The organism is Pragia fontium (genome assembly GCF_900638655.1).
Classification (GTDB): Bacteria; Pseudomonadota; Gammaproteobacteria; order Enterobacterales; family Enterobacteriaceae; genus Pragia; species Pragia fontium.
Genome location: NZ_LR134531.1, coordinates 2,998,918 through 3,056,588 on the forward strand (window position 1 = coordinate 2,998,918; position 57,671 = coordinate 3,056,588).

Consider the following 57,671-nt stretch of genomic DNA (forward strand, 5'->3'; position numbering starts at 1 on the left):
CGCCATACTTTGCCAAACGTTGGGATTGTCCTTTGCCATCGAAGCATCCAGCAGCAATTCAGCCGAGGTTAGCTCATCCATTTCCCAGATCATTTTAATGCCTGTCAGCGACTTATTTTCAATCACCAGACTGGCATCCAGATCGATAAAACTATGCGGATGTGCCCCGGCCAATGGACTTATCAGGCACATAACAATCAATATTGTTCGGCAGGTTAACGTCATGATAATTCGGTTACTAGAAATTATTTTTTAACTAATGGAAAGTTAGCTTCGTTCCAGGAACGGTATCCGCCATCCATGGAAAGTACAGCGGTATAACCCATTTTCTGAATGCTTTCCGCCGCCAACGCTGAGCGATAGCCACCACCACAGTATAATACCATCGGCGTTTTTTTATCCGGGACATGGGTTTCAATATCTCTTTCCAGAACACCCCGACCTATGTGCTTCGCCTCTGGCAGGTGATCTTTGGCAAACTCACTCTCTTCACGCACATCAATGACTAATGGAATGGAACCATTATCCATCATCTCTTTAACCTGTTGGATACTGACTTCATGAACATTCTTGCGGGCTGCTTCACACAGTTGTTCGAAGCCTGGATTATGTTTCTTCACACTATCCTCCTATTTGGATGTATCTGAATGGTGAATCGCCTCAACATAATTAAACGAGGGGAAATTCGCAACCTAAAGCATATAGGCCATACCATAATATGCAATAAACCACCGTACCAGACGGTGGTTTATTGTTAACAACAACTGAAAAACTACGCGTAAACCGGATAGCGCTTACAAATATCCAGTACTTTCGCTTTCACACCGGCGATCGTCGCTTCATCGTTGATGTTATCCAGCACATCACAAATCCAGCCTGCCAGTTCGCGAACTTCGGCTTCTTTAAAGCCACGGCGGGTGACGGCTGGAGTACCAATACGTACGCCGGAAGTAACAAACGGGCTTCTCGGGTCGTTTGGTACGCTGTTTTTGTTCACGGTAATGTTCGCACGGCCCAGTGCAGCATCCGCATCTTTACCGGTAATATCTTTATCAACCAGATCCAATAGCATCAGGTGGTTGTCAGTGCCGCCGGAAACAATCTTATATCCGCGAGATTTAAAGACTTCTACCATGGCTTTAGCATTCTTAGCAACCTGCTGCTGGTAGGATTTAAACTCAGGCTCCATCGCCTCTTTTAACGCTACGGCTTTTGCTGCAATCACGTGCATTAACGGACCGCCCTGACCACCAGGGAATACCGCTGAGTTCAGCTTCTTATACAGCTCTTCATCACCACCGCTTGCCAAAATCAAACCACCGCGAGGGCCAGCCAGAGTTTTATGAGTGGTTGTCGTCACGACGTGAGCATGAGGAACCGGGTTAGGATAAACGCCAGCAGCGATTAAACCAGCAACGTGGGCCATATCAACAAAGAAATACGCACCGATACGATCGGCAATCTCACGCATTTTAGCCCAGTCAACGATGCCAGAATAGGCGGAGAAACCACCGATAATCATTTTTGGTTTATGGGTTTCAGCCTGACGGGCTAAGTCTTCATAATCAATTTGGCCGCTTTCATCAATACCGTAAGGCACGATGTTGTATAACTTACCGGAGAAGTTTACTGGAGAGCCATGAGTCAAGTGACCACCGTGAGCCAGATTCATTCCCAGTACAGTATCGCCCGGATTTAATAACGCCATATAAACGGCAGAGTTGGCCTGAGAACCTGAATGAGGTTGTACGTTGGCATAATCGGCGCCAAACAACGCTTTAGCACGGTCAATGGCTAGCTGCTCAACAATATCGACATACTCACAGCCGCCATAATAACGCTTACCCGGATACCCTTCTGCATACTTATTAGTTAATTGGGTACCTTGAGCCTGCATTACACGTGGACTGGTATAGTTCTCTGATGCAATCAACTCAATATGCTCTTCCTGACGAACATCTTCTTTTTGTATGGCCTGCCACAGTTCGGCGTCATAATCGGCAATGTTCATGTCTCGCTTTAACATCTGCATCTCCTGAAATAAGCTAATCAACTGGTATAAGGTGAAACTCAATACAACGTGACCTCAGTGTAATATGTTTTCATCTTGTTAAATAGACCCAAATAAAGGTTTTTACGCAAACGTTTGCCATTCATTATAAAAAGATGAAATAGGCATTTTACCTTTATAACACCGCCAGAAATTCTGGCGGTGTTATAACAATATCCGTTGATAACTTGATGCTACTATTTGTGTCCGGTCAATAAATGCCGCATGACTTCGGTAGCCCCTAAACTCAAACCACACCGTGATAAGTCCTGCAATCTGGTACAGCCTCAAAAATTACAGGTATAATCCCACAAATTATTCAACTGGTTTAGAAACGAAGATGACAAAACTCACCTTACAAGAGCAGATGCTAAAAGCTGGATTAGTAACCAACAAAAAAATGGCCAAAGTTCAAAGAACGGCTAAAAAATCACGAGTTCAAGCCCGTGAGGCAAGAGAAGCTGTGGAAGAAAATAAAAAAGCACAGCTTGAGCGTGATAAACAGCTAAGCGAACAACAAAAACAAGAGGCTTTATCTAAAGAATATAAAGCTCAGGTGAAACAGCTGATTGAAATGAACAGAATCGACATTTCAAAAGGCGATATTGGTTTTAACTTCACAGATAATAATGTAATTAAAAAAATAACTGTGGATAAGATTACTCAAGCTCAGCTGATTAGTGGTCGTCTCGCCATTGCACGTTTAGTTATTGATAACAGTAGCGAGAGTACATACGCCATTATCCCCGCGAGCGTAGCGGATAAAATTGCGCAGCGAGATGCGAACAGTATTGTATTAAATAGTGCGCTTAGTCAGGAAGAACAGGATGAAGAAGATCCGTATGCCGATTTTCAAGTGCCTGATGATTTGATGTGGTAATGGTGATTATGTATAGAAAGCCCCTTGGGGGCTTTTTGTCCGTATCCCTGTAAAACGTACTATCCGCTTTTAGAGTTCATCCAACATACAGATGTTTGCTGATTTGAGCCTGGAGTACCGAGCGCTGAAAGAGGCCATCGAAAAAGCGTTAAAACCAGAGATAAAGAAAGCGTAGAAGAAAAGGTAAATATCATCTATTCCGGAGGTATGCCAATACCCCCGGAATATCAACAAAAGAACCTAAATCGCCCCTTCGTCTTGCTCACCGGTACGAATACGCACTACTCTTGCCACATCAAAGACAAAAATCTTACCGTCACCGATCTTGCCGGTTTGGGCGGTATTCATGATCGTTTCTACGCAGGTATCCACAATATCATCCGCTACCACGATCTCGATTTTCACCTTTGGCAGGAAGTCGACCATATACTCTGCACCGCGATACAGTTCGGTATGGCCTTTCTGACGGCCAAAACCTTTGACTTCAGTCACCGTCATGCCGGTAATACCGACTTCGGCTAACGCTTCACGGACATCATCCAGTTTAAACGGCTTAATGATCGCATCAATTTTTTTCATAAACGTTAACCCTTACCAATTTTTACGGCCAAAGCCAGATGTGATCGGATAGCGCCGATCCTTACCAAAGTTCCGAGCAGTGATCCGCGGACCTACCGGAGACTGCCGACGCTTATATTCGTTAATATCAACCAAGCGGATAACCTTACGAACAATCGCTTCATCAAAACCTTCAGCCACCAGTTGCTCAACAGACATATCATGCTCAACATAACCGTCAAGGATCTTATCCAAAACCGGATATGGCGGCAGGCTGTCTTCATCTTTCTGATCCGGTGCCAGCTCAGCTGAAGGTGGGCGGTCAATCACTCGCTGAGGAATAACGTACGAACGAGTATTACGATATGACGACAGTTTAAACACGAGCGTTTTTGGTACATCTTTTAAAACATCAAACCCACCCGCCATATCACCATAGAGCGTCGAATACCCTACGGCAATTTCACTTTTGTTACCGGTGGTTAATACCAGACTGCCGCGTTTATTCGATAACCCCATCAGAATCACACCGCGACAGCGCGCCTGTAGATTCTCTTCAGTGGTATCTCGTTTGGTATTAGTAAACATCGGCGCTAGCTGCGCCATAAAGGCATCAAAAATAGGTTCAATAGAGACTACGTCAAACTCAACGCCTAATATCTCCGCTTCTTCCCGCGCATCTTCGATACTGATTTCCGCGGTGTAGCGGAATGGCATCATCACCGCCTGAACTTTATCTTTGCCTAAAGCATCAACCGCAATAGCTAACGTCAGTGCTGAATCAATACCGCCAGAGAGCCCAAGAATAGCGCCTTTAAAACCATTTTTGCTGACATAATCTCGTACAGCTAACACTAAAGCATCATAGATTAAGGAAAGATCTGAACGTTGCTCTGGCAACGCCATCGCTTCGATTTTATCGTCGGTAAACTTAACCTGCTGCGTTTGCTCACTAAAAGCAGCCAGCTTATGCGTCATGTTGCCCGTTGCATCGAATACTTTGGAACAACCATCAAAGATCAACTCATCCTGCCCACCAATCTGATTGAGATACACCAGAGGTAAATGGGTACGATGGCAATGTTCTGATAACAGTTGATTACGAATATAAGGCTTTTCACGGTTATACGGTGAGGCATTAATCGACAGAATCATATCGACGTTAGCCGCTTTCAACGCATCAACCGGGCCATTAAACCACAGGTCTTCACAAATCAGTAAACCCAGGCGATAGCCTTTGAACTCAACAAAGCAGCTTTTATCGTCGGCAGTAAAATAACGTTTTTCATCAAATACACCGTAATTTGGTAGCTGTTGTTTGAAGTAACGCGTGACCAAACTGCCCTGCCAAAACATCGACAGTGCATTGTATATATGACCGTTTTCCCGCCATGGGTGACCAACAATGATAGCAACATCAGTAGAGGCAGCCTGCAATCGGGCTAACTGTTGATCGCAGCGCTGATAGAGATCATCACGGTAAAGTAAATCTTCCGGTGGATATCCGGTCAATGCCAATTCAGAAAACATCACCAAATCAGCGCCAGCCTGCTGCTGCTCGCTGACGGTCTGTAACATGCGGTTAGTGTTACCTTCAATATCACCAACCAACCAATTTAACTGCGCTAATGCGATAGAGAGAGCTCTGCTCATATCAATTCACTGTTCGCTATCAGGTTAAGTAGGCGGCAGTATAAATGACTGTCGCCTGAATTAAAAAAGAAAACCTTACTCTTTAAAATCATTCGCATCTAATTCATGACGCGATAAGAGCTTATAGAATTCGGTTCTGTTTCTACCGGCCATACGGGCTGCGTGAGTCACGTTTCCTTTGGTCATCTGTAACAGTTTGCGTAAGTAAACCAACTCAAACTGATTACGCGCTTCGGCAAACGTTGGCAGTGCCGTATTTTCCCCTTCCAGCGCCTGCTGTACCAAAGCTTCGTTGATAACCGGCGTGCTGGTTAACGCCACACACTGTTCAATCACGTTAACCAACTGCCGAACATTACCTGGCCAGCTAGCGGTCATTAAACGTTTCATGGCATCGGTTGAAAAACTACGGACAAACGGCTTATGGCGTTTAGCGGACTCACGTAATAAATAATCGGCTAATAAAGGGATATCCTCAGCACGCTCATTTAACGCCGGTATTTTGAGGGTTACCACGTTTAAACGGTAGTAAAGGTCTTCGCGAAACTCCCCTTTAGCCATCGCTTTAGGTAAATCACGGTGCGTAGCAGAAATAATGCGGACATCGATATCCAAATCGCGATTGCTGCCCAGAGGACGAACTTTACGCTCTTGTAATACGCGCAACAGTTTTACCTGTAAAGGCAGCGGCATATCACCGATTTCATCCAGAAACAGCGTGCCCCCGGTGGCCGCCTGAAACAAACCATCCCGGCTACTGACTGCGCCGGTAAAAGCGCCTTTAGCATGACCGAATAGCTCTGATTCCAGCAATTGCTCCGGTAATGCACCGCAGTTAATGGCAATAAAAGGCTTATTCGCTCGAGGACTGGCGCTATGTATGGCTTTAGCCAGAACTTCTTTACCGGTACCGCTCAAACCATTAATTAACACGCTAACGTCGGACTGTGCCACCATTTTTGCTTGTTCAAGCAAACGCAGCATAATAGGACTGCGCGTCACAATATCTTCCCGCCAACTTTCATCTCCGGCAGGAATTTTCATCGCCAGCGCCTCATCAATCGCTTTGTATAACGCATCGCGATCGACAGGTTTAGTCAAAAAGCTAAAGACCCCTTGCTGAGTTGCCGCAACGGCATCCGGGATAGAACCATGAGCAGTGAGGATAATGACCGGCATACCTGGCTGATGCTTTTGAATTTCATTAAACAGCGCCATGCCGTCCATTTCGTCCATGCGCAAATCGCTAATCACCAGATCGATTTGCCCACGCCCCAAACGACGCAATGCTTCCTGACCACTTTCGGCGGTTGTGACATTGAAGCCTTCGCTGGTTAAACGCATGCCCAGCAGCTTTAATAAGCTGGGGTCGTCATCAACCAGCAATAGGTTGGCAGGCTTACGCTGTGTCATATCCCCAAAACTCCTTATAACGGCTTATTTCTGTGCCGGTTGTGCATCAGGTTTGGTTGCTGCCGATCCGGCAGAAGGTACAACCGGCTTAGAATTCTCATCATTAACTGGTGGTTTAGATGGCTGGCTTTTCTCGGCTCCAGAAACCTCAGATGCAACGGGTTTCTTGGTGGCAACGGATGCCGCTGGTTTTTCCGACTCTGTTGGCTTAATCTGCTCAACGGGCTTTTCTTTCTTGACCTCAGGCGCCGCTTTTTGTTCGGAGCCCTCTGGGCTAGCTGCCGTAGGTTTTATTTCACCGCCACTCTCAGCAACGCTATTATGGGAAGCGCCATCCCCAGGTGAGACTTTACGCGAGGAAAGCTGACGCTCAATATCGGTCAAATTCTCCAGCTTACGCGTCGTCTCATTCAGCTGATGCTTAGTTTCCTGTAGCTGATTATGCATCGCTTCAATTTGTGTATCGCTACTCTCTTTAAGACGCTGATGGCGAGCCCGCTCATCAAAGAGGTTTAGCTCAAGCGTTTGTTCATCATTCCATAACAGAATTAGCGGATAAACATTGGCCGGATACATCGCTCGATAATTTTTCAACTGTTCCAGCGCATTTCGACGTTCTGAATGGGCAGCATCAAGCCGCGACAACAGAATGGCTCGCTTCAACACCCCATCCCATTTAGTAATTTCATAACTATAAGACTGAATACGCGCTTGAGATAGGGTCAACGAGCGGGTACAGTCAATCAAACGTAACCAATACAGTGAATTACTATTGGTTTCATCGTCCTGCCCCTTCCAAATATTGCCGTCACAGCTTACTCGAGAGTAATCACTCACTTTATTGATAGGTGCTTCATAGACCATCATACCTGACGCGCTGTCACCGACTCCCTGATGACCACAACCCGCTAGCATTACCGGCGTAGCCAATGCGGCTAACAGTAACGTTTTCCGTAATATCCCTGCAGACTTTATCACCGTCACTAGATCTGGCAACTCAATGATAGTTTTATCTTTTTTAGTAAACCTTGTAGGCATTATGCATTATTTCTCAGCAATTAACGGTAATTCAATACGAAAACACACATCCGCATAGTCAACATCGACCAACAGCAACTCACCATCCATTTGGCGCAAACAATCACGAGCAATACTTAGCCCTAAACCACTACCTTTGACCGCACCTTTTCTCTGGCGGCTCCCTTGATAAAATGGTTCAAAAAGCATTGCCTGCTCTTGAGGAAGTATTTTCTCCCCGGTATTGGCGACCTCAATTTGAATGGACTGTCCGACTTGACGGCTAATAATCCAAATGGTACCGGATTCCTCGCCATAGTGCACTGCATTGGAGTAGAGATTATCAAGAACCCGCATTAATAGTACAGACTCCGCCCAACAGTGAGTTTGTGCTAACTGACATTCTGTACGCATATATTTGGCACGAGCCGGTAAACTATGCGCAGAAATCACTGCGGAAGCCATAACCTGCAAGTCAATAAACTCTTTCTCTGTGCCGGTATCAGGTTGATTACGGTTATAGTCCAACAGTTGTTCAATCAACTGTTGTAAGTGCCTGCTACTCTTATCCAGTATCGATACCACTTCTTTCTGATCCTCGGTTAACGGCCCAACCACCTGATCGAGTAACAGTTCGGTTCCTTCACGCATACTGGCTAATGGCGTCTTAAGCTCATGAGAAATATGACGCAAAAACTCATGACGTTGAGACTCCAACCACGATAGTCGTTCACTCAGCCAAACAATACGCTGCGCCAGCGACTGTATTTCACGCGGTCCGTTAAAAGATAAAATATGACTTAACGACTTCCCCTCTCCCAGCCGATTAATCATGCGTTCAACCCGTTTCACCGGCCCGATAATCATGCGGGTAAACAGGAAAACCAGAAAGACGCTGAGCAGGAAAAGTAACAGAGCCTGTTGGCCGAAGAAATAACCTTTATCGGCAATCGCCTGTTGAAGTTTTTCACCTCGGGAATAGATAATCGCCCGCGTTGCCTGAACCATTTCAGTATTAGAACGGGAAAAGTTCACTAACAGCCCGGATGAGGTATCATCCGGCCCGCTGTTTTTACAATGAATTTCAGACAGTTCAGCAAGCTGTTTTTGCAGCGTTTTATAATAATTTTGATTTGGCAAAATAGCCGAGTGAACATCAAGCATTTCAGAATATTGCTGGCGCTGATTCAAATACAAAGATTCCAGCGTCTTGTCGCCCAGCACGCAATATTGCCGATAACTACGCTCCATGCTCACCGCGAGGTTAGTCATCGCTTCGCTACGCCGAGCGTCTTTCAGGGTGGTGTTATTGATATCTGCCGCTTGTGCACTGAGTAAGTCCAGACTTTTATAGGCCTGATAGGCCAAAATCAGCAATGGTAAAAGCACCAGCAGGAAAGCCAGCAACACAAGTTGACGAAGAGAATGGGGAAAATGACTAAACTTTTTCAACGCGATACTCTCATGGTAAATCAATCGTTAACGATGCTAACTGACCTTGATTGAAGAAAATAGCGTTTTTACTGATTTCACCAAAGATTTTCTTATTATCATCGGTATAAACGGTTAGCTATTGGGTTCTTAATCCAAAAGTGGACTGCGTATTTTCTCTAGCCCAAAAAAAAGCACTTAACCAATCATTGGTAAGTGCTTAACGAATATCGTTTATTTGTTACGTTTATTCCCAAAGGATGCATAACATCCTTTGGGAGGAATACGTGGATGTCCTGAATGTTCATCTTCTGGGTGATGAAGGATAACCTGTCATCGGTAGACTTGATGAATAACATCCTTATGTGTCTGAAATTGATGAAGCTCTGTTCATCACGGCTAGACACAGGCTGGCACCTCACTCAACGTGTCGTCTGAAGTTTGATAAGCTGCCGTAGCAGTTAATATCTGTTTGGTAGACGATAGGTACCATGGCTTTGGCATCATTCTGAGGCTTATGTAGTTCCACTTTAGGGCTCTGACATAAAAAGTTGAATGAGCGACGATATACATAATGCACGTTGCATGCCAAGTTTTTAAAAACACTTGTAATTAATTGATATTAATTGAGTTTTATTTAATTTAACTTTAATCCATTCAGGTAATTTACTGATTAAATAGCCCGATCATGATAAAACCATCGAGTTTTGTCTCTAAAAGCAGACACTCTTTAACAACTCTTATTTTTATCTTAATAATCAATTAATTAAATGTCTCCAATTTGCGACACCGAAATAAGCTGATTGTCTGCATTTGCCAACAGGTCTATACCGTCATCTTGGAAAAAGCCAGAATGACGGACTTAATAAATCATTGCACATAGAGTAAAAAAACTTAACCAACCAACATGGCGGCTTACGCCGCCGTTGATTCACTCTTAAGCCACACTAAATAACAACTACGCCAACTGTTTACGTGCATTGCGGAATAAACGCATCCACGGGCCGTCTTCTCCCCACTCTTCTGGGTGCCAGGAGTTATTAACCGTACGGAAAACTCGCTCCGGATGAGGCATCATGATGGTAATTCGTCCATCCAGATTGGTAACGGCTGTTATGCCCTCAGGCGAACCGTTTGGATTAGCCGGATACTGTTCGGTGATATGCCCAAAATTATCCACATAACGCATCGACACTAAACCTAACTGCACCAGCGAATTCAAATGCTGAGGATCGCGAACTTCAACTCGGCCTTCGCCATGAGAAACTGCAATTGGCAAACGTGACCCTTCCATCCCTTGCAAAAGCAATGATGGGCTACGAGTGACTTCTACCAAGCTAAAGCGCGCTTCAAAACGATCCGACAGGTTACGTACAAAACGCGGCCAATACGTAGCACCCGGGATCAGCTCACTCAGGTTAGACATCATCTGACAGCCGTTGCACACACCTAATGCCAATGTGTCCTGACGGTTAAAAAAGGACTCAAACTGATCGCGTACCTGCTGATTAAACAGAATCGATTTGGCCCACCCCTCACCTGCACCCAATACGTCGCCATAGGAGAAACCACCACAGGCAACCAGAGTATGGAAGCTATCCAGTCCGATATTGCCGGCCAGTAAATCACTCATATGCACATCGACAGCATCAAAACCCGCACGATGAAATGCTGCAGCCATCTCAACATGGGAGTTCACCCCTTGCTCACGTAATACCGCTACTCTTGGGCGTTGCTGACCAATGATATAAGGTGCGGCAATATCTTCTTGAGGGTTAAACGTCAGCTTAACGTTCAGTCCGGGATCGTCTGGATTTTGTTTAGCCTGATGCTCAGCATCAGCGCATTCAGGGTTATCACGCAGTCGCTGCATCTGCCATGTGGTTTCAGCCCACCAGACTCTCAACGTTTGACGACTTTGTTGATAAACTGGCTGTCCATTGTAACGAATGTCAATCTGATCCCCGGCGACTGCCTGACCAATATGATGAACACAATCAGATAAACCGAACTCCGCCAGACAAGCTTCAACCTGCGGCAGTTTATTCTGAGCAACCTGAATAACCGCTCCCAGTTCTTCATTAAACAGCACTGACAGCATATCCTGATCCAGTGATTTCAGATCCAGCGTCAATCCGCAGTGACCAGCAAACGCCATTTCAGCCAGCGTCACCAATAACCCACCGTCAGAGCGGTCGTGATAGGCAAGAATCGCGCGGTTTGCCACTAATGATTGCATGGCATTGAAGAAAGCAGCCAGTTTGTCAGCACTGTGAACATCGGCGGGTTTATCCCCTAACTGACGATAAACCTGAGCCAATGCCGTCGCACCCAAGCCATTACGTCCTTCACCGAGATCGATAAGTAACAGCACGTTATCGCCTTTATCGGTACGTAGCTGAGGCGTTACCGTATTGCGAACGTCTTCAACACGCGCAAAAGCAGTAATCACCAGCGATAATGGCGATGTCATCTCTACCGTTTCATTGCCTTGTTGCCAACGGGTTTTCATCGACATTGAATCTTTACCCACCGGAATGGTAATACCCAACGCCGGACAAAGTTCTTCACCCACCGCTTTGACTGCTTCATACAAACCGGCATCTTCCCCCGGATGGCCTGCTGCCGACATCCAGTTAGCGGATAGTTTAATCCGCTTCAATTCACCGATCTGAGTAGCGGCAATATTGGTTAGCGCTTCGCCAACCGCCAATCTGGCTGAAGCGGCGAAGTTAAGCAATGCCACCGGTGAGCGTTCACCTAACGACATGGCTTCACCATAATAGCTATCATAACTAGCAGTGGTCACCGCGCAGTCGGCCACAGGAATCTGCCATGGACCAATCATCTGATCCCGCGCAACCATACCGGTTACCGTACGATCGCCAATAGTGATTAAAAATGTTTTTTCCGCGACGGCCGGTAAATGAAACACTCTCTTTACTGCTTCTGGCAAAGAGATATCGGTACGAACCAGAGGTTGTCCCTGAGTATTGAGGGTTTTAACATCCCGAACCATTTTCGGCGTTTTACCCAGCAAAACATCCAGCGGTAAATCAATCGGAGTATTATCAAAATGGCGGTCATGCATCGTTAGCTGCTGTTCTTCCGTCGCTTCACCAATTACGGCATAAGGCGCTCGTTCACGGCGACAAATACGGTCAAATAACGGTAGCTGCTCGGGAGAAACCGCTAACACATAGCGTTCCTGAGATTCATTACACCAAACTTCTAATGGGCTCATACCCGGTTCATCATTCAATATATCGCGCAGTTCAAACTTACCACCGCGCCCACCGTCGCTGACCAATTCCGGCATAGCATTGGATAGCCCACCAGCACCAACGTCATGAATAAACAAAATCGGGTTTTTATCGCCAAGCTGCCAACAGCGATCGATAACTTCCTGACAGCGACGCTCCATTTCCGGGTTATCACGCTGTACTGAAGCAAAATCCAAATCCGCATCAGACTGACCAGAAGCCATAGATGATGCAGCACCGCCGCCAAGGCCAATATTCATGGCCGGCCCACCCAGCACAATCAGTTTGGCTCCCGGAGTAATTTCGCCTTTCTGCACATGATCCGCACGGATATTACCGATACCGCCAGCCAGCATGATAGGTTTATGGTATCCGCGAAGCTCCTGACCATTATGACTGGTCACCTGCTCTTCATAGGTACGGAAATAACCCAGTAGCGCAGGGCGACCAAATTCATTATTAAACGCAGCGCCACCCAGTGGCCCTTCCGTCATAATATCTAATGCCGTCACAATGCGTTCTGGTTTGCCAAAATCCTGTTCCCACGGTTGTTCAAAACCGGGAATGCGCAGATTCGATACCGAGAAGCCAACCAAACCCGCTTTGGGCTTCGCCCCGCGACCAGTTGCACCTTCATCACGGATTTCACCACCTGAACCGGTAGCCGCTCCCGGCCATGGCGATATGGCTGTCGGGTGGTTGTGAGTCTCAACTTTCATCAAAATATGGACGGCTTCCTGATGATAGTCATATACACCAGAATCTGGTTGAGAGAAGAACCGTCCCACCTCTGAACCTTCCATCACCGCAGCGTTATCTTTATAGGCAGACAATACGTAATCAGGCGTCTGCTCATAAGTATTTTTAATCATTTTGAACAATGACTTTGGCTGGCTCTTTCCATCGATAATCCAGTCGGCATTGAAAATTTTGTGGCGACAATGCTCTGAGTTCGCCTGAGCAAACATATACAGTTCAACATCCGTGGGATTACGTTTCAGACGGGTGAAAGCATCCACCAGATAATCAATTTCATCCGATGCCAATGCCAGGCCTAATTTTTCATTCGCCGTTTCTAATGCCTGACGGCCTTCGGTCAATAAATCAATCACCACCAATGGTGTCGGTTGATGCTGAGAAAATAACGCTTTTGCCTGCAACAGCTCGGTAAACACAGACTCCATCATCCGATCGTGCAATAAATCAGCCAATGTATGCCATTGAGTATCTGACAGTGATTCAGACTGAATATAGTAGGCGATACCCCGCTCTAAGCGGTGAACCTGAGTTAAACCACAGTTGTGGGCAATATCCGTCGCCTTGGATGCCCAAGGAGAAATCGTTCCTGGTCGCGGAGTAACCAACAGCAGTCGCCCCTGCGGCTCATGTTCTACCAACAACGGACCATACTTTAGCAACCTTTTTAACTTCGCAAGCTCATCCGTAGATAGTGGGGAGGTTAAATTAGCGAAATGAATATATTCAGCATAGATAGCGCTAACCGGTAACTGAAGATCCTGACAGAGTGACAATAACTTGGTAATACGAAAAGCTGATAAAGCGGGAGAACCACGCAAAATTTCCATAGTCTAATTTCTCTGGTCGAAGGCTAAACGGAAAAAACTGCCCCCATTATAGAGAATCAAACACGATGACGAAACCGTTTGCGTAGCTATTATTTATCCAGTGGCTGACTCACCAACAAAACATAGTATTTGCTATGTTGCGTGCAGTTTAGCAAAATGCCTACTGATGAATTGGGTACATCCTGCTTTTTAAACCAAGATAAATTAAGAATTTCATTCAATAACAAATAGCTGAACGAAACAATTCAGACTTGAGCGATTTCAACACCCATAAATGCTTAGCTCTCTTCGTATTCAGCAAAAATTTCATTTTTAGAGAACGCTATTTGAAGCCATTAAAGATTAACTATCTATTTATTGGTGCTGTAACCCTGATGCTTGCTGTGGCTTTATGGCCTGCCTTGCACTGGCGTAACGACGACAGCACCCAGTTACAAAAAATAAAAGAGCGTGGTGTGCTAAATATCGGCACGCTTAACGTTGCGCCTTATTACTACAAAAGCAGTAATGGCGTAGATGGCCTCGACTATGAGCTGGCCAAGATGTTTGCTGACTATCTGGGCGTTAAGCTTAATATAGAAACTAAACACAGCATCACTAATCTGTTTACCGAACTGGAAAACGGTAACGCCGATATGCTGGCTGCCGGACTGATTTTTAACCCGGAACGGATGAAAGAGCTTAATGTTGGCCCAGCCTATTACTCCGTTTCACAACAGTTAGTCTATCGCCAGAATACCCCCCGACCTCAGTCATTAGATAATATTAAAGGCGGTCTGACCGTGGTATCAGGTTCGGCCAGCATCTCAACGTTACATCAGTTGAAAAAGAGCAAATACCCACAGCTTACCTGGCGCGCCACTTCATCTTATTCTTCCGTAGAATTATTAAAACAGGTCGCCGAAGGAACGCTCGATTACACCATTGCTGATTCAGTCACCATTGCCATCATTCAACGCTTCTCACCTAATTTAGCGGTGGCGTTTGACGTGACCGAAGAAGAGCCGGTTATGTGGTATATGCGCAAAACTGATGATAATAGTCTCAATGCAGCCATGCTGGATTTTTTCAATCAGATTACTGAAGATGGCTCGTTATCAAAACTGGAAGAGAAATATCTTGGACACGTAGGAGAGTTTGACTATGTCGATACCAAGACTTTCCTGAGCGCGATTGATAATGTTTTGCCAACGCTTAAGCCTCTATTTGAGAAATATGCGAAAGAGATCGATTGGCGTTTAGCCGCAGCTATTGCCTATCAGGAATCACACTGGAACCCAACGGCTACCTCACCAACCGGGGTGCGGGGCATTATGATGTTAACCAGAAACACGGCAGACTCCTTAGGCGTCACCGATCGTCTCGATCCTGAACAGAGCATCCGCGGTGGTATTGCTTATCTGGAGCAGCTGATGGAGAAAATTCCGGCCACCATTCCAGAAGAGGAAAAAATCTGGTTTGCGCTGATCGCTTATAATATGGGCTTTGCCCATATGCTAGATGCCAGAAGCCTGACATCCAAGCAAGGTGGCGATCCGGATAGTTGGGCTGACGTTAAAAAGCGGCTGGCCATGCTCACTCAAAAACAATATTACTCTCAAACGCGTTACGGTTATGCGCGCGGCTATCAGGCCTATCAGTTTGTGGAGAATATTCGCCGTTATCAAATCAGTTTGATGGGCTATCTTGAAGAAAAAGAGAATCAAACGGCTAAGGCGCTGTTAGCCGCCGCTAAAGAAGCCGAAATGGGGTCGTCTTATCCAACGGTAAACCCCAAGCTCATTCAGCAAAAACATCCACGCCAGCCAGAAAAATAACCTCTATTAACGTAGAATTTGGTTCAGCTTCTTTTGCATTTTTATCTGTTCGCGACGACGTTTAAAAAAATCACTCAAATACGTTGAGCAAACATCCGCCATAATACCCGATGTCACTTCCACATGATGATTCATCCCCGGATGCCCCAAAATATCCAGTAATGAGCCCGCAGCGCCTGTCTTTAAATCGCTGGCACCATATACCAGCCGTTGGATACGGCTATGCACCATGGCACCGGCACACATAACACAAGGCTCCAGCGTCACATATAGCGTGGTGTTCAACAAACGGTAATTCTGTAATACCTGTCCGCCCTGTTGTAGAGCCATAATCTCTGCGTGCGCCGTTGGATCGTGCCGAACGATGGGTCTATTCCATCCCTCGCCAATCACTTCATTATCCAATACCAATACCGCACCAACCGGAATTTCACCTTCTTGGTCTGCTCGTTCAGCAAGTTTCAGCGCATAGCGCATCCAGTCTTCATCACTGTAATGCGAAGTCATCATCAATCACTCTATTTTCTATATCAATCAAAAATAATTATTCGGAAATGGAAAGGTTAATCCAGCTGTTTCAGATTACCCTGACTATCCACACGCCAACGGTGCTGACATAAAGCTAAAACCGGATCGTCCTGCACACTATCGCTATAACCACTGTATAATGTTAATGGTTTACCTAAACGCTGTTCAAGCTGAACCACCTTCTCTTTACCTAAACAGCGCATGGTAATCATCCAGCCACCATAGCGATAAACCATCTGACTACCCACTAAATTCACTTTGGACAAGAAAAACGAATCGCCATACACCTCTTCAACCAAATGCTGAGGTGAGCCCGTCAATAACCAGACGCTGGTATTATCATCACTCAAATATTCAGCTAACCGCTCTTGTACCGCAGGAAATGGCACCACCCGTTGTTTAAAATCCTGAACAAACTGCTGTTCCAAATACTTTAATTGTTGTTCATGATGGCCCGCAGTTATCGCCCATATTGCCAAACTTACCGGCCAACGACAGTTGCGCCCACCAATCCATAATCCTAAATAAATCACCGGCAAGAGTGGAATTAAAATCACCAGATTGATCGGCAAACGGCGGATTAAATAGCGAACAAAGCTACCAAACAAATCCTGCTGATGTAACGTACCATCCAGATCAAAAAATACGATACGCTGCTGTGAATGATGATGAGTTGGCAAGCTGGCTCCCGATACTTCATTAATAGAAAGTTATACCATTTCAACGGCGTTAATGATGAGCAGAGTATATCGCTTCTCTGGTTATTTATCTCTGATAAAAGTTACCCACTTAGCAACCCGAATACGGCTGCCTGCATACATTATTACTTTTAAAAACGTTAGGATAGTTCGATCAACCACACAAAAATGTTATTAATAATCACAAAAAGAAAGGAGTGGTGGGGGAAATATAGTATGCTCCGCCCATAGTTTTATAACCATATATATATTAAATAGATAACTAACCCTACAGCCTATTAATAAGTAGGCGTGTTTTTTATCAGATAAAATGACAGGTACTGCAATTTTGCTTATTAAATCTGCGATAACTGGTTGGGAATCCGCCACAAAAAAAGAATATAACGAATGTTACTCTCTCTACGGTGGATCGCTTAATTCACATCCAGACATATTAGATTTTATGCACAGTAAAGCCGACTGCAAAGAACGGTACTATGTTAAAACCACGTCCGACGGTAAATTACTCGGTGGCATTTGTGTATGGAACAATAGCCATATTGCCGGTGACGTTGAAATAATAAAGAAGCTTAAGCTCGATCCTCTTCCTATTAACCATGATGAAATTATTCTACCGTTATCACCATCGCTAAAAACAATTTTACCGTTTAAAACTAAAGTGCTCTCAGAAATAAGCCATCCATCCATTCTGAATAGCAGTATTACTCTTAATAAAAAGCGAGTTATTTGTCTGTCAAAAGGACTTAATAACGATGGCTTTTCGTCAAAAACGAAAAATACCCGTAATAAAGAGTTGCGCAAACCTGTTTAGACTGGAGGATGATAACCGTACTTTACTTAGCAATTACGAATTATCCAAGAGATATTTACGACGAGATTTATCATGACGACAACTGGCCAAGATTGCGCAGGCCGGACACCAAGATTTTCGTGACAAGATGCTATTTGGTGTAGCCATCCAAGTGTGTCCCAATTTGCATATCCAATGCAATTTAGTTCGATAATTCACATACTGGCTAGATAAACAGTCTCCCCCTCTTTTTTTTGCCACCTCTTTCATTTTCTTAATATCGGGAATATTGAAGGCACAAATTGGACACCAGCCTCCCGATTTTACATTTGCAGGGATCGCATCCCACATATGACCCTTTTCACATTTCCAACGTAATTTTTCTTTGGCATTATTATACTGAGTTGATAAACATTCTCCCCCTCGACTCGTTGCCAACTTTTGCATTTTTGCTAATGTGCCTCTTTTTTTATCATTAGCACAGATTGGACACCAAGTGTGTTCAGAAATTATCTGTCTTGAAACTGCTTGCCACTCATGCCCTTGTTGACATTTCCAACATAATTTTACGGAGGAATGGATGAATTCAGTTGACAGACACTGCCCGCCCTTTGCTTTAGCGTAGTCTTTTAGATAGTGTAGATAGTTAGCATTTCGGCTTAACCTAGCACATTGTGCACACCATTTTCCTTGTTGTACATTTGTAGGCGCCATTTTCCAACGATGCCCCATAGCACACTGCCACTCAAGCGGAGTATGACTGTTTAAATAGTTTTCTGATAAACATCTCCCGTGATGTTTTTCAGCTAATGAATACATATCTTTAATCGTATATTGACGCATTTTGTTTATTACAGCTAATCAAGCTATTACCTTTTACCTTTAATAAGAAGCCTAACTAAAACATAATTAAAAGTATATTGCCCATATGCTTCACTCAGTTGTCAATTCAAATAATAAGCATTGTGACCATTAGAGTTGGATGAACACTAAAATGTGTCAACCATCGTAAAAACTAACAAATTTTAAAAAATATCACTTCTTATACTTTAACTAATTTAGTACTAAAAATATATTTTCATAGGTCTAGTCGGACTAAAGCCAACAAACAAAACCATGCATATAAAAATCATAACAACATGATTTATAATGGTTATATTGAAGCGCAAACATTTAGATTGCCACAAATTTAGATTTCCTAATGTCACATATTTTTTCTATAAAATCACTTAAAAACAATAATGAAAAATAAAACTAGTAATATTATCAGGTTAAATTTATCGCATTTTTATGTTTGAATCCAATTCTAAATAGGGATATTAGGAATAAATAGTATGGATACCGGCCTATATATTTCATGCAGCATTGGTGGATTACCTGAATCGACATTTGATGTTGTTGATTTTAATCTCGAAGAGGAATTATCAACACTCTTCAAATTAGAAATAACCGCTGCCAGTAATGATGCTAGCCTTAATATGGATGGCCAATTACTACAAAACGCATCGTTTACAGTCAAAGTTGATGGTGAAGTTAAGCGAACGGTGAATGGTCTTGTTGCGGCGGCTCATCAGGGGGAAAGTGGTTTTGACCGAACATATTATCACTTTATTATCCGTCCTGAGCTTTGGCTATTAACACTCACTCAAGATAACCGTATTTACCATTTTAAGTCTGTTCCGGACATTATTAGTGAATTATTACAAAAGCATAATGTCAGGGCTGATTCTAAATTAATGGATTATCATAAAGCCTGGGAATATATCACTCAACGTAATGAAACGGATTATGACTTTTTTTGTCGTCTTGCGGCAGAGGAAGGAATTGTGTTCTGGTTTGAAGAGAACCAGATGTTTTACAGTGATAGCAGAACTGGCATGATGGGAGGCGAAGCACTTATTTATAATGCTCATACGCAAAGTGCTAATCGGGAATCAGTGGTTCATAAGCTGCGCTATGGCGCAACAATGCAACCAAATGCGGTTCACCTGAAAGATTATAAATTCTCACATCCGGATGTTGGGCTGGACACTAAAGCGAAAGCATCAGGAAAGCTTCCCTCATATACGATATATGAAAGCTATGGTCGTTATGATGATGACGGCGTAGCACAGCAATATGCCAAATATCGTCTCGAAGCACACCAAGCGAATAGCGCTTCCGGTCAAGCTGAAAGTAACTGTTTTCAACTTATGCCGGGCAAAATATTTACTATTTCAGAGCACCCCAATGATGCCATTAATAGCAACTGGCAAATCGTCAAAATTGTCCATCGTGGTTCACTTCCCCAATCGGTTGGAAATGAATCAAGTAGTGGTGAGCGTGTAGCAACACTCACCAATCAATTTAGCTTTATCCCTGGCTCTATTGACTGGCGGGCTCCTTTTATTTCTAAACCAACTGTTTATGGTAATGAAACCGCTACTGTAGTTGGCCCTGCTGGCGAAGAAATTTATGTTAATGAATATGGCGAAGTAAAAGTCCACTTTCACTGGAATAAGTATGATGCTGCTGATGAAAAAGCGTCTTGTTGGGTGCGTGCGGGTCAGGGTTGGAATGGTGATGGCTTTGGTTTTATGGCCATTCCTCGAATTGGAACAGAAGTGATTATTGCTTATCTCAATGGCGATATCGACCAGCCGATCATAGTCGGCACCGTGTATAACGGGAAAAATGCACCGCCTGTTTCACTACCAGCTAAAAAGACACGTATGACCATTCGTTCACAAACCCATAAAGGGGATGGTTTTAACGAAATTGGTTTAGAAGATGAGTCTGGGCAAGAAGAATTTTATATGCATGCTCAGAAGGATATGAATGTTGATGTCCTGAATGATAAAGGTGTGCATGTTATCAACGATCATAATGAAAACGTAGATAACAACCAGACCATGGTGGTGGGCGTAGACCAAAAATTAAATGTCGGTAATAACCAAGACGGTACCATTGGTGTCGACCAAACTCTCGATGTTGGTAATAACCAAACTAATACTATTGGTAATAATCAAGACTCTACTATTGGAGTGGATCAACGTTGGACGATTGGTAGTAATCAAACTAATACCATCGGTGTTGACCAAACCACCTCAATTGGTAGTAACCAAACCGATACCATTGGTGCTAATCGTAGCGCTAATGTAGGTGGCAATGACACATTAACAGTCATGGGGAATCAGGCTGAAACTATCGCCATTGCTAAAGCTGAAACTATTGGTGCAGCGAAAGCTCTGAGCATTGGTGGAGCTTATCAGATAACTGTAGGTGCAGCGATGAATACTACTGTGGGATTGACTCAAACCTCAGAAGTGGGCATCAACAAAACGATGATGATTGGTAAAGATTACAAACAAACAGTAGGTAAAAATAAAACCTCTGTTATTGCCCAGAACACTTCGATGAAGTCAGGTAAACATATTAAGATTAATGCGGGTGATACTTTTACTATTATCTGTGGGAAATCTATGTTAAAGATGGAAAAGTCAGGAAAGATTACACTTAATGGTAAAGAGTTGGCTGTTAAAACTTCAGCTAAACAAACTTATACAGCCAGTGGTAATATAAAAATGAAAGGTAAGAAGATTTTAGATAATTAAATAAGATATTAGTGATATTACTTTTGATATATTTACTGTTAATCATTTGATAGTTTATTTATAGGTTTTCCTTTTCGATGATTTCTAATAAGCTATTCAAGTGAGTTTTATTCATTGTTCGTTTATTTAAGTTTTAATGATATAAAAATATTATTCAAATTACAGTTAACTATAAGTGAATAATACATACGTTATTATGGATTGGTTTTATGTATGGAGAACCTAAATGGCAAAGAATGTATATGCAAATGGACGTGAGGTTTCGTCCAAAAAGAGTGGTGTTACTGCCGTTTCACCTGTTCCTGACGTTTGCCATACACCTCCGCCACCACCACCATTAGTTCCACCTCGTATAGGTATACCTATTCCCTACCCTAACTTTGGTGATTCCAAAGATACCATCAAGGGGACGGATACGGTTAAGATCAAGAATAAAATGGTTGGTATTAAAAATAAATCTGTTTTTAAGAAAAGCAAAGGGAATGAACCAGCCACAAAAGGCTTCAAAAAAGGAATTATTAATCATCATCTAACTGGTGAGGTAAAGGCGACGTCCTGGAGTTCTGATGTAAAATTTGAGGGTAAAAATGCCATCCGTCATCTTGATAGTACTAAACATAATAATAAAGGTAGTACACAAAATACAGAGTATGGCGCAAACAAAGGTGGTAATAGTTCGGAAGTTGCTGCAAAAGATGATTGTGAAGAAACACAAGAAAAGAATGTAGAGATTCGTGAAAAAGTTGATAAAATAAACAAAAAAGTTGCTAAAAGAAAGAAGGTAATAGCCTCCGCTAAATATATGGGTAAAGGAAAAATGAATGGGAAGATTATCTCTGCATCATCATGTTCATCATTAATTCGTAGCTCAGGAAAAAACATTGGGGATAGCTCTTTTGTTTTAGCTCCAAAATCCACTGAAGTTTTTAATAATGAAGGGATTGAACTATGTAATGGAAAGAAACATTATCCTTACCCTCCTAAAACAGATACAGTCCATAGCCAATCAATGAAATGTGGCCATGCTGAAATTGGAATAATAAACAAACTTTCCCAAACAGGATCTCTGGCAGGTAATATAGTATTTAATATTGATTGGTCGAAAGGACCTATTCCATGTTTATTTTGTGCTCGTACTATATGTGAAGTGATGGAGAGCTGTGATACAAATATATATTTTTGTAGTGAAAATGGAAAATCTGAGAAATTTAATAAAAAAAATGCGGATGATGATAAAAATTGTAAAGATATTAAAAAAGAAACCTCTGCAAAAGGTAGTTCAGAAGATAATTGCAAGGGTTATCAAAAATTTATAAGAAAGGCACAAGGTATTATAACCGATTAATAAATTTAACGTTTAATTAATTTAGGAAATAAACACAATGTTAACTGAACCTATATTGTTTAAAAAAATCAATCTTATTGAAGCTCCTCTTGACTATAAATGGAATAGAACGATAGAAGATAAGTTAAGAAATGGTGATAACCAAAGATTAGAAGAGCTACTTGATAAGTGTAATTATAAATCTGTTTTTGGCTTGGGGATAGCTGCTAGTGAGTGGGTTTTTTGGCGTTTTAAACAATGGCGAGTTGAATTAGAGGGTAAAAATATTGATGACCTAATGCTGCTTGTTGAAGCTCTTTGGATTGGTTTGATTGATAAAAACTATCTTCGTAATCCAGAACATGATATGGACTATATTAAAGGGAATAAAATTGAAAGTATTGTATGGTATTTTTTGAATCAATATATTTCAACTCGACATTACTATCGTACTAGCTCAGTACGACTATACCTTGATGTAAGTCATTATATTATGATTGCTCAACATATCTCTCCAGATCCTAAAGCATTTGAATCATGGTTAACCAATTGTTTAAAAAGGATGATTGAATTATTTCCTAATGAACAGATAGACGAAGATGGGGGAATAGATCGGAGCTATGATGTTAATCAGGAGCCATTTATTCCTCGAGAGTTTTATTTTGATCCTGAATTTGATTATGAAACAGCTGATCTTCAGAAAATGTCTAATATTTTATTAACACAAGCAGATTACATAAATAATCCTTATTTATTGAGTCCTGAAAAAGTTATAGAAAAGGGATTTATTGGTACTCCATATCAACCTAAATAGGAGGGAGGGATAATGGTATATCGTTTACCTAACTATATTACACACGCTAAAATCAATAAATCAATTATTAACTACTCATGGGACGATTCTGATGTGGATGCAGGCTGGGATTACTCTTATTCTGAGAAAATAGCGACTCAAATCGAGTCAGTAAGTTTAAGAGCTAAAATTTGTCTTATGATTGGCACCTATGAGTGGATATTAGGACGTTTTCAGGGGATGGAGCAAGATCCTATTTTTATGTATATAGCTGAAGCTGCTTGGTGTGCCAATATTAATAAGTTTTATCTTATTCCACAATATGAGCTAGATGAACATGATTATGCGGAAAGATCAAATTACTTAGGGCCCATTGCCGGTGTTCTTTGGTGTTCGGGATACTCCTCATTAATGGGCGATCTATATGTTTCCGATAATACTATTCATGTAGATGATGACTCTACAACATTATATGAAGAGTATGATGACTATTATCTAGACTCTTGGCGTGAAGATTTAAAGTTTTTGATTACTGCCACTCTTCATATTTTACCAACAGAAAAAGTTTCAATATTTAAGCAATGGCTGGAAGGAGTGGTTCAACGATTAGTTAAGTTTTATACACTACCGGAACAAGACCCATTTGCTAATCTTTTTGGTAATAAAGATGAGAAATCATGGCTCGGCGATTATGTTGCGATTGAAATTCTGAATCTAAAGCGTGAGTATGATCCTACAGAAGCCAGCCAGTTATTAAATCAATTTTTAAGTCAGGTTAATCGTAATAATCCTTTATTGGCTTCAGAGCAGGCTTTAAAGACTAAGTTTGCTATTCCCTATCAGCTCGGAGAGTTATCCTAAACATACCAAACTATCAGGATTTTACTCAAGGAGAGAGTATGATAAAAATGAATGATCAACATAGTGAGTTAAAATCATTATTACAATTAACCAATATAACTCGTGAGCCAAATCTTCGGTCAATGATTAATAGAGATAATAATACTCACGATATATGCATCTGTTGTACTGATATTTTTGCATTGAAACTATCGTCCAATTTGAAGAAATTGTAATACTTTAATGGATGGCAAGCTAAAACTATGAAATTAACTAATCATACTGCATTTACCGCTGATTATATATTTGATAATACCAAAGATGGTCGTGAATTATTAGTTATTGTTATCAAATCTACATACGAGCTGCCAGAGCTAGATCAGGAACCACAAGTTGCTCCCGTTCAATTATCATTAACTCAGGCTGATGAGTGTACCGGTGAACCTGGGTATTCAGCGACCTTACTGGAATCTGATTATGTTAGTTATAAACCTTGTTGTGATGTTCTTTTAAATGGTTGCGCATGGTCATTTGATGGTCTTCCTAAAGAAGAGGTTATTGTCTCATTAGAGGTAGGTCCAATCAGCAAATCATTTACTGTAAAAGGTCACCGAACTTGGGGTAAAAAAAAGCCACAACCTTTTATTAGCTTACCCATCTCTTATGATACTGCTTTTGGTGGCACTGATGAATCAGAACCTAAAAAATTACGTTTCTATCGAGAAAATCCTATTGGTACCGGTTATTCATATCATAAAAAAAATATCAATGAGATGTTATTACCGAATACTGAAGAAACTGGTCAGCCAGTCACTAAACCTGATGGTAAGTACCGTCCAATGTCATTTGGTTCTATCAGCCGAACTTCTCCATTACGCGTTCAATATGCTGGTACCTATGATGAAAAATGGCGTGAAAATGTAATGCCCTTTATGCCAGCTGATTTTGATTTTCGTTTTTTCCAGACGGCTCCACTCGATCAGCAGATGCCCTATATTAAAGGTGGTGAGCCAGTCAGATTGCACAATCTCTCTGTAAAAGGTGAAATTCGATTTTGTTTACCCACTCAGAAGCTCTCGATATTAGTTGTACCTTATCATGACGAGTCTTATGTCGTGACACCTGTTATTGATACATTGATTATTGAACCGGAAGCTAACCATTTTAGTTTAATATCTCGTATTGCTGTGCCACTTAAGAATGATTATTTTGATATTGAGGAGGTGGTTGTTGGTAAGAATAGTGATATTCGCGCATGGGAGAATCAGCAACAATCACCACATAAAACCTATTATGCAAGCTTATCTGAATTTATTGAGAGAACAACAAACAAGGAGTCATCATGACAATCAAAGTTATGGCATCTGGAATGGTGACTTGTGTTGGGTTTAATGCTCCAGCCAGTTGTACAGCGATTCGAGCTGGTATTAGTGGCATTGATGAGATCCCATATACTGAGTATATTGGTGGGGATGATTATTTACGAGGGGGAAAAGTGGCATTGCCACAGTGGTATGATGGTATTAACAAATTAGCTGATATGGTTTCCCCTGCTATTGACGAGTGTTTACGCACAGTACCCTCTAGCCAATGGCATCAAATTCCTATTTTATTGGGAACACGCTTACAAGATACTCCCAATTTACCCTCTTATAGGATGTATGAGTTATTACATCAAATTGAGTTGCGTTTGCAGCTACCCCATCATCAATTTTCACAGCTATTATCTTATGGTCAGACTTCAGGTGTTTATGCGTTGCAATTAGCAAAGTCACTAATGACAGAGCATCAGCTACCCTATTGTATTGTTGCTGGGGTAGACAGTTACCTTGATAGGCATGTTGTACAACATTATTTAGATAAAAACCGTCTATTATGCTCTTCACAGTCAAATGGATTTTTGCCTGGTGAAGCGGGATCGGCTGTGTTAGTTATGTTGAGTAATAAAAAACAGGCTGGATTACACATTTTGGGGATTGGTCAAGCTAGTGAGCCTGCACCCTATCTTTCAGAAAAACCGTTTATGGCTCAAGGGATGACACAGGCTATTCGTCTGGCCAAGGAACAAAGTAATATAAAGCTAGGAAATGTGTTGTATAGCTTGTCTGATATTAGTGGTGAACGCTATAAATTTAAAGAATTTTCTTATGCCAATGGTCGTTTTAATTCACCGGAAGAGTGTGTCAGTCCTGACCCCTGGACCCCAACTGAATTTATTGGTGAAACAGGTGCAGCAATTATACCTATTCTACTTGGTGTTGCATTAGATGCGAATCTAAATAGTTATGCTCCAAGCCGCGAAGTGTTAATTCATGTGGGTAATGATAATGATGAGCGGGCTGCCCTCTTGCTCAAATATCAAGAATAAATAGGAACTCATATAATGACAGCAAGAAAGTTTACGCCACAACACATTTGGATTCAATCTACTGGCCAATCGGGTGAATATAGTCTGGGTTTATCCGAACAATTACAAAATCTGCTTGGTCAGATTGTCTATATTGAGTTATCAAAGTCAGGCGATCAGTTAAATAGAAATGATGTTTGTGCTGTTATTGAGTCTCGTAAATCCATTATTGATGTTGAAACACCAATTGCTGGTGAAGTGACACAGGCAAATGAACAACTGTTACAAAATCCCCAGTTGATAAATCTACAACCATTTGAAAGCTGGTTATTTCGCTTCAAACCCAATGATATATCACAATTAGATACTCTACTCGATTATGAACCAGAAATATCTTTATAAATAGGGATAAATAATGATTACAAATGATATAAAACCATTAGTTCAATCTGTACATTCCAGTATCGGTAAATTAGTTGATATTGATACCCACCAAACACCACATGCTCTTATGGTAGAAATAAATGATCAGTTGCTTAAAGCAAAATCTTGCGTCCAATTGAAACAGACACAGTTAGGAGCCGATGTATTAGTCTTAGTGACTGATAAACAACAATTGGTTATCGTAGGTGTTATTGAATCAACACCCGTTGTTCATATAAATGATGAGAGTCATATTGAACAGAATAGAATTAAGCTAAATGGTAAGATTCTTGAGTTAAAAGCTGACCAAAAACTTTCATTACAATGTGGTAAAGCACAATTGATTTTAGAGCAGGATGGTAAAGTCACGGTTAGAGGACGTAAGATTTTGAGTCGGGCTAAACGAACGAATAGAATCCAAGGCAGTTCAGTCGAGTTGAATTAAGACATTGGTGGATAATATGTCACAAATACCTACTTTTATTGGCATAATGCCTCGTGAGATCTCGAGTAAAGTTAATACTGATATCATCGAAGAACATATTGATCAGGCATCTAATTTATATTTACAGTGGACTTATGCCATTCAACGACCGGATTATACTTACGAGAAAATAACAGAATTAAAGGCACGACTTGATGCAAATTTAGTCGGTATGTGTATTGGTAATGAAGCATCATGGCAATATTGTCATGAAATGATTGGGGAGGGAGAAGAGTATATCTTTCCAGCAGTCATTCTGGCGTTTAAAAACGATAATATTGAGTGGAAAAAAGCAGTTTTAAAAGCGGTAACAAGTGATAATGCTGAAGCATTTATTCATGCTTTATACTGGCTTAATTTCAATGTTGTTAAGCCATTTTTAGCACAGTTAGTTAGAGATAAACGCCCGTTTTACCAGTATATTGCTGTTTCAACATATCGTTTACTCCGTCAGCAGCTATCCGAGGTAGATTTAAAACATTTACTGAGTACTAATATTCCGCTCTTAAAAACCAGTGTGATCAGGTTGTTGGGAGAGCTAAAATGCTATTTATATTCGAAGGATCTATTTAGTTATTTATCTCATCAAAACTCTGAATATCGTTTTTGGGCAGCGAGATCATTGGCAATTATGGGTTATCGAAGTGAAGTTATTCCTGTTTTAACATACTTTATCGATGATCATAATTATCGAAGAAAAGCCTTACAGATACTATTACGAATTTGTGGGCAGGATAAACAATACGCTTTTATTAATAGTTTAATTAAAAAATCATTATTTAAAGAAGCTATTTTAGGGATCGGTATTGTAGGTGATACCAAATACGTGCCTTGGTTAATCGATATGATGAAGCAGCCGGAACTAGCCCGATTAGCTGGTGAGTCTTTTTGTTCTATTACTGGTATAGAACTTGAGTTTAGTGAGTTAACCGTGGATGATGATCCTGATTATCAAGCAGATAAGGATGATGATGATGAGGAGGAGGAGGAGGAGGAGGAAGAAGAGTTAGATGAGTATGAGGAAGATCTACAAGTCCCCTCCCCTCAATTAGTTGACGCCTGGTGGAACAAGTTTTCATCGCATTTTACAACCGGAATCCGTTATCTGTCCGGACAGCCAATTAACGCAGATTCATTATTAGATATTTTGCAGACAGGACTTCAGCGGCAACGAATTGCTGCTGCATTAGAATTAGCTTTATTAGATAGCTCTCATTCTTATTTATTTATTGCCTAATTTCAATTTTTTCATAGCTGATCCTGATAATCAAAGAGATCAGCTATAAGTTTTATAAATAGATATATTCTTCGAAAACTCAGCATAATGAGTAACTTTCCAGATTTATTAAACTCAATACGCAAATAATTTTCTTTCTCATATTTTGAACGATGCAGTTTATTGATGTATAATAGCATCGTTTTTGCAGCAGTAATGCAAACTCCCGTTTAGCTAACAATATAAATATTCATCATTATTTATGTTGTTAGCTTTTTACGCTATGGCACTGACTATACTTAACCCATTTATTTATAATAATAAAATAACAGAGTGCTACACATATGCACTTTTAAAAAAAATAGTGTACGTTGCTGAATTGAGTTTTTCATTGTATTTTATACTGTATAAAACACAATAATTTTGTAATCGTGCGGAATACGAAATGACTATATATAATTATTTTTACTATAAAAAATTGAAAGCACGTTGATATGGCACTACTTATAACAAGTCGTTGTATAAATTGTGATATGTGCGAACCAGAGTGTCCCAATCAGGCAATCTCTATGGGTTCCGAGATTTACGAGATCGATCCCGATCTTTGTACAGAATGCATTGGTCACTATGATGAACCCACCTGCATGAAAGTTTGCCCGATTGATAACACCATTATTCACGATCCAGCCCACCCAGAAAGCAATGAAGCCCTGTGGGATAAATTTGTATTATTGCACCATTCAGATAAGCTCTAACAATTAGCGGGCATAAGCTTAGAGATGCGAAAAGGGACGCTTAAGCGTCCCTTTCTTTATAATATTCAACCAAAAAACTTTATTTAGCAGAATTCTGACGCCACCATTCCGCCAGTAAAATTCCCGTAGCAACGGAAACGTTCAGGCTTTCTACATTGCCAGTACCATCAATAGAAATACTCATATCGCTCTGCTTCATCGCAACATCAGATAAACCATCGCGTTCTTCACCCAGTACCAATACCGTCTTAGCTGGCAGAACCGCCTGAGACAGCGACGTTCCTTTATGACTGGATGTCGTAATGATGGTATAACCTGCACGACGGAAAGCGTCCAACGCCTCAGGGAAATCATCAATACCAATTGCCGTCAGGTGTTCAGCTCCACCTTCTGCAGTACGAATCGCTGCACCTGACTCCAGCATGCCAGGATCGCGTAGTAGCACGCCTTTAACGCCAAAGTGAGCACATGAACGCATCATGCCACCTAAGTTATGCGGATTGCCGACATTTTCCAGTGCTAACACACAGTCTGTTTTCGACGCTTTAGCCAAATAATCCGCCACGGTTAAGCCAGTACGTTTCTTGATTAGAAAGCAGACACCACCGTGATGTTCAGTACCGGAAACTTTGATTAGCTCTTCTTCTTCAACCACATGGTAGGCTTTGCGATTAGCAGCCATCCAGCGCAGAGCCTCTTTGAACCGAGGGGTAACTGACTGAATAAAATAGGCGCGAACAATCGCCTCCGGACGGCTCTGAAACAGTGCCTGACACGCGTTCTCACCATAAACTTTGGTTTCTTGTTCGCGCTGCCGGCGAAGCTGAGCTGGGTCGATCTGACTTTTGCCAGAAATACCGCCATGATCAAAAGGCTCTGGCTCACTGGCATCCTGAAGTCTGGCCTGCCATGGAGAACGCGGTGGTTTTTCATTGACGCTGCGAACTGGACGGCGTGGGCGATCGTTGTCTCCCCAACGTGCATTTTTATCACCGCGGCTATCGCCTTTATTACCGGCACGGTTTTTGTCAGAGCGTTTATTGCTCTTTTCATCTTTATTGTCGTCACTGCGGACGTACATTACTTTAACTTTACCGTTCTTACCGCTAAAAGAGTCACTCATACTATATCTCCACTTCCACCATCGCATCCGGCGCGCAGATTAACTGATGTTCTGCCGGTAAGCCACTAATGATCGGCTAAAAGCCTAAATCTATTATAACCATCGACAAAATCACATTGTGATGGTTAACAATTTGTACATAATTAATAAAATCATTGAACAATTTTACCGAGGTTCAGCATGAATACTCTTTGCCCTTCCTGTCTGGCTACCAACCGCATTCCTGACGACCGTCTACAGGACGATGCTAAATGTGGTCGCTGTGGACATGCGCTTTTTGATGGCGAAGTCATCAATGCAAACAAAGCTTCACTCGATTCATTATTAAAAGACGACCTTCCCGTTGTCATCGATTTCTGGGCACCTTGGTGTGGCCCATGCCGTAGTTTTGCCCCGATCTTTGAAGATGTTGCTCAAGAAAGGGAAAGAGAGCTTCGCTTTGTTAAAATCGATACCGAAGCAGAACAAGAGCTCAGCGCCCGTTACGGTATCCGTAGTATACCTACCATTATGGTATTCAAGAAAGGACAACGTATCGATATGTTGAATGGCGCATTACCTAAAGAGCCTTTTAACCAATGGTTAGATGAAGTTTTAGCCAAAAACAGCTAATTCAAACGTATCAATTTGCTGATAAAACAATATCTGAAGGGGCCATGAATACGTTATTATGCGCCCCTTATTCATTTTGTGTTTTGCCCCGTATACAGCAAATAATTTTCAGGTAACTGCCAATGATCCCGGATTCTACCTTGCCACTTGTTACTAACAATGCAGTTTTGCGTTTACGGCAACAAAGACTTGCGCAGTCAACCCGCCCTTTTCGGGCCAGAGGGTGTCGAGTTATCCGCTGCGATCGCTGTCTGTTACCACAAATTCATTGCCTATGTCATACCTTCTCCGGTATGAGTGCTGAATGCAGCTTTTGCCTGTTAATGTATGACACGGAACCGCTCAAACCGAGCAATACTGGTAGACTTATCGCCGATATATTACCGGATACCCATGCATTCCTTTGGTCTCGTACTCACGTAGATCCTCAATTACTGGCGCTGTTATCCAATCCGGATTATCAACCTTATGTCATCTTTCCAGCCTCTTATGCCACTCCCGATCGTGTAAGAACTCAGGTTGAAAAGCAGAATAATAAGCGTCCGTTATTTATTATCCTTGATGGTACCTGGACCGAAGCCAGAAAGATGTTTCGTAAAAGTGCCTATTTAGATAACTTGCCCGTGCTCTCTATCGCCAGCGATGAAGAATCTGATTACGGTCTACGAGAAGCCAGCAACAAAGAGCAGCTTTGTACCGTTGAAGTTGCGGTTAAAATTCTTCAGCAGGTAGGTGAGTCAAACGTTTCACAAAGCCTTCTCCATTACTTCTCTGATTTCAAACAGCGCTATCTGGCCGGCAAAGCAAACCGGAGTCTTGAAGACTATATTGCCTTTTCGACCAAAAACGATTCAGCTGACTGATTATTGAGCATTTTTAATGGTGATAAATATCAATAAGATGAAATGAGCACGAGTGAAATTCTGTTATGTTAACGACAGTTTTGTCATATTCACGCGGTTTTTTGGTCACATTCACGGGAAGTGATGGTAGTATTACACGATCCGACTATTACAATTTTGCTCGTTATGGTTTTACCATAACCCAACAAGAGAAGAATGCACTGTGATGTTGTCATCATTTAAACGTAAGAAATCTCAACAACACCTTGCACAATTGCCTAAAATATCCCAACAAATTGATGATATTAAAGTATTGTCAAGTCCTGGAGATTACCGCGCTGCTTTACTGGACTTAATCAGTCGTGCAGAGCAACGTATCTATCTGATCGCCCTTTATCTGGAACGTGATGATGCAGGCGCTGATATCCTATCTGCGATCTATCAGGCTAAAATGCGTCGACCGGAGTTAGAGGTTGCGATATTAGTAGACTGGCATCGTGCTCAACGAGGAAGAATCGGGGCAGTTGCTGAAAGTACCAATGCTGATTGGTACTGCAAAATGGCTGAGCAGCATCCAGGAATCAACGTTCCGGTATATGGTATTCCGGTTAACACCCGTGAAGCATTGGGCGTCCTGCATTTAAAAGGCAGTATTATCGATAATACCGTTGCCTATACCGGTGCCAGCGTTAATGATGTGTATCTGCATCAACACGACAAATATCGTTATGACCGCTATCAGTTTATTACAAATCCGGCCTTAGCACAGAGCATGGTTAACTATGTTAAGCAGCATTTGCTAACCGCTGAAGCGGTGCATAAGCTGGACTGCCATAATCGTCCGCGCAGCCCAGAAATTAAAAATGATATAAAGAAGTTCAGACAAAGCCTGCGTGTGCAGGGATATCAATTTGAAAATAGCGCAACCAACGAGCAGCTATCAGTCACACCGCTGGTTGGCTTAGGACGCCATAGTCCCCTGAATAAAACGATCGATCGCCTGATGAATAGTACCGAGCACAAACTGACGCTTTGTACGCCTTATTTCAACTTACCCGCTCCACTCGTAAAAAATATTATTTCTTTGCTACGTCAGGGTAAGCAAGTTGAAATCATCGTCGGTGATAAAACCGCAAATGACTTCTATATTCCAGAAGATCAGCCGTTTAAGATTATTGGTGCTCTTCCTTATCTTTATGAAATTAACCTGCGTCGCTTTGTCACTCGACTACAGCGTTACGTTGATCAAGAGCTGCTAACCGTTCGGTTATGGAAAGATGAAGATAATACTTATCATCTTAAAGGTATCTGGGTTGATGATGAATGGCAGCTAATTACCGGTAACAACCTTAATCCGCGCGCATGGCATCTCGATCTGGAAAATGCCATCCTGATTCACGATCCTTTAGGTGAGCTGAAAGAAGCGCGCTTGCGTGAACTGGAATGTATCCGCACCCATACCTTTGTGGTTAATCATTACCAACAGTTACAGAGCATTCAGTTTTATCCGGTAAAGATTCGCAAGTTAATCCGCAGATTAAGGCGAATCCGAATTGATAAGCTTATCAGCCGAATTCTCTAATCTCTCGCTCAGACAAAAAAGCGCCTATTAAGGCGCTTTTTTGTTATTCCCTGCATATACATCGATTTCATATTATATCGATAGCTTGTCAAAAATCAGAATATCCATCTATTCAAGAAAAGTACCTGAAAATGCACTTCACACGCTTTTAGTGGAATTCTGTTGATAATTAATGTTAATTATCTCCGACATCAAAACCAAAAGGATATAAAAATGAAGTTAAAAACCCTATTCGGTGCAATATTAATTCTTAGTTGCATGCAGGTTCAGGCTCGTAATATGAAAGCCATTCAGCAATCAGGAACGCTTAAAGTGGGTGTTCCAGGTGACTATGCTCCACTCGCTTATCGAAACGCTTCTGGTGCGCTTGAGGGATATGATATCGATATGGCTAATGCACTAGGTAAACATTTAAATCTAAAGGTAGATTTTGTCATTACCAGTTGGCCTAGCCTATCTAACGACTTAGCGGCCGATAAATTTGACGTTGCGATGGGTGGCGTTACTGCTACTGCAAAACGTGAAGCTGAATTTGGTCTGACAAAACCCATTGTTGCCAATGGAAAAATTGCGCTGGCCAGTTGCGCTGTTGCTAAAGAATTACCAGACTTAGAAAAGATCGATCAACCTAAAGTAAAAGTCGTGGTTAATCCAGGAGGCACAAATCAAAGCTTCGTCGACAGCCATATCAAACAGGCTCAGGTGATTCGCGTTAAAGATAACTTTGATAACCTACAAGCCCTAAGAGATAAGACTGCGGATATCATGGTTACTGACCTGATTGAAGGGGATTACTATCAGAATAAAGAACCAAATGTACTTTGCATAGCAACAGAAAAACCTTTCGCTGGAACTGAGAGTTATAAAGTCTATATGATGAAAAAAGACAACGCCCAGCTCTTGGAAAGTATCAATACTTGGTTACAGGGTGAGACAAAATCTCAGTTAGCCAAGAAGTGGAAAATTCGCGAATAATCTATACTCCATCAAAGCCCTAATTTGAATTAGGGCTTATTGTTTAAGTGCTGAAAAAACGAATATAAAAAGTATTCTAAAAACTTATTCCCAAACGATTTTCCCTACTTTCTGATAATCATACTGACCCACAAATACATCATTCGAATGCTAGATAGGCTTGGTAGGCTATTCTTTCTCCCCCCTTCATCCTAGTGAAAACTGGGGATAGACCTTTAAGCCATGTATTAACCCACTAGCTAAAACCGAGATCCCGGTTTCCACCGGGATGACGAGGTTAATGACAAGAGAATAGAATTTGGAGCAATACCAATCATTCGAATGTAAATCTGAGGGAGAGACGGGCGTGGGGGTCGACTTGGCGTAAGCCAACGAAGTGCCCGTAGCGCGACTAGGCCCGAAGCTCGCGCAGACTCAATACCGACGTCCCTCTCAGCTAAATCCCAGATCCTAGTTTCCACCGGGATGACGAGATTAATGACAAGAGAATAGAATTTGGAGCAATACCAATCATTCGAATGTAAATCTGAGGGAGAGACGGGCGTGGGGGTCAGCCAACGAAGTGCCCGTAGCGCGGCTAGGCCCGAAGCTCGCCCAGACTCAATACCTGCGCCCTCCTCGCTTGGGTTTTAGCTTAATAGCAGCGCTCGGCCTGAGGGCGAGATCCCCGCTTTCGCTGGGATGACGATACGCCTTACTCCTTACGAGCCAAGAAGTTCAACCACCCAAAAACGCAAAAACCCCCAGCTTTCGCTGAGGGTTATCACTTAATTGGAGCCTGGCAGTTCCCTACTCTCGCATGGGGAGACCCCACACTACCATCGGCGCTACGGCGTTTCACTGCTGAGTTCGGCATGGGGTCAGGTGGGACCACCGCGCTATCGCCGCCAGGCATATTCTGTTTCATGAACCGTCAGGTCCGTCTCTCAACGCACTCAACCATTCACTTCAATCCGTTCACAAGCTGAAAATCTCTCAATCAAAACACCTTCGGTGTTGTAAGGTTAAGTCTCACGGTTCATTAGTACCGGTTAGCTCAACGTATCGCTACGCTTACACACCCGGCCTATCAACGTCATGGTCTTTAACGTTCCTTTAGTGGACTCAAGGTCCAAGGGAAGACTCATCTCGAGGCAAGTTTCCCGCTTAGATGCTTTCAGCGGTTATCTTTTCCGCACGTAGCTACCGGGCAATGCCATTGGCATGACAACCCGAACACCAGTGGTGCGTTCACTCCGGTCCTCTCGTACTAGGAGCAACCCCTCTCAATCTTCCAACGCCCACGGCAGATAGGGACCGAACTGTCTCACGACGTTCTAAACCCAGCTCGCGTACCACTTTAAACGGCGAACAGCCGTACCCTTGGGACCTACTTCAGCCCCAGGATGTGATGAGCCGACATCGAGGTGCCAAACACCGCCGTCGATATGAACTCTTGGGCGGTATCAGCCTGTTATCCCCGGAGTACCTTTTATCCGTTGAGCGATGGCCCTTCCATTCAGAACCACCGGATCACTAAGACCTACTTTCGTACCTGCTCGAGCCGTCACTCTCGCAGTCAAGCTAGCTTATGCCTTTGCACTAACCTCACGATGTCCGACCGTGATTAGCTAACCTTCGTGCTCCTCCGTTACTCTTTGGGAGGAGACCGCCCCAGTCAAACTACCCACCAGACACTGTCCTCAACCCGGATCACGGGCCAAAGTTAGAACATCAAACATTAAAGGGTGGTATTTCAAGGTTGGCTCCACGCAGACTGGCGTCCACGCTTCAAAGCCTCCCACCTATCCTACACATCAAGGCTCAATGTTCAGTGTCAAGCTATAGTAAAGGTTCACGGGGTCTTTCCGTCTTGCCGCGGGTACACAGCATCTTCACTGCGAGTTCAATTTCACTGAGTCTCGGGTGGAGACAGCCTGGCCATCATTACGCCATTCGTGCAGGTCGGAACTTACCCGACAAGGAATTTCGCTACCTTAGGACCGTTATAGTTACGGCCGCCGTTTACTGGGGCTTCGATCAAGAGCTTCGCGTTGCCGCTAACCCCATCAATTAACCTTCCAGCACCGGGCAGGCGTCACACCGTATACGTCCACTTTCGTGTTTGCACAGTGCTGTGTTTTTAATAAACAGTTGCAGCCAGCTGGTATCTTCGACTGGCTTCGGCTCCATCCGCGAGGGACTTCACCTAATGCCAGCGTGCCTTCTCCCGAAGTTACGGCACCATTTTGCCTAGTTCCTTCACCCGAGTTCTCTCAAGCGCCTGAGTATTCTCTACCTGACCACCTGTGTCGGTTTGGGGTACGATTTAATGTTACCTGGAGCTTAGAGGCTTTTCCTGGAAGCAGGGCATCAACTACTTCATCTCCGTAGAGACTCGTCATCACGCCTCAGTGTTTAATAGTCGTCCGGATTTACCTAAACAACCCACCTACACGCTTAAACCGGGACAACCGTCGCCCGGATAGCCTAGCCTTCTTCGTCCCCCCTTCGCAGTAACACCAAGTACAGGAATATTAACCTGTTTCCCATCGACTACGCCTTTCGGCCTCGCCTTAGGGGTCGACTCACCCTGCCCCGATTAACGTTGGACAGGAACCCTTGGTCTTCCGGCGAGCGGGCTTTTCACCCGCTTTATCGTTACTTATGTCAGCATTCGCACTTCTGATACCTCCAGCAGACCTCACAGTCCACCTTCGCAGGCTTACAGAACGCTCCCCTACCCAACAATATTTTCATATCGCTGCCGCAGCTTCGGTGCATGGTTTAGCCCCGTTACATCTTCCGCGCAGGCCGACTCGACCAGTGAGCTATTACGCTTTCTTTAAATGATGGCTGCTTCTAAGCCAACATCCTGGCTGTCTGTGCCTTCCCACATCGTTTCCCACTTAACCATGACTTTGGGACCTTAGCTGGCGGTCTGGGTTGTTTCCCTCTTCACGACGGACGTTAGCACCCGCCGTGTGTCTCCCGTGATAACATTCTTCGGTATTCGGAGTTTGCATCGAGTTGGTAAGTCGGGATGACCCCCTAGTCGAAACAGTGCTCTACCCCCGAAGATGAGTTCACGAGGCGCTACCTAAATAGCTTTCGGGGAGAACCAGCTATCTCCCGGTTTGATTGGCCTTTCACCCCCAGCCACAGGTCATCCGCTAATTTTTCAACATTAGTCGGTTCGGTCCTCCAGTTAGTGTTACCCAACCTTCAACCTGCCCATGGCTAGATCACCGGGTTTCGGGTCTATACCTTGCAACTATGACGCCCAGTTAAGACTCGGTTTCCCTACGGCTCCCCTATTCGGTTAACCTTGCTACAAAATATAAGTCGCTGACCCATTATACAAAAGGTACGCAGTCACACCCCTATAGAGTGCTCCCACTGCTTGTACGTACACGGTTTCAGGTTCTGTTTCACTCCCCTCGCCGGGGTTCTTTTCGCCTTTCCCTCACGGTACTGGTTCACTATCGGTCAGTCAGGAGTATTTAGCCTTGGAGGATGGTCCCCCCATCTTCAGACAGGATATCACGTGTCCCGCCCTACTCATCGAACTCACAATCTGTGCATTTTGGTGTACGGGACTATCACCCTGTATCGCGCGACTTTCCAGACGCTTCCACTAACACACAAACTGATTCAGGTTCTGGGCTGCTCCCCGTTCGCTCGCCGCTACTAGGGGAATCTCGGTTGATTTCTTTTCCTCGGGGTACTTAGATGTTTCAGTTCCCCCGGTTCGCCTCATAACACTATGTATTCATGTTATGATAATGTGTCGAAACACACTGGGTTTCCCCATTCGGGTATCGCCGGTTATAACGGTTCATATCACCTTACCGACGCTTATCGCAGATTAGCACGCCCTTCATCGCCTCTGACTGCCTAGGCATCCACCGTGTACGCTTAGTCACTTAACCTCACAACCCGAAGGTGTCTCTTACAAGACCACTTTCGTGCTGCAAATATTGAGAGACTCGCTCAGTTCAACAATGTCAGTGTAAAACTCATTGTTGCTGAGGATTCAAATTTCAGCTTGTTCCGGATTGTTAAAGAGCAAATATCTCAAACATCACTCTGCCGCATTCACAGCAAAATCAGTTTTGAGATATTAAAATAACCTGACTCAACAGGCTATCATCGATAATGGCTTTCACCCATCATCAGCAATTGGCGTCCCCTAGGGGATTCGAACCCCTGTTACCGCCGTGAAAGGGCGGTGTCCTAGGCCTCTAGACGAAGGGGACACTGAAGTCGACTTCGCAGACGCATTGCTCTCTTTTCATTTCATCAGACAATCTGTGTGGACACTGCACTCAACTGCGTATCTTTTAGGTAAGGAGGTGATCCAACCGCAGGTTCCCCTACGGTTACCTTGTTACGACTTCACCCCAGTCATGAATCACAAAGTGGTAAGCGCCCTCCCGAAGGTTAAGCTACCTACTTCTTTTGCAACCCACTCCCATGGTGTGACGGGCGGTGTGTACAAGGCCCGGGAACGTATTCACCGTGGCATTCTGATCCACGATTACTAGCGATTCCGACTTCACGGAGTCGAGTTGCAGACTCCGATCCGGACTACGACGTACTTTATGAGGTCCGCATGCTCTCGCGAGTTAGCTTCTCTTTGTATACGCCATTGTAGCACGTGTGTAGCCCTACTCGTAAGGGCCATGATGACTTGACGTCATCCCCACCTTCCTCCGGTTTATCACCGGCAGTCTCCTTTGAGTTCCCACCATTACGTGCTGGCAACAAAGGATAAGGGTTGCGCTCGTTGCGGGACTTAACCCAACATTTCACAACACGAGCTGACGACAGCCATGCAGCACCTGTCTCAGAGTTCCCGAAGGCACCAAAGCATCTCTGCTAAGTTCTCTGGATGTCAAGAGTAGGTAAGGTTCTTCGCGTTGCATCGAATTAAACCACATGCTCCACCGCTTGTGCGGGCCCCCGTCAATTCATTTGAGTTTTAACCTTGCGGCCGTACTCCCCAGGCGGTCGACTTAACGCGTTAGCTCCGGAAGCCACTCCTCAAGGGAACAACCTCCAAGTCGACATCGTTTACAGCGTGGACTACCAGGGTATCTAATCCTGTTTGCTCCCCACGCTTTCGCACCTGAGCGTCAGTCTTTGTCCAGGGGGCCGCCTTCGCCACCGGTATTCCTCCACATCTCTACGCATTTCACCGCTACACATGGAATTCTACCCCCCTCTACAAGACTCTAGCTTGCCAGTTTTAAATGCAGTTCCCAGGTTAAGCCCGGGGATTTCACATCTAACTTAACAAACCGCCTGCGTGCGCTTTACGCCCAGTAATTCCGATTAACGCTTGCACCCTCCGTATTACCGCGGCTGCTGGCACGGAGTTAGCCGGTGCTTCTTCTGCGGGTAACGTCAATGTAAGCACGTATTAAGTACCTACCCTTCCTCCCCGCTGAAAGTGCTTTACAACCCTAAGGCCTTCTTCACACACGCGGCATGGCTGCATCAGGGTTTCCCCCATTGTGCAATATTCCCCACTGCTGCCTCCCGTAGGAGTCTGGGCCGTGTCTCAGTCCCAGTGTGGCTGGTCATCCTCTCAGACCAGCTAGGGATCGTCGCCTAGGTGAGCCATTACCCCACCTACTAGCTAATCCCATCTGGGCACATCTGATGGCGAGAGGCCCGAAGGTCCCCCTCTTTGGTCTTGCGACGTTACGCGGTATTAGCCACCGTTTCCAGTAGTTATCCCCCTCCATCAGGCAGTTTCCCAGACATTACTCACCCGTCCGCCGCTCGCCGGCAAAGTAGCAAGCTACTTTCCGCTGCCGCTCGACTTGCATGTGTTAGGCCTGCCGCCAGCGTTCAATCTGAGCCATGATCAAACTCTTCAATTAAAAGCTTGATGCTCAAAGATTACTTTCAATAATTCACAAATGAATTACTGTCTGGTCACTCTTTAAGACTTGGTATTTTTTGTTGCTGAACACCGAAGTGTTACAGCGTGAGATACCGTCTTGTGAGTGCCCACACAGATTGTCTGATAAATTGTTAAAGAGCATGACCAACAGTAAGCTTCGCTTGCTGTGGCACGGGCTGCGTATACTACGCTTTCCCGCTACAGAGTCAAGTGTTAAATCACAGATTTATTCATCTTAACCTCTGTCTTCGCCGGCTGTTGCCGGGTCAGTGGAGGCGCATTATAGGGGTATTATGATGAATAGCAAGCCCTAAATAAATTTTTTTACTGTTTGCGGAAAATTTATGCTGATAATTAGCTAAACTGCCCCGCTTTGATAGCATTTGGTAATGCTGCCAGGCTATCCAACACTACATCCGCGAGGGCTTCGCTTTCTGGGGTAATCACTTTCCCAGTTCTGACCAAGACCTTATGACCAACCCCGGCATTTATTGCTGCTTGCATATCATCGGCCTTATCACCAACCATATAAGAAGCAGCCATATCGATATTCAGTTCCCTCTGTGCCGATATCAACATACCAGGCTTCGGTTTACGGCAGTCACACGTTTGACGGAATTCACCTTCTTCTCCGTCAGGATGATGAGGACAATAATAGATACCGTCTAAATCAATATCACGATCGGCAAGAGACCAATCCATCCACTCCGTTAACGTGATAAATTGCTCTTCAGTAAACTTGCCCCGAGCAATACCGGATTGATTCGTTACCACAACTAAAGCAAATCCCATCTTTTTGAGTTCAAGGCAGGCTTCAATCACGCCATCAATAAATTGGAATTGATCGATTTCATGTACATAGCCATGATCAACATTTAGTGTGCCGTCACGGTCAAGAAAAATTGCAGGTATAAGATTTGCCACGTATTCATCACTCCTGATGGCGTTAGATATTGTCTAGTATCGCATGATTTTACCCACTGTCGGAACGTTTCGATAGATCCAAAACAGTTTGACTTAGACGTCTAGACGCCTTAGCATCCATCCAATCACTTAGCATTTGCTGAGTTCTATTTTATGATCGGTGGTTATTATTGATAACAACAGCCACCGTAACAGTAGCAACCTTAAAGAAAAATATGATTAAACTTCAGAATATTACCAAAATATTCCAGCAGAAGAACCGGACAATCACCGCTCTTTCAGACGTGAGCCTCCATGTTCCAGCCGGACAAATTTATGGCGTTATCGGTGCATCCGGCGCCGGAAAAAGCACGCTTATTCGCTGCGTGAATCTGCTTGAACGCCCAACTTCCGGCCAAGTTTTGATTGATAATCAGGATCTGACGGCGTTGCCATCTTCAGCCTTGACCAAAACTCGTCGCCAGATTGGCATGATTTTCCAACACTTTAATCTACTGTCTTCCCGTACCGTATTCGGTAACGTCTCGCTGCCATTAGAGCTTGATAGCGTACCGTTTGACGAAAGAAAACGTCGGGTTACCGAATTATTAGAGCTGGTTGGCCTCAGCGATAAGCATGACGCTTATCCGGCTAATCTATCAGGTGGACAAAAACAACGAGTAGCTATCGCCCGTGCGCTGGCCAGCAACCCTAAGGTATTGTTGTGTGATGAAGCCACCAGTGCGCTGGATCCGGCTACAACCCGCTCTATTCTGGAACTGTTAAAAGACATTAACCGTCGTTTAGGCTTAACCATTCTGTTAATTACTCATGAAATGGACGTCGTAAAGCGCATCTGTGATCAGGTCGCAGTGATTAGCGATGGTAAATTGATTGAGCAAGACAGCGTCAGCGCCATGTTTTCTCATCCTAAAACTCCGCTGGCTCAGCAATTCATTCAGTCGACTCTACATTTAGATATCCCTGATGATTACTCCAGCAGACTGACCGCAGAACAGACAGAGAATACGCATCCATTACTACGACTGGAGTTTACCGGTCAGTCAGTTGATGCTCCTTTACTGTCTGAGGTGGCTCGTCGCTACAACATTAATAACAATATTATCAGTGCCCAAATGGATTATGCCGGTGGTGTGAAGTTTGGCGTTATGTTGACTGAAATTCACGGCACTCACGAAGATACGCTTGCCACTATTAAGTTTTTCCAGGAACACCACGTAAAAGTTGAGGTATTAGGTTATGTCTGAAGCAATGATGTGGTTAATGGCTAAATCCACCTGGGAAACCATTGTCATGGCGTTTGCCTCTGGCTTTTTTGGCTTTCTTATTGGTTTACCTGCTGGCGTACTGCTCTACGTAACCAGACCAGGACAAATACTGGATAATCCGGTGATTTACCGCGCCATGTCGGCGGTGGTGAATATATTCCGGTCGCTACCATTTATTATCTTAATCGTGTGGATGATTCCTTTCACCGATTTGATTATGGGTACTTTTATTGGATTAAAAGCGGCTTTAGTGCCATTAAGTATTGGCGCAGCACCTTTTATTGCCCGTATGGTAGAAAATACGCTGTTGGAAATATCCACCGGTTTAATTGAAGCGGCCCGTGCTATGGGGGCAACACCCCTGCAAATCGTTTATAAAGTGCTATTGCCTGAATCATTACCGGGTTTAATCAACAGTGCATCAATTACCTTGATTACTCTGGTGGGCTACTCGGCAATTGTTGGGAGTACCGTGAGCGCTGGGGGGTTAGGTCAGTTAGGGTATCAATATGGATATGTCAGATATGATGCCACAGTGATGAATACCGTTCTTGTGCTATTAGTTATATTGGTTTATTTGATCCAGCTCTGTGGTGATTACCTCGTTAAAGCCGTCAGTCATAAATAATGGCTTTGATAAAGATAAATTGTGCTGCTTGCAGCGTACTGTAAATAGAGAGATAAAATATGTTAATTAAGTTTAAAACATTTGCCGCTGTTGGTGCTCTGATTGGATCTCTCGCGTTGGCGGGATGCGGCCAGGAAGAAAAAGATCCTAATCACATTAAAGTTGGTGTGATCGTTGGTGCAGAATTAAAAGTGGCCGAAGTAGCAAAACAGGTTGCTAAAGATAAATATGGCTTAGACGTGGAACTGGTATCATTCAACGACTATGTCCTGCCTAACGAAGCCTTAAACAAAGGCGATATCGACCTGAATGCGTTCCAACATAAACCGTATCTGGATCAGCAAATAAAAGAGCGTGGCTACAAGCTATCCCCGGTTGGTAACACTTTTGTATATCCTATCGCTGCTTATTCCAAGAAAATTAAATCTCTTGATGAGTTAAAAGACGGTTCTCAAATTGCGGTACCAAACGATCCAACTAACCTCGGTCGTTCATTGCTGCTACTGCAAAAGCAAGGTCTGATTAAGCTAAAAGATGGTGTTGGTTTAATGCCAACCCCACTGGATATTATTGAAAACCCAAGAAAATTCAAAATTGTTGAATTGGAAGCGCCACAGTTACCGCGTTCTTTAGACGACAACCAAATCACTCTGGCTGTGATTAATACCGCTTATTCAAGCCAAATTGGTTTAACACCAACTAAAGACGGCATCTTCGTAGAAGACAAGGACTCACCTTACGTCAACATCATCGTTGCCCGTGAAGACAACAAAGATGCTGAAAACGTGAAAAAATTCGTTCAGGCATTCCAGTCTGATGAAGTATATAAAGCGGCCGATGAAGAGTTTAAGGGCGGCGCAGTTAAAGGCTGGTAATAATTTATCTGACTGATAAATTCTTCTCAGGTTAATATACTCAGGCAGATAGCAATATCTGCCTTTTTTATTGGTTTTTCATCATCAGGCTGTACACTGTTTTTTTATTGATATTCACTGATATTTCAGTGAAATTACGCGCCCTGTGGGCCAATACGCTTTTTCGAGGAAATAACATGAGAATTCTCACTCTTTGCCTGTTTGCCGTTTTGCTGGGTGGTTGTGCTCAATCAGGGACAACATCCGCAGAGCTAGAGCCGGTAAAATTGTATAAAACCGAAGCTGAACTATCCGGTGCGGCCTTTAAAGAACTGGGTTCAGTCTCCGGTGACTCATGCCAGTTTACCGCTCAGGACTCACCACCAAGCATCACTGCGGCTATGTTAAATATGCAAAAAAGAGCCGCCTATAAAAATGCCAACGCTGTACTATTAACGCGTTGTGAGATGATGGCGTCAGCGCCAGGTTGCTATCAGGTTGCTATCTGTGAAGGCACGGCATTGCACGTCAATTTCTAAATGACAACGCTGAATATTAACCCCATCGGCGTTATCCGCTCGCCCTATAAAGAGAAGTTTGCGGTTCCCCGCCAACCTGGACTGATTCAGGATGGTGGCGGAGAACTGTTGCTGTTACCACCATACAATCAGGCCGAAGCCGTGCGCGGGCTGGAACAGTTTAGCCACATCTGGATAGTGTTTATCTTTCACCAGACTCAAGCAGGCGGCTGGCGACCAACGGTTCGCCCCCCTCGCTTAGGGGGGAATGCCCGGATGGGCGTATTCGCTACCCGTTCCACGTTCCGGCCAAACCCGATTGGTATGTCACTGGTAGAACTAAAAGGTATCCACCAGCAGGGTTCAGAGATTACCCTTAAACTTGGCAGCCTTGATTTGGTTGATGGCACTCCGGTGGTTGATATCAAGCCTTATTTACCCTTTGCAGAAAGCATCCCTCATGCTCAGGCTGGTTTTGCTCAAGATGCACCAGAAGCCAATATGTCGGTGACATTCTCCCCACAGGCGGAGCAAGTATTACAGCGAGAACAGCGAACTTATCCTCAGCTTGAGCGCTTTATCTCTCAGGTATTGGCGCAGGACCCTCGTCCCGCATACCGAAAAGATGAGCAGCAGGCCAGAGAGTTTGCGGTTCATTTGTTGGAGTTTAACGTGCGTTGGCGGGTAGAAAACGCTCAGGCGCAGGTAATTTCTATCGATAGACGCTAGAAATTCCGCTTCCTCTCTTTTGAGTGAGGAAAGTCACTGATACACTAGACTACTTTTAAAAATCAGGCCAATGCCCTGTTGGTACTATCCGACGTTACGTTTTCCGATAGCCAATAGAGAAAAAAACGCCATTATTTAAAGATTAAATGGAAGCACTACATCATGCGTACTAGTCAATACCTGCTCTCAACCCTGAAAGAGACGCCGGCCGATGCAGAAGTCATTAGCCACCAGCTAATGCTGCGTGCTGGCATGATCCGTAAGCTGGCATCAGGTTTATATACCTGGTTACCAACCGGATTACGCGTCCTTAAAAAGGTCGAAAACATCGTTCGCGAAGAGATGAACAACGCCGGGGCACTCGAAGTTTCTATGCCGGTAGTGCAACCTGCCGATTTATGGCTGGAAAGCGGCCGCTGGGAACAATATGGTCCGGAGCTATTACGCTTTGTCGATCGCGGTGAGCGCCCGTTTGTTTTAGGCCCTACCCATGAAGAAGTTATCACTGACTTAGTGCGTAATGAAATCAGCTCTTATAAGCAGTTACCGCTGAATTTCTTCCAAATTCAAACTAAATTCCGCGATGAAGTACGCCCGCGTTTCGGCGTTATGCGCTCTCGCGAATTTATTATGAAAGACGCTTACTCATTCCATACTACGCCGGAGTCACTGCAAGTGACTTACGACAAAATGTATGAGGCCTACAGCAAAATCTTTACCCGTATTGGTTTAGATTTCCGCCCGGTTCTGGCTGATACCGGCTCTATCGGTGGTAGCTCCTCCCATGAATTCCAAGTATTAGCGGATAGCGGTGAAGACGATATCGTGTTTTCAACCGAATCAGGCTATGCCGCCAACATTGAGTTGGCAGAGGCCATTGCGCCTTCCGAATCTCGTCCAGCACCATCGGAAGATATGCGTCTGGTTGATACACCTAATGCAAAAACCATCAATGAGCTGGTTGAACAATTTAATCTACCGGTAGAAAAAACTGTTAAGACGTTACTGGTTCACGCAGCAGAAGAGAGCGGTCATAAACTGATTGCCCTGTTGGTTCGCGGTGACCATGAACTGAACGAAGTCAAAGCTCAAAACTTACCACCGGTTGCCAGCCCGCTGACGTTTGCTTCAGAAGAAGAAATTCGTGCCGCTGTTGGTGCCGGACCGGGTTCTTTAGGGCCGATTAACATGCCAGTTCCGCTCATTATTGACCGCACCGTGGCGGCGATGAGTGATTTTGGTGCTGGCGCCAATATTGATGATAAACACTATTTCGGCATTAACTGGGAACGTGATCTAGCCGTCCCAACGGTTGCTGATATCCGTAATGTCATGGTTGGCGATCCAAGCCCGGACGGTAAAGGTACCCTGCTGATTAAACGCGGTATTGAAGTCGGCCATATCTTCCAACTGGGTACTAAGTATTCCGAAGCTATGAAAGCAACAGTTCAGGGTGAAGATGGCCGTAACCTGACCATGACCATGGGCTGCTACGGTATCGGCGTCACTCGCGTGGTTTCAGCTTCTATCGAACAGAACCATGACGAGCGCGGTATCATCTGGCCTGATGCTATTGCCCCGTTTGATGTGGTTATTGTGCCAATGAATATGCATAAATCATTCCGCGTTCAAGAAGTTGCCGAGCAGTTATATGACACTCTGCGTTCAAAAGGCATTGATGTACTACTTGATGACCGTAAAGAGCGTCCAGGCGTGATGTTCGCAGATATGGAGTTGATTGGTGTTCCACATACGGTGGTTATCGGCGATCGCAATCTGGATAACAATGAAATGGAATACAAATATCGCCGTGGTGGTGATAAGCAGATGATTAAAAGCGATGAAATCGTGTCGTTCCTGCTATCGCAAATCAAACCTCAGCTATCGTTGGAGAATATATAAACCTGCTTCATTGTCAAACGACAGGAGAGATCTCCGTGGGGGTCGTAGCAGCGAGAGCTGCCGGAGTGCCCGTAGGAGATGTAGGCCTGTCGCCCCCGTAATCAAATAATAACGGTCTTCCGGCTGAGCACAATAATGATATTTACTCAGTGCTTTTACAGCCGGAACAACCACTGACGCTAATTTAGAAGCGTTTGTCAGCAGTCTCAAATCCCGCTACGGCGGGATTTTTATTATCAAAAATCAACTTTGCCCCGCAGGTTTTTGGTTTCTCCCCGGCGAACTTTACTCTCCAAACGTTTACGCTTGGCGTTTTTGCTTGGCGCCGTCGCTCTTCTCACTTTCTGAAAACGGGTTGCTTCCTGAATTAATGCTACTAATCGAGCCAGTGCCGCTTCGCGGTTCTGCTCTTGGCTGCGATATTCCTGAGCTTTAATCACCACCACACCTTCACTGGTCACTAAATGATGATTAAGTGCCAATAAACGCTGTTTATAAAATTCAGGCAGGCTGGATGTTTTGATATCAAATTTAAGATGAATCGCCGTAGACGACTTATTCACATTCTGGCCACCCGCCCCCTGAGCCCGAATAGCGCTCAATATGATTTCATCATCGGGAATGGTGACGCCCGCAGAGATAACTAGCCCCATAACATTATTCGCCGAATGTTTTCCAGGTTTCAAACGTCAACTCACAGTTATTCTGACTATCGGATAGCCAGACGGCACTATCCTGAATCGTCGCCTGTAGCTGCATATTTCGCTGACACATTGAAGACAGCTGTTTAAGCTGAACATCATCGATAAAATAGACGGCTAAATTTTTGTGGCCTTCTAACTTACTTTGATTTTGTTGCCACCACACTTTGGCCGCCCTTTCACTATAAGTATATAACACCACCTGCTCTGATTGATGGCAGGCTTTCCTTAATCGTTTCTCATCAGGTAATCCCAGCTCAACCCAAAGGACGATACCGTTATGGTCATTACGCAGCCATAATTCCGGCTCATCGTCCGCACACAGCCCTTTAGTGAAAAATAAGCGTTCATCGGCATGACAAATCCAGGCCAGCAAACGTAGCATCATCCGTTGCTCAGTCTCTGATGGGTGCTGCGCCAGAGTTAATCCTGTATCGGAATAGACCTGTCGATCCATATCCGCAACATTTACCGTTGCTTTATATATTGTTGCTTTCAACGCCATGAAAGGAGTGCCCGAATGAATAAAAGAGTAAAGTGGCGGCTAGTGTAACCAATTCATCACCGGAACACATCGTTAATCAGGTAGTTAATCGTCTGGCATAAACATAATCCACCGATATCTTAGACATAAAATTTTGGCGAATAACACATTGAAAATGCACTGCTAAGCGGAATAAATTTAGAGTAAATCAATCCGATAAATTTATTATCCAAACCGTCTCCAAGTAGCTGATATAAAGAATAACAACTATGCTATAGTCAGCACAGTGATCGGTGCAGATAACATTCTGACATTGATTTGGTTTTGCCGAGTAACGCGGCATAACATGAGATAAGCTGCCAGGGAGGATGACATGCACAACTACAGCGAACTTGTTCGTCGTAAATATGCTCAAATCGCCAGCGGCGATCTTGGGTATGTGTCAGATGCGTTAGGATGCGTATTAAAAACACTAGACGATATTGCCGCTGATGAAACGCTATCGTCTGCCGTTAGGGAACAAGCGGCTTATGCTGCCGCTAATTTATTGGTGAGTGATTATGGTGATGACTGAAAAAGAGTACCAACCCATAAACTGTGATGACTATGATAATTTAGAGCTCGCCTGTCAGCACCATTTAGTTCTTGAGATAAAACTAAGAGGTGGTGAAAGACTGGAGGCTAAAGCCTGCGATTTACTGTTAAGAAAGCAGGTTGAATATCTGATTGTTGATGTTGCCGGAGAACAAAAAGAGCTGAGACTCGACAACATTGCTTACTTCAGTCATCCAACGATTGGCAAAATTGAGATCAGTCTTGCCGACTGATTTTTCCGAACCCGGGCAGGTAAACTGCCCGTTTTTACCACTCTTGTACCATCCTCTACTCTTTCTCACCCAAACTAGCGTAATACGCAGCTAAATCAGCAATATCCTGATCAGATAAATTGTTCACATAGGCGCTCATTACCGTTGCCAAACCACCGGTACGCTCACCTTTTTTATAGGCATGCATAGATACGTCTAAATAAACTTCATTCTGTCCAGCAAGATTAGGATAGGTAGGAATAGAAACTTTGCCATTAACGCCATGACAACTTACGCACTTTGCTGATTTACTCTTTCCTGCTTCAACATCACCTGCAGCATAAACCGAAAAGTTAATCATTAACGCACCACCTAATAAGAGTAATGCTTTTTTCATTATATTCACCTCTGGTAGACCAATCACATTGCTTATGAATAAAACCAATCAATTTATTATCGTGTTATCAAGCTATATTCTTATCATAATGAATACACCAAACCGGTTTATCCGCTACGGACTGCCCCTCCAGCGTAACAAACAAGCCAATTGCTGCGATCAAGATTTCCCCATAAAACAGCAATGGTGTTCTCTGGCGTAACCAAGGGGGAACGCCCAACTCCTGCCATAATTTTTTGAGTTCTCTGGAGTGGCGACGGTCAGTTACGCGTACCGTCAGGCTTCCTGGCGCAGAAAAGCGTACCGTAACCTTTTCCTCTATCGTTGGTGCCCGCACATGAATACCTGACTCAGCCAATGTCAGCTGGCCTAAACAGTCTGGAAGCATCAAGGATGTTTCGCCACGCCACGCCAGCACCACGCTCTCAATCCCTTGAAAAAGTGGCAGCAAATATAAACGCTGACGATAGCGGCGCACTTGATACATGCCCAATTGCAATACGGGTTCCGCATCAAGTTTACTCAACGCCACTTCATGCCATAGTTTTTCCAGTTGTTCCTGCGAAGGCATAAGCACCTGATGTTGGCTTAACCAACGGCGCAGTATTGCACGTCTCTTCATCTCAGAGACGTGCACTAATCCATCAATATCCATTGCACCATCGGCAGACATCAACCTCGACAAATCAGGTGCCAAAAGTTCATCCAGCAAGGATTCCTGTTCAGCACATAAGCCTGCGCTACGGGAAACCATGTTAGAAAAGTGAGGCCAGCGCTGGGCTATCGCCGGTAATATCTGTAAACGCAAAAAATTACGGTCAAAGCGGGCATCCTGATTGCTGTCATCTTCCACCCAACTTAACCCGTTCTTTTTCGCATAATCTTCGATTTGAAGTCGGGAAATATCCAACATCGGACGGATTTGTCGATGAACACCAAAAGGCATATTGAATGGCATCGCAGATAACCCCGCCGGCCCACTGCCACGTTTTAAAGCCAACAGAAAGGTTTCGCACTGGTCATCTAAGTGCTGAGCCGTAGCCAACACCTCTCCATCATTCAGTAATGCACTTATCGCCTGATAGCGTGCTTCACGTGCTGCGGCCTCAATGCCCGCTTCTGAAGGGTCAACATCAACGTGAACGACCTGAAAAGGAACTTGCCACTGAGCGCACTGAGCTCGACAATGTTCAGCCCACGCCTGAGCATAGCGACTGAGCCCATGATGAACATATATAGCTCTAAGTTGCAGGTCGGAATGCTGCTCTGAGCGTAAAGTCACTAGAGCATGTAATAACACGGACGAATCAATACCGCCGCTAAACGCGACTAAAATACGCTTATCACGCCCAAGTCGTTTGGCGATTTGCTGTATCACTTCATGACTGCCCATTGCATTGCTACCCGTAGGGAAAGATACCGTATGTTAGTGAAAAAAAGGGAAGATAACGAGCAACTTACTCACTATCTTCATAAAACTCCAAGGGGAGCCCATCCGGATCGCTAAAAAAAGTAAACCGTTTTCCAGTATAAGGATCGATTCTTACTTCCTCACACTCAACGCCAGAGGCCTTTAATTCAGCGACAGCGACATCCAGATCGCTGACGCTAAAAGCCAAATGCCTCAAACCGCAGGCCTCCGGTTGACTAACTCTGGGTGGTGGTGAAGGAAAAGAGAAGAGTTCAATCATATACTGTCCGTTCATTGATAGATCAGCCTTCCATGACTTTCTCTCTGCCCGATAGTGTTCAGCCATTAGCTTGAAGCCTAATGTATGACAATAAAAACGCTTACTTTGCTCATAGTCAGTACAGATCACTGCTATATGGTGTATTTTCTTAATTCCAACCATCACCCTCACCAATGAAATCAATTTATATTCAATAAAATCAATATATTGAAATTTATCATACAATAATCATTTCTGCGTATTTTTCGAGTTAACTCGTTTCAGCTCACTGAATCGTAAAATGATAACCCCTAGAATTCTCACCTAAAATAGAAATCATATGATAAATACAAAGGTACCTCTATGTCCGAATATCTTTCCTTCTTGTTGGGAATTATTCCATTAATCGCCATGATTGTGATGATTTTAAAGATAAAAACGCCTATACATTATGCGGTTATCATTTCTTTAATGATCACTTTAATCATTGCCGGAATCTTTTGGAAAACACCGTTACAAAACCTTTCTATGTCGACCCTTTATGGTGCTTCTAAAGGTTTATGGCCAATTATTATCGTTATTCTGGGTGCGATTTACAGCTATAACCTGATGCTGAAAACCGGCAGCATGGACGTATTAAAAAACGTTCTGGCCAATATAAGTGATGATAAACGCATTCAGATCCTGCTTATTTCTTGGTGTTTTGGTGGCTTTCTGGAAGCCGCAGCAGGTTATGGAACCGCAGTAGCGATTCCCATTGGTATTCTGATCGCGTTAGGTTTTAATCCGCTTAAAGCGGCCATTGCTTCACTGGTCGCCAACACCGTCCCTACTGCCTTTGGCGCTGTCGGTATTCCGGTGTCTATTTTAGCGGAACAAACCGGATTGCCGGTGCGCGAACTCAGTAGCATGATCATTATTCAGCTATCACTGTTCAATATCCTGTTACCCTTCGTCATCGTTGCCATTGCGGGTGGCGGGATCAAAGCTATTAAAGGTGTATTCTTTATTACGCTCATGTGCGGTATCAGCACCCTGATTCCTCAATATTTTGTTGCCACCTATTTAGGCGCCGAATTGCCTGCCTTTGCGGGTAGTTTGGTTAGCTTGCTGGTGACCATTTTCCTCGCTAAGCGCTATAAAAAACCGGCAGCAGAACAAGCTGAGCCAACAGAAAAAAACCAGCAGCATTATTCAGGTTCAGCCCTAATCCGTGCCAGTGCTATCTATTTACTGACATTCTTATTCATCTTGCTGTGTTCTCCGCTGTTTCCAACCATCAAGAACACGGTGGGACAAGTATCAAGCGTGATTCCTTACGCGCTAAACGATGCACATATTCTGAAATTGAAGATTGAGTGGCTAAGCACGCCTGGAGTCCTGATTATTATCGCCACCTTTATCGGTGGGATTATTCAGGGGGCAAAAATTTCAACGCTGTTCTCGGTTCTTTGGAGCACGGTAGTTCAGTTGAAAAACTCCATTATTGCCATTACCGCCATCGTTGCCATGGCGACCGTCATGGACACCAGCGGTATGATTGGCGATATCGCCAATACCTTAGTCAGCGTTACCGGCACCGGCTATATCTTCATTGCACCAGTCATTGGCGCCTTGGGCACCTTTGTGACCGGCAGTGACACTAACTCCAACGTCCTGTTTGGTAAACTACAGACCAGCGCAGCAACTCAACTAGGCATTGATCCTATATTACTGGCGGCAGCCAATACCGCCGGTGCCACCGGCGGTAAAATGATCTCCCCACAGAGTATTGCCATTGCCGTTTCAGCTACCCGAATGGATGGTCAGGGCAGTGCCATCATGTCTGGCACACTAAAATACTGCGCTATCTACATCGTTATTCTTGGCCTGAAAATTGGCGCTATGTACTATTTATTCCATTTGTAATACAAATCACACAAGATCTCATCAGGTGGTGATAAAATTCGCCATCTGATGATTAAAAAAAGAATAAAGAGCCAGATGCCAGCAATCAACGTTCCTACCAAATCGTTATTCCGATCGCCAATATGAACGTCGTCTCTGGCACCAAGACCTCTATCGTTTCTGGAGTCAAATTTTATGAAAGTCAATTTTTACGTTACCTGCATCGGTGACGCCCTCAAGGCTAATATGGCACGGGACACCGTGCTGCTGCTTGAGCAGTTAGGATGTGAAATCCTGTTTCCTGAACGCCAAGGATGTTGTGGGCAACCGGCGTTAAACAGTGGCTATGTTAACGATGCCAAACCGGCAATGAAGTCTCTGATCGCCACTTTTGAAGATAATGACTATCCGATAGTTTCCCCTGCGGGCTCATGTACCTATGCGATAAAAAGTTACCCAACTTATTTAGCCGATGAACCTGAGTGGGCAGCCAGAGCTCAGGCGGTTGCCGATCGGATGCAGGATTTAACCAGCTTTATCGTACACACCCTTGGAGTGGTCAACGTTGGTGCTCGCCTGCCAGGCAAAGCGGTCTATCACCCTTCCTGTAGCCTGTTTCGTAAACTCGGCATCAAAGATGAGCCGATTACGTTACTGAATAACGTCGAAGGCCTTGAACTACTGCCTATCGTTAATCAGGAAACATGCTGCGGTTTTGGCGGTACGTTCTCGGTCAAAATGTCGGAAATTTCCGGCGAAATGGTGAAAGAAAAAGTGCAGCACATTATGGATGCTGAACCGGATTACCTGATTGGTGCAGACACCAGTTGCCTGATTAATATCAGTGGCCGCCTGACGCGTGAAAAACGTCCGGTAAAAGTGATGCATATCGCTGAAGTGTTAATGAGCCGCTAAGGGGATAGCTATGTCGATGAAAACCAGCAATATCGCGTTTAAACCACGTATCAAAGCAGAGATGGAAGATACCATCATGCGTAAAGCCGTGGCAATGGCTCAGGAACGTATCGGAGCTAACCGCCAGATAATGGTCAATGAACTAGGGCATTGGGAAGACTGGCGCGATCGCGCAGAACAAATTCGTAACCATGTTCTGGAAAACCTTGATGCTTATCTGTATCAATTATCAGAAAAAGTAACCGAAAACGGCGGCCACGTTTATTTTGCCAGCACCAAAGAAGATGCAACCAACTATATTCGTGACGTTGCCAAGCAAAAGCAGGCGAAGAAGGTGGTTAAGTCCAAGTCCATGGTGACGGAAGAGATCGGCCTGAACCACGTACTCCAGAGCGAAGGCATTGAAGTCATTGAAACCGATCTGGGTGAATATATTCTACAGGTTGATAACGATCCCCCATCGCACATCGTGGTACCGGCAATACACAAAGACCGCTACCAGATTCAAAAGGTTTTGCACGAAAAACTGGGTTATGACGGCTCTGAAACCCCTGAGGCCATGACGCTATTTATCCGCGAAAGAATTCGTAAAGATTTTCTTGAAGCAGATATCGGTATCAGCGGCTGTAACTTCGCCGTTGCAGAAACCGGTAGTATTTGTCTGGTGACCAACGAAGGTAACCTCAGAATGGCCACCACACTGCCTAAAACCCATATCGCCGTCATGGGCATGGAACGCATTGCGCCAACCTTTGAAGAAGTCGATGTCTTGATCACTCTGCTGTGCCGCAGCGCCGTTGGCACCCGGTTAACCAGCTATAACACCTGGCTAACGGGTCCTCGGGAAGAAGGTCATGTCGACGGTCCGGAAGAGTTCCATCTGGTGATTGTAGATAATGGTCGCTCTAAGATCCTCGGTTCAGAATTTAAAGACGTACTACGCTGCATTCGCTGCGGCGCCTGCTTAAATACTTGCCCAGCCTACCGCCAAATAGGTGGTCATGGTTATGGTTCTATTTATCCAGGTCCAATTGGCGCGGTGATATCTCCTTTGCTGGGTGGTTATGAAGATTTTCACGATCTGCCTTATGCCTGCTCACTGTGTAACGCTTGTAATCAGGTTTGTCCGGTGAAAATTCCATTAGCCCAATTGATTTTAAAACACCGGCGAGTCATGGCTGAAACCGGCCTAACGCCAAAAGGCGAACGGCGTTTCACCAAAATGTTTAACTATGCCAATGCTCACCCTGCCCTGTGGAAAGTCGGTATGACCATGGGGGCTAAAATGGCCAACTGGATGATCAAAGACGGCAAAGCCCCGCTCAGCATTAGCGTCCTGAACGACTGGACTGAAGCGCGCGACTTACCGACACCGGACGGTGAAGGTTTCCGTAGTTGGTTTAAACGTCATCAGGCGGAAAGGAATAAATAATGATGTTGATGAATGAACAAAATCGAACCTCGTTTCTCAGCGAAATTGCCCGTCAATTAAGGCGTGAAGTCCGTCATGTCCCTGCCGAGAGCAGCAACCCGGTTAATCAATATCCACAAACTCGTCTGACGGATAAAACTCAGGATCAACTCTGTCAGGAGTTTTTAGAGTTTGCCAGCACCCAAAAGGTTACCTGCGTTCTTAGCCGTCCTGAATCACTTATCGCCGACGTTATCGCCTTGTGTGAGCGCTACGGCAGCTCTCCCGTCGTGGTCAGCGGGGATCAACGCCTGAAAGAATTGGGCATTACCCCGGCATTAAAAGAACTGTTTGATGCCTATGAATGGGATCCGAGCAACGGTGAAGACAACATTCATATGGCGGAAAAAGCCAAGGTGGGTTTGGTGTATGCCGAAGCAGGGCTAACAGAGTCCGGTGGTGTTGTATTGTTCTCGGCACCGGAACGTGGTCGGTCGGTCAGTCTATTACCGGAAACCTCGGTTTTTGTGCTGCGTAAAAGCACCATTCTTCCCCGCGTGGCTCAAATGGCACAGCGGTTACACCAAATGGCTCAGGCCGGGGAGCGTATGCCCTCTTGCATTAATCTGATTGGTGGACCTAGCTCAACCGCCGATATTGAGTTAATCAAAGTATTTGGCGTTCATGGCCCGGTTCATGCCGCTTACGTTGTACTGGAAGACTGCTGAATTTAGTGTCCATAAAAAAGCCCGAGTTCAATAAAGAACTCGGGCCAGTGATTTCAAGCGCCGACGTTAAACGAGATTAATCGGAACTTAAATCTTCCTTATAAAGCAGCTCTGGTGTGACAACGTCCACTTTGCCTTTGATTTTCACATAGTAGACAATCGTTAACATAATTATCCACCCCAACCCAACGAACAGTGCTGCGCGTGTATTAGCAAAGTAACCCAACATTGCCAAAACAAATAACATAAACACAATCGTTAGCGCTGGCGCGATTGGCCACCATGGAATCGGGAACTTCAACTGTTTCATCTGTTCTTTCGTCATACCACGACGCATGGAGAACTGAGAAAGTAGGATCATCAGCCATACCCAGATGGTTGCGAAGGCAGCAATTGAAGCAATAACCAGAAATACGCTTTCAGGTATTAAGTAATTTAGCACCACGCCAACCAATAATGTCCCCGCCATCACCACAACCGTCATCCAAGGCACGCCGTTACTGGCAATTCTCAGGAAACTTTTCGGTGCCATTCCCTCTTTTGCCATACCGTACATCATGCGACCGGCACCAAAAATATCACTATTGATGGCCGAAATAGCCGCAGTAATCACGATAAGGTTAAGAATATTAGCGGCTGATGAAATGCCCAGACTGCTAAAAATTTCAACGAATGGACTACCTGCTTGACCAATAGTATTCCAAGGCGATAGCGACATTAAGACCAACAGGGTTAAAACATAAAACAGCAAAATACGCATCGGAATGGTGTTGATCGCCCGAGGAATAACCTTAGTCGGATCTTTAGCTTCACTGGCAGTAATACCGATGATCTCGATACCACCAAAAGCAAACATCACAATGGTTAGAGAGGCGATGACGCCGCTGATGCCATTTGGTGCAAAGCCACCGTGCATCCATAAATTATCGAAGCCTGATGAAACGAAGTGCCCACCGCTACCGAATATCAGGATAGCGCCGCCGGCCACAATCATCGCAACAATGGCGACAACTTTAACCAGCGACAGCCAGAACTCCATTTCACCAAATACACGAACGTGTAAAAGGTTCAAAGCACCAATCAAAAAGATGACGCCGAGTACCCATATCCATTGAGGAACATCGGGAAACCACAGCCCCATATAAATACCAAAGGCGGTGACGTCAGCTAAACAAACGATAATCATCTCAAAGGCATAGGTCCAACCGGTAATAAATCCGGCCAGTGGCCCCAGATACTGTCTGGCATAACTACCAAAAGAGCCCACGATGGGAAGATGAACCGCCATTTCACCCAAGGCACGCATTACGATAAAAACCGCAATACCACCGATAAGATAGGCCAGCAGTACGGCGGGACCCGC

General features: G+C 44.1%; 49 protein-coding genes, 1 tRNA gene and 3 rRNA genes (2 of these 53 only partly in view). 29 read left to right on the top strand and 24 right to left on the bottom strand.

The genetic code is table 11. The features are described 5' to 3' along the window. The 3 genes from EL341_RS13030 to glyA form a co-directional block, all read right to left on the bottom strand. Positions 1-225, bottom strand: the start of a protein-coding gene (locus tag EL341_RS13030; protein WP_047781726.1) for a DUF1007 family protein. Its footprint begins 411 nt before the window's first position; 225 of the gene's 636 nt are visible here — the first part of the coding sequence; it begins with the start codon at positions 223-225; its stop codon lies off the left edge, out of view. A gap of 20 nt (positions 226-245) precedes the next feature. Then, positions 246-620, bottom strand: coding sequence for a rhodanese-like domain-containing protein (locus tag EL341_RS13035; protein ID WP_047781727.1), 375 nt, complete (start codon positions 618-620; stop codon positions 246-248). Between the two features lie 152 nt (positions 621-772). Continuing rightward, on the bottom strand, positions 773-2,026 hold the full coding sequence (gene glyA, locus EL341_RS13040; RefSeq protein WP_074823456.1) for a serine hydroxymethyltransferase: 1,254 nt from the start codon (positions 2,024-2,026) through the stop codon (positions 773-775). A 364-nt stretch (positions 2,027-2,390) separates the two neighbouring features. Between glyA and EL341_RS13045 the strand changes: the two genes are divergently transcribed. Further along, positions 2,391-2,930, top strand: a complete 540-nt coding sequence (locus EL341_RS13045; protein WP_047781729.1) for a DUF2058 domain-containing protein — start codon at positions 2,391-2,393, stop codon at positions 2,928-2,930. A gap of 240 nt (positions 2,931-3,170) precedes the next feature. Here EL341_RS13045 and glnB read toward each other — a convergent pair whose 3' ends face one another. The 6 genes from glnB to purL all read right to left on the bottom strand — a co-directional run bounded on the left by glnB (position 3,171) and on the right by purL (position 13,851). Further along, positions 3,171-3,509: a nitrogen regulatory protein P-II gene (gene glnB, locus EL341_RS13050; protein ID WP_047781730.1), complete on the bottom strand. Its 339-nt coding sequence runs from the start codon at positions 3,507-3,509 to the stop codon at positions 3,171-3,173. A 12-nt stretch (positions 3,510-3,521) separates the two neighbouring features. Then, the gene (locus tag EL341_RS13055) at positions 3,522-5,141 is read right to left on the bottom strand and encodes an NAD+ synthase (RefSeq protein ID WP_047781731.1); all 1,620 of its coding nucleotides are present in this window, start codon (positions 5,139-5,141) and stop codon (positions 3,522-3,524) included. A 75-nt stretch (positions 5,142-5,216) separates the two neighbouring features. Next, positions 5,217-6,554, bottom strand: a complete 1,338-nt coding sequence (gene glrR / locus EL341_RS13060) for a two-component system response regulator GlrR (RefSeq protein WP_047781732.1) — start codon at positions 6,552-6,554, stop codon at positions 5,217-5,219. A gap of 24 nt (positions 6,555-6,578) precedes the next feature. Further along, complete coding sequence (locus tag EL341_RS13065) at positions 6,579-7,592, bottom strand: hypothetical protein (RefSeq protein WP_114986956.1); 1,014 nt, start codon at positions 7,590-7,592, stop codon at positions 6,579-6,581. A gap of 6 nt (positions 7,593-7,598) precedes the next feature. Further along, positions 7,599-9,047 (bottom strand): HAMP domain-containing sensor histidine kinase, encoded by a 1,449-nt coding sequence (locus EL341_RS13070; protein ID WP_408634862.1) that lies wholly within the window; start codon positions 9,045-9,047, stop codon positions 7,599-7,601. A gap of 913 nt (positions 9,048-9,960) precedes the next feature. Further along, positions 9,961-13,851, bottom strand: a complete 3,891-nt coding sequence (gene purL / locus EL341_RS13075; RefSeq protein WP_126467950.1) for a phosphoribosylformylglycinamidine synthase — start codon at positions 13,849-13,851, stop codon at positions 9,961-9,963. Between the two features lie 326 nt (positions 13,852-14,177). On the opposite strand from purL, the gene mltF reads away from it, so the two are divergent. Beyond that, positions 14,178-15,668 (top strand): membrane-bound lytic murein transglycosylase MltF, encoded by a 1,491-nt coding sequence (mltF, locus tag EL341_RS13080; protein WP_126467952.1) that lies wholly within the window; start codon positions 14,178-14,180, stop codon positions 15,666-15,668. Between the two features lie 6 nt (positions 15,669-15,674). Here mltF and tadA read toward each other — a convergent pair whose 3' ends face one another. Then, a complete protein-coding gene (gene tadA, locus EL341_RS13085) occupies positions 15,675-16,175 on the bottom strand; it encodes a tRNA adenosine(34) deaminase TadA (protein ID WP_047782740.1) in 501 nt (166 codons plus the stop codon). 56 nt (positions 16,176-16,231) lie between these two features. After that, entirely contained in the window at positions 16,232-16,876 is a 645-nt protein-coding gene (yfhb, locus tag EL341_RS13090; protein ID WP_047781735.1) for a phosphatidylglycerophosphatase C, read from the bottom strand. 328 nt (positions 16,877-17,204) lie between these two features. Between yfhb and EL341_RS13095 the strand changes: the two genes are divergently transcribed. Next, the gene (locus EL341_RS13095) at positions 17,205-17,705 is read left to right on the top strand and encodes a GNAT family protein (RefSeq protein WP_126467954.1); all 501 of its coding nucleotides are present in this window, start codon (positions 17,205-17,207) and stop codon (positions 17,703-17,705) included. A 33-nt stretch (positions 17,706-17,738) separates the two neighbouring features. On the opposite strand, the gene EL341_RS13100 is transcribed toward EL341_RS13095, so the two are convergent. Continuing rightward, positions 17,739-18,527: a zinc-ribbon domain-containing protein gene (locus EL341_RS13100; protein ID WP_126467956.1), complete on the bottom strand. Its 789-nt coding sequence runs from the start codon at positions 18,525-18,527 to the stop codon at positions 17,739-17,741. Between the two features lie 491 nt (positions 18,528-19,018). On the opposite strand from EL341_RS13100, the gene EL341_RS13105 reads away from it, so the two are divergent. The 10 genes from EL341_RS13105 to EL341_RS13155 all read left to right on the top strand — a co-directional run bounded on the left by EL341_RS13105 (position 19,019) and on the right by EL341_RS13155 (position 29,459). Next, positions 19,019-21,277 (top strand): type VI secretion system Vgr family protein, encoded by a 2,259-nt coding sequence (locus tag EL341_RS13105; protein ID WP_126467958.1) that lies wholly within the window; start codon positions 19,019-19,021, stop codon positions 21,275-21,277. Positions 21,278-21,503: 226 nt separating this feature from the next. Further along, positions 21,504-22,622 (top strand): DUF4150 domain-containing protein, encoded by a 1,119-nt coding sequence (locus EL341_RS13110; protein ID WP_126467960.1) that lies wholly within the window; start codon positions 21,504-21,506, stop codon positions 22,620-22,622. 37 nt (positions 22,623-22,659) lie between these two features. After that, entirely contained in the window at positions 22,660-23,415 is a 756-nt protein-coding gene (locus tag EL341_RS13115) for a hypothetical protein (RefSeq protein WP_126467962.1), read from the top strand. Positions 23,416-23,427: 12 nt separating this feature from the next. Then, entirely contained in the window at positions 23,428-24,255 is an 828-nt protein-coding gene (locus EL341_RS13120) for a hypothetical protein (RefSeq protein WP_126467964.1), read from the top strand. A gap of 242 nt (positions 24,256-24,497) precedes the next feature. Beyond that, a complete protein-coding gene (locus EL341_RS13125; RefSeq protein ID WP_126467966.1) occupies positions 24,498-25,580 on the top strand; it encodes a DUF2169 family type VI secretion system accessory protein in 1,083 nt (360 codons plus the stop codon). After that, complete coding sequence (locus tag EL341_RS13130) at positions 25,577-26,602, top strand: hypothetical protein (RefSeq protein ID WP_126467968.1); 1,026 nt, start codon at positions 25,577-25,579, stop codon at positions 26,600-26,602. Before EL341_RS13125 ends, EL341_RS13130 begins: the two co-directional genes overlap by 4 nt. Before the next feature lie 15 nt (positions 26,603-26,617). Then, the gene (locus EL341_RS13135) at positions 26,618-26,983 is read left to right on the top strand and encodes a glycine cleavage system protein H (RefSeq protein ID WP_126467970.1); all 366 of its coding nucleotides are present in this window, start codon (positions 26,618-26,620) and stop codon (positions 26,981-26,983) included. A gap of 13 nt (positions 26,984-26,996) precedes the next feature. Further along, on the top strand, positions 26,997-27,449 hold the full coding sequence (locus tag EL341_RS13140) for a hypothetical protein (protein ID WP_126467972.1): 453 nt from the start codon (positions 26,997-26,999) through the stop codon (positions 27,447-27,449). A 16-nt stretch (positions 27,450-27,465) separates the two neighbouring features. Next, a complete protein-coding gene (locus EL341_RS13145; RefSeq protein ID WP_126467974.1) occupies positions 27,466-28,725 on the top strand; it encodes a TIGR02270 family protein in 1,260 nt (419 codons plus the stop codon). A 473-nt stretch (positions 28,726-29,198) separates the two neighbouring features. Next, positions 29,199-29,459: a YfhL family 4Fe-4S dicluster ferredoxin gene (locus EL341_RS13155; RefSeq protein ID WP_126467976.1), complete on the top strand. Its 261-nt coding sequence runs from the start codon at positions 29,199-29,201 to the stop codon at positions 29,457-29,459. Between the two features lie 79 nt (positions 29,460-29,538). Here the strand turns inward: EL341_RS13155 and EL341_RS13160 are convergent, their stop codons facing one another. Next, positions 29,539-30,582: a tRNA/rRNA methyltransferase gene (locus EL341_RS13160; protein ID WP_126467978.1), complete on the bottom strand. Its 1,044-nt coding sequence runs from the start codon at positions 30,580-30,582 to the stop codon at positions 29,539-29,541. 180 nt (positions 30,583-30,762) lie between these two features. On the opposite strand from EL341_RS13160, the gene trxC reads away from it, so the two are divergent. The 4 genes from trxC to EL341_RS13180 all read left to right on the top strand — a co-directional run bounded on the left by trxC (position 30,763) and on the right by EL341_RS13180 (position 34,593). Beyond that, positions 30,763-31,194, top strand: a complete 432-nt coding sequence (trxC, locus tag EL341_RS13165; protein ID WP_047781739.1) for a thioredoxin TrxC — start codon at positions 30,763-30,765, stop codon at positions 31,192-31,194. A 122-nt stretch (positions 31,195-31,316) separates the two neighbouring features. Next, the gene (locus tag EL341_RS13170) at positions 31,317-32,057 is read left to right on the top strand and encodes a tRNA-uridine aminocarboxypropyltransferase (RefSeq protein ID WP_126467980.1); all 741 of its coding nucleotides are present in this window, start codon (positions 31,317-31,319) and stop codon (positions 32,055-32,057) included. A 205-nt stretch (positions 32,058-32,262) separates the two neighbouring features. After that, the gene (gene pssA, locus EL341_RS13175) at positions 32,263-33,618 is read left to right on the top strand and encodes a CDP-diacylglycerol--serine O-phosphatidyltransferase (protein WP_047781741.1); all 1,356 of its coding nucleotides are present in this window, start codon (positions 32,263-32,265) and stop codon (positions 33,616-33,618) included. 213 nt (positions 33,619-33,831) lie between these two features. Continuing rightward, a complete protein-coding gene (locus EL341_RS13180; RefSeq protein WP_126467982.1) occupies positions 33,832-34,593 on the top strand; it encodes a transporter substrate-binding domain-containing protein in 762 nt (253 codons plus the stop codon). A 776-nt stretch (positions 34,594-35,369) separates the two neighbouring features. On the opposite strand, the gene rrf is transcribed toward EL341_RS13180, so the two are convergent. The 5 genes from rrf to gmhB all read right to left on the bottom strand — a co-directional run bounded on the left by rrf (position 35,370) and on the right by gmhB (position 41,410). Next, positions 35,370-35,485: ribosomal RNA gene (gene rrf / locus EL341_RS13185) — 5S ribosomal RNA — on the bottom strand. A gap of 108 nt (positions 35,486-35,593) precedes the next feature. After that, positions 35,594-38,504 (bottom strand): 23S ribosomal RNA (locus EL341_RS13190). 251 nt (positions 38,505-38,755) lie between these two features. Beyond that, positions 38,756-38,831: transfer RNA gene (locus tag EL341_RS13195), tRNA-Glu, on the bottom strand. A gap of 89 nt (positions 38,832-38,920) precedes the next feature. Continuing rightward, positions 38,921-40,463 (bottom strand): 16S ribosomal RNA (locus tag EL341_RS13200). The 16S, 23S and 5S rRNA genes sit together here with 1 tRNA gene alongside, the layout of an rRNA operon. Before the next feature lie 377 nt (positions 40,464-40,840). Next, positions 40,841-41,410, bottom strand: coding sequence for a D-glycero-beta-D-manno-heptose 1,7-bisphosphate 7-phosphatase (gmhB, locus tag EL341_RS13205; RefSeq protein WP_126467984.1), 570 nt, complete (start codon positions 41,408-41,410; stop codon positions 40,841-40,843). A 215-nt stretch (positions 41,411-41,625) separates the two neighbouring features. Here gmhB and metN point away from each other — a divergent pair, with 215 nt between their 5' ends. The 6 genes from metN to proS all read left to right on the top strand — a co-directional run bounded on the left by metN (position 41,626) and on the right by proS (position 47,309). Then, entirely contained in the window at positions 41,626-42,657 is a 1,032-nt protein-coding gene (gene metN / locus EL341_RS13210) for a methionine ABC transporter ATP-binding protein MetN (protein ID WP_047781744.1), read from the top strand. Next, the gene (locus tag EL341_RS13215; RefSeq protein ID WP_047781745.1) at positions 42,650-43,306 is read left to right on the top strand and encodes a methionine ABC transporter permease MetI; all 657 of its coding nucleotides are present in this window, start codon (positions 42,650-42,652) and stop codon (positions 43,304-43,306) included. Before metN ends, EL341_RS13215 begins: the two co-directional genes overlap by 8 nt. Positions 43,307-43,365: 59 nt before the next feature. Beyond that, positions 43,366-44,181, top strand: a complete 816-nt coding sequence (locus tag EL341_RS13220) for a MetQ/NlpA family lipoprotein (protein WP_047781746.1) — start codon at positions 43,366-43,368, stop codon at positions 44,179-44,181. Between the two features lie 176 nt (positions 44,182-44,357). Then, the gene (gene rcsF / locus EL341_RS13225) at positions 44,358-44,699 is read left to right on the top strand and encodes an Rcs stress response system protein RcsF (protein WP_047781747.1); all 342 of its coding nucleotides are present in this window, start codon (positions 44,358-44,360) and stop codon (positions 44,697-44,699) included. Further along, positions 44,700-45,407 (top strand): tRNA (N6-threonylcarbamoyladenosine(37)-N6)-methyltransferase TrmO, encoded by a 708-nt coding sequence (gene tsaA / locus EL341_RS13230; protein WP_074822036.1) that lies wholly within the window; start codon positions 44,700-44,702, stop codon positions 45,405-45,407. A 162-nt stretch (positions 45,408-45,569) separates the two neighbouring features. Continuing rightward, positions 45,570-47,309, top strand: a complete 1,740-nt coding sequence (gene proS / locus EL341_RS13235; protein WP_126467986.1) for a proline--tRNA ligase — start codon at positions 45,570-45,572, stop codon at positions 47,307-47,309. Positions 47,310-47,545: 236 nt separating this feature from the next. Here proS and arfB read toward each other — a convergent pair whose 3' ends face one another. Beyond that, entirely contained in the window at positions 47,546-47,962 is a 417-nt protein-coding gene (gene arfB, locus EL341_RS13240; RefSeq protein ID WP_126467988.1) for an alternative ribosome rescue aminoacyl-tRNA hydrolase ArfB, read from the bottom strand. A gap of 4 nt (positions 47,963-47,966) precedes the next feature. Continuing rightward, positions 47,967-48,515 (bottom strand): YaeQ family protein, encoded by a 549-nt coding sequence (locus EL341_RS13245; protein ID WP_047781751.1) that lies wholly within the window; start codon positions 48,513-48,515, stop codon positions 47,967-47,969. Positions 48,516-48,867: 352 nt separating this feature from the next. Here EL341_RS13245 and EL341_RS13250 point away from each other — a divergent pair, with 352 nt between their 5' ends. Together EL341_RS13250 and rof are read left to right on the top strand one after the other, a co-directional pair. Beyond that, positions 48,868-49,068, top strand: a complete 201-nt coding sequence (locus EL341_RS13250; protein WP_047781752.1) for a YaeP family protein — start codon at positions 48,868-48,870, stop codon at positions 49,066-49,068. Then, positions 49,055-49,321 (top strand): Rho-binding antiterminator, encoded by a 267-nt coding sequence (rof, locus tag EL341_RS13255; protein ID WP_047781753.1) that lies wholly within the window; start codon positions 49,055-49,057, stop codon positions 49,319-49,321. The genes EL341_RS13250 and rof overlap by 14 nt, the downstream gene beginning before the upstream one ends. A gap of 55 nt (positions 49,322-49,376) precedes the next feature. Here the strand turns inward: rof and EL341_RS13260 are convergent, their stop codons facing one another. From EL341_RS13260 to EL341_RS13270, 3 genes are all read right to left on the bottom strand, one after another. After that, positions 49,377-49,697, bottom strand: a complete 321-nt coding sequence (locus tag EL341_RS13260) for a c-type cytochrome (RefSeq protein ID WP_047781754.1) — start codon at positions 49,695-49,697, stop codon at positions 49,377-49,379. A gap of 67 nt (positions 49,698-49,764) precedes the next feature. Beyond that, complete coding sequence (tilS, locus tag EL341_RS13265; protein ID WP_126467990.1) at positions 49,765-51,090, bottom strand: tRNA lysidine(34) synthetase TilS; 1,326 nt, start codon at positions 51,088-51,090, stop codon at positions 49,765-49,767. Positions 51,091-51,154: 64 nt separating this feature from the next. Next, positions 51,155-51,550, bottom strand: a complete 396-nt coding sequence (locus EL341_RS13270; protein WP_126467992.1) for a VOC family protein — start codon at positions 51,548-51,550, stop codon at positions 51,155-51,157. Positions 51,551-51,730: 180 nt separating this feature from the next. On the opposite strand from EL341_RS13270, the gene EL341_RS13275 reads away from it, so the two are divergent. The 4 genes from EL341_RS13275 to EL341_RS13290 all read left to right on the top strand — a co-directional run bounded on the left by EL341_RS13275 (position 51,731) and on the right by EL341_RS13290 (position 56,308). Beyond that, a complete protein-coding gene (locus tag EL341_RS13275) occupies positions 51,731-53,275 on the top strand; it encodes an L-lactate permease (RefSeq protein WP_126467994.1) in 1,545 nt (514 codons plus the stop codon). Positions 53,276-53,449: 174 nt separating this feature from the next. Next, entirely contained in the window at positions 53,450-54,169 is a 720-nt protein-coding gene (locus EL341_RS13280) for a (Fe-S)-binding protein (RefSeq protein WP_047781758.1), read from the top strand. Between the two features lie 10 nt (positions 54,170-54,179). Next, positions 54,180-55,601: a LutB/LldF family L-lactate oxidation iron-sulfur protein gene (locus EL341_RS13285; RefSeq protein WP_126467996.1), complete on the top strand. Its 1,422-nt coding sequence runs from the start codon at positions 54,180-54,182 to the stop codon at positions 55,599-55,601. Then, on the top strand, positions 55,601-56,308 hold the full coding sequence (locus tag EL341_RS13290; protein ID WP_232036562.1) for a LutC/YkgG family protein: 708 nt from the start codon (positions 55,601-55,603) through the stop codon (positions 56,306-56,308). Before EL341_RS13285 ends, EL341_RS13290 begins: the two co-directional genes overlap by 1 nt. A gap of 76 nt (positions 56,309-56,384) precedes the next feature. Here EL341_RS13290 and EL341_RS13295 read toward each other — a convergent pair whose 3' ends face one another. Then, positions 56,385-57,671: the 3' portion of an amino acid permease gene (locus EL341_RS13295; RefSeq protein ID WP_114986967.1), read on the bottom strand. It continues 120 nt past the right edge of the window; only the last 1,287 of its 1,407 coding nucleotides appear in the window; its start codon lies off the right edge, out of view — the gene reads right to left on this strand; it ends in the stop codon at positions 56,385-56,387.

Excerpts from the sequence above, each read along its gene's own strand:
- EL341_RS13245 (WP_047781751.1), bottom strand. The coding sequence starts at position 48,515 with ATGGCGTTGAAAGCAACAATATATAAAGCAACGGTAAATGTTGCGGAT.
- EL341_RS13095 (WP_126467954.1), top strand. The coding sequence starts at position 17,205 with ATGACAGGTACTGCAATTTTGCTTATTAAATCTGCGATAACTGGTTGG.
- EL341_RS13055 (WP_047781731.1), bottom strand. The coding sequence starts at position 5,141 with ATGAGCAGAGCTCTCTCTATCGCATTAGCGCAGTTAAATTGGTTGGTT.
- EL341_RS13290 (WP_232036562.1), top strand. The coding sequence starts at position 55,601 with ATGATGTTGATGAATGAACAAAATCGAACCTCGTTTCTCAGCGAAATT.
- EL341_RS13260 (WP_047781754.1), bottom strand. The coding sequence starts at position 49,697 with ATGAAAAAAGCATTACTCTTATTAGGTGGTGCGTTAATGATTAACTTT.
- EL341_RS13280 (WP_047781758.1), top strand. The coding sequence starts at position 53,450 with ATGAAAGTCAATTTTTACGTTACCTGCATCGGTGACGCCCTCAAGGCT.
- EL341_RS13215 (WP_047781745.1), top strand. The coding sequence starts at position 42,650 with ATGTCTGAAGCAATGATGTGGTTAATGGCTAAATCCACCTGGGAAACC.
- glnB (WP_047781730.1), bottom strand. The coding sequence starts at position 3,509 with ATGAAAAAAATTGATGCGATCATTAAGCCGTTTAAACTGGATGATGTC.
- trxC (WP_047781739.1), top strand. The coding sequence starts at position 30,763 with ATGAATACTCTTTGCCCTTCCTGTCTGGCTACCAACCGCATTCCTGAC.
- purL (WP_126467950.1), bottom strand. The coding sequence starts at position 13,851 with ATGGAAATTTTGCGTGGTTCTCCCGCTTTATCAGCTTTTCGTATTACC.
- pssA (WP_047781741.1), top strand. The coding sequence starts at position 32,263 with ATGTTGTCATCATTTAAACGTAAGAAATCTCAACAACACCTTGCACAA.
- EL341_RS13120 (WP_126467964.1), top strand. The coding sequence starts at position 23,428 with ATGGTATATCGTTTACCTAACTATATTACACACGCTAAAATCAATAAA.
- proS (WP_126467986.1), top strand. The coding sequence starts at position 45,570 with ATGCGTACTAGTCAATACCTGCTCTCAACCCTGAAAGAGACGCCGGCC.
- EL341_RS13160 (WP_126467978.1), bottom strand. The coding sequence starts at position 30,582 with ATGAGTGACTCTTTTAGCGGTAAGAACGGTAAAGTTAAAGTAATGTAC.
- EL341_RS13180 (WP_126467982.1), top strand. The coding sequence starts at position 33,832 with ATGAAGTTAAAAACCCTATTCGGTGCAATATTAATTCTTAGTTGCATG.
- EL341_RS13115 (WP_126467962.1), top strand. The coding sequence starts at position 22,660 with ATGTTAACTGAACCTATATTGTTTAAAAAAATCAATCTTATTGAAGCT.
- EL341_RS13140 (WP_126467972.1), top strand. The coding sequence starts at position 26,997 with ATGATTACAAATGATATAAAACCATTAGTTCAATCTGTACATTCCAGT.
- EL341_RS13155 (WP_126467976.1), top strand. The coding sequence starts at position 29,199 with ATGGCACTACTTATAACAAGTCGTTGTATAAATTGTGATATGTGCGAA.
- tilS (WP_126467990.1), bottom strand. The coding sequence starts at position 51,090 with ATGGGCAGTCATGAAGTGATACAGCAAATCGCCAAACGACTTGGGCGT.
- tadA (WP_047782740.1), bottom strand. The coding sequence starts at position 16,175 with ATGACTTCGCATTACAGTGATGAAGACTGGATGCGCTATGCGCTGAAA.
- arfB (WP_126467988.1), bottom strand. The coding sequence starts at position 47,962 with ATGGGGCTAGTTATCTCTGCGGGCGTCACCATTCCCGATGATGAAATC.
- EL341_RS13220 (WP_047781746.1), top strand. The coding sequence starts at position 43,366 with ATGTTAATTAAGTTTAAAACATTTGCCGCTGTTGGTGCTCTGATTGGA.
- EL341_RS13125 (WP_126467966.1), top strand. The coding sequence starts at position 24,498 with ATGAAATTAACTAATCATACTGCATTTACCGCTGATTATATATTTGAT.
- EL341_RS13275 (WP_126467994.1), top strand. The coding sequence starts at position 51,731 with ATGTCCGAATATCTTTCCTTCTTGTTGGGAATTATTCCATTAATCGCC.
- EL341_RS13105 (WP_126467958.1), top strand. The coding sequence starts at position 19,019 with ATGGATACCGGCCTATATATTTCATGCAGCATTGGTGGATTACCTGAA.
- EL341_RS13250 (WP_047781752.1), top strand. The coding sequence starts at position 48,868 with ATGCACAACTACAGCGAACTTGTTCGTCGTAAATATGCTCAAATCGCC.
- EL341_RS13145 (WP_126467974.1), top strand. The coding sequence starts at position 27,466 with ATGTCACAAATACCTACTTTTATTGGCATAATGCCTCGTGAGATCTCG.
- glrR (WP_047781732.1), bottom strand. The coding sequence starts at position 6,554 with ATGACACAGCGTAAGCCTGCCAACCTATTGCTGGTTGATGACGACCCC.
- EL341_RS13065 (WP_114986956.1), bottom strand. The coding sequence starts at position 7,592 with ATGCCTACAAGGTTTACTAAAAAAGATAAAACTATCATTGAGTTGCCA.
- EL341_RS13285 (WP_126467996.1), top strand. The coding sequence starts at position 54,180 with ATGTCGATGAAAACCAGCAATATCGCGTTTAAACCACGTATCAAAGCA.
- rof (WP_047781753.1), top strand. The coding sequence starts at position 49,055 with ATGGTGATGACTGAAAAAGAGTACCAACCCATAAACTGTGATGACTAT.
- tsaA (WP_074822036.1), top strand. The coding sequence starts at position 44,700 with ATGACAACGCTGAATATTAACCCCATCGGCGTTATCCGCTCGCCCTAT.
- EL341_RS13130 (WP_126467968.1), top strand. The coding sequence starts at position 25,577 with ATGACAATCAAAGTTATGGCATCTGGAATGGTGACTTGTGTTGGGTTT.
- glyA (WP_074823456.1), bottom strand. The coding sequence starts at position 2,026 with ATGTTAAAGCGAGACATGAACATTGCCGATTATGACGCCGAACTGTGG.
- EL341_RS13270 (WP_126467992.1), bottom strand. The coding sequence starts at position 51,550 with ATGGTTGGAATTAAGAAAATACACCATATAGCAGTGATCTGTACTGAC.
- EL341_RS13045 (WP_047781729.1), top strand. The coding sequence starts at position 2,391 with ATGACAAAACTCACCTTACAAGAGCAGATGCTAAAAGCTGGATTAGTA.
- rcsF (WP_047781747.1), top strand. The coding sequence starts at position 44,358 with ATGAGAATTCTCACTCTTTGCCTGTTTGCCGTTTTGCTGGGTGGTTGT.
- EL341_RS13100 (WP_126467956.1), bottom strand. The coding sequence starts at position 18,527 with ATGCGTCAATATACGATTAAAGATATGTATTCATTAGCTGAAAAACAT.
- EL341_RS13110 (WP_126467960.1), top strand. The coding sequence starts at position 21,504 with ATGGCAAAGAATGTATATGCAAATGGACGTGAGGTTTCGTCCAAAAAG.
- EL341_RS13135 (WP_126467970.1), top strand. The coding sequence starts at position 26,618 with ATGACAGCAAGAAAGTTTACGCCACAACACATTTGGATTCAATCTACT.
- EL341_RS13170 (WP_126467980.1), top strand. The coding sequence starts at position 31,317 with ATGATCCCGGATTCTACCTTGCCACTTGTTACTAACAATGCAGTTTTG.
- metN (WP_047781744.1), top strand. The coding sequence starts at position 41,626 with ATGATTAAACTTCAGAATATTACCAAAATATTCCAGCAGAAGAACCGG.